The organism is Nonomuraea sp. JJY05 (assembly GCF_043496855.1).
Taxonomy (GTDB): domain Bacteria; phylum Actinomycetota; class Actinomycetes; order Streptosporangiales; family Streptosporangiaceae; genus Nonomuraea.
The window spans coordinates 63,067-118,184 of sequence record NZ_JBIEIS010000012.1; the positions used below are offsets into that span (position 1 = coordinate 63,067).

The following is a 55,118-nucleotide window of genomic DNA, read 5'->3' on the forward strand; positions in this document are numbered from 1 at the left end:
TGAGACTGTTGTTCCCGAACTGCCACTCGCGGACAGCGACTTTTGCGGGACGAAACAGACGCCGATCCGGTGCACAGGTGTGCGGGCGGGGGGACTCGAACCCCCACGGTGTCTCCACCAACAGGACCTAAACCTGCCGCGTATGCCATTTCGCCACGCCCGCGCAGCCCCCGCCAATGCGGGCCTGACACAGTTTAGCGCTCTCAGCGGGGAAGAGGAGCGCATGTGAAGACGGGTACGGGCCCTCCGGGAGGGCCCGCCGGGGTGTTCAGCTCAGGCCGAGCTTCTTCTTGAGCCCGGCCACGTGGCCCGTGGCCTTCACGTTGTAGAGCGCCTGCTCCACCTTTCCGTCCGCGTCGATGACGAAAGTCGAGCGGATGACCCCCACGATCTCCTTGCCGTACAGCTTCTTCGGGCCGTACGCGCCGTACGCCTGGTGCACGGTCAGGTCGGGGTCGGACAACAAGGGGAAGGTCAGGGCGTCACGTTCGGCGAATTTGGCGAGTTTTTCCGGTTTGTCCTTAGACACGCCGAGAACGACGAAACCCTCGGCCGTCAGCTGCCCGAGGTTGTCGCGGAAGTCGCAGGCCTGCTTGGTGCAGCCGGGCGTCATCGCGGCAGGGTAGAAATAGAGGATCACCCGCTTGCCGCGGTAGGCGTCAAGTGAGACGGTCTCGCCGTCGGCGGCGGGTAGCGTGAACTCGGGCGCGGCGTCGCCGGGCGCGAGCTTGGTTTCGGTCAATGGGCCCTCCTGAGTTCCTTCCCGCCAACCTACCGGCCTGGCCGCCGTGCCGTACGGTGCGCCGACCTGACAGACTGATCAGCACCACGAACGACGGAGTTCGCACGGCACGCGGAGCGGGCGCGGCCACGCGTGAGGTCGAGAGGAGAGCCATGGCTGACACCGATCCGGACGAGCTGGAGCGACGGATCGCGCGGACGCGCGCGGAGTTGGCGCAGACGGTCGACGCCATAGCCGACCGGGTGAGCCCCAAGCGGGTCGCCGAGCGCACGGTTTCCGACGTCAAGAGCAGGGCCACGCACTTCGTGGCGTCCGTCGGCGACGCGCTGGGGGTGACGCCGCGGCCGGTCGAAGCCGGCGACCACCCCGACCAGGTGTGGGAGGAGGAGCGGCCCGACCTGGCGCCGGTGCTGATCGGGATCGGCGCGGTGCTGGTCGTGGGGGCGGCCATCGTGCTCTGGCGCCGCCGCAGGCGCCGCTGACCCGGGCCCTCAGAGGAAGGTCCGGCCCTCGCCCCGGTACGTGGGCACCGACTCCACCAGCGTGTCGCCGTCGATGAGGTGGAGCGCGTCGAAGCGCTCGCACATCTCGCCCGCCTTGGCGTGCCTGAACCACACCCGGTCCCCGATCCGCAGGTCCTGGGCGGCCTGGCCGAGCAGCGGGGTCTGCACCTCGCCCGCTCCTTCGTCCCGGGCGTAGTGCAGACCGGCCGGCAGGTACGGCTGGGGCAGGCGGCTCGGGTCCGGCGTGCCCGAGGCCAGATAGCCGCCCCCGAGCACGGTCACGGTGTCCACGCTCGGGCGGCGCACCACCGGCAGGGCGAAGAGCGCGGCCGGGTGCCCGGTGAAGCGGCGGTAGAAGTCGAACAGCCTCGGGTGGAAGAAGCCCGATCCGGCCGCCACCTCCGTGATGGCCTTCTCGAGTACGGTGCGCTCGACGGACCCGGTGCCGCCGCCGTTGACGAACTCCAGGTCGGTGATCTGGCGGACGGCGTTCACGATGCGGCCTCGCCTGAGGATGAGGTCCCTGGCGGAGAGGGCCTGCATGATGCGGACGGCGCGGGTGTAGGCGGCGTTCGCGGGCGGGGCGTCGCCGACCCCGCCGATCTGGGCCTCGTACGCCATCAGCCCGGCTACCCGGAACCCGGGGCGCTTGGCGACGGCGGCGGCCAGGTCGGCGGCCTCTTCCGGCTCGCGGATCGGCGACCGGAGCACCCCAGCCCGAAATTTCCCGCCAAAAGCGATGTATCCGGCATCGATGTCGATGCAGGTCCGGAGCTCGGCCCGGGGGCGCACCCCGGCCACGGCCGCCTCGGTGAAGTCCAGGTGGGCGGTCGAGTCGATGGTCAGAGTGATGTGCCTGGCCGCGTCCTCGTCCCCGGCCAGCTCGGCCAGCGCGTGCCGGTCGGCCGTCGGGTAGGCCACCAGGATGTCCGTGAACCCGTGGGAGGCCAGCCACAGCGCCTCGGGGAGCGTGAAGGCCATGATGCCCCGGAAGCCGTCCATGGCCAGGATGCGTTCGAGCACGGGACGGCTGCGGACCGACTTGCTGGCCACGCGGATCGGCTTGCCCGACGCCCGCCGTACGAGGTCGGCCGCGTTGGCCCGCATGGCCGCCAGATCGAGGATCGCGAACGGCGGCTCGAGGACCGCTGTGGCGCGGTCATAGCGCTGGCGGTCGTCCATATGGGCAGCGTAACGGCATATCAGGCAAATGAATATGAGTGTTGTTCACCTTGTTGGCCGCCCCGTAATGTTCGGGCAAACGGGCGGCGGGGGCGCGGTTCCGGCCACGCGGGACCCGTGTACGTGTGTCGTTGTGATGACCACGCTTCAGCAGACAGTCCCCGGCGCCGCCGTCCCCGCGCGGCACACCGGACTGCGCCGGGCGAGCAGGGCGCTCAGACCGGCGCGAACCCTCCCTGGAGCCCTCGTCGCGCTCACGCTGGCCGCCGGGCTGGGAGCGACGGCGGCCGAGATCGTGTCGGGGCTGCTCGGCCACCGGCTCGGCTGGGTCCCCGTGAACAAACTGGTCGACCTCGCGGGTAAGACCACCTGGCCGGAGCTGTCCACCGCCGCCGTGGGCGCGGCGGTCGCGGGCGTACTGATGCTGCTGCTGGCGATCGTGCCCGGCCAGTCGAGGCTGGTGCCGGTGGAGACGTCCGACCCGCGGATCGTCATCGGCATCACCCGCTCGGGCCTGCGCCGCACGCTCCGCGCGGCCGCCCAGCAGGTGTCCGGGGTGGACCGCGCCCGGGTACGGCTGCGCAGGAGCACCATCGAGGTCACGGTCATGACGGGGACGGAGAGCTCCGGCACGATGCTCAGGCAGGTCGGCATGGCGGTGGGGGACCGGCTGGCGGGCGTGGGCACGCTGGGCACCGGCGAGGTCGTGGTCCGGCTGCGCAGAAAGGGCGCGTGATGCCCGGACGCACCGAGACGGGCCGGCCGCGCGGAGAGGTGGCGTGATGCCCGGACGCACCGAGACGGGCCGGCCGCGCGGAGAGGCGGCGTGATGCCCGAACGTACGGCTGCCCAACGGACACCGTCTCGCGGCAAGGGGGCCGCGATGCGGCAGTACGCGGGCAACCGCGTCGGCCTGGCCATCGTGGGCGGCACGCTGCTGGGCCTGGGCGCGTACGCCTGGCTCCGCGGCCACGGCCACCTCTTCGACCTGCCCGCCACCGCCAAGGTCCTCCCGGCCCAGACCCGCCGGGTGCTCGCCGACGAGCCCTGGCCCCTGTGGGTGCTGGCCCTGAGCTTCCTGCTCCTGTCGCTGGTCTCGCTCCGCTGGCTCCTGCTCAGCCTCGGCTGGGGCCGCCGCGGCGCCCGCAACGGCACGGGCACCGCCATGCTCTTCGTCGGGCTGAAGGGCGTGGAAGGACTCGGCCGGTCGGCGGTGCGGGTCGCCGAGAACGGCCTGCGCGTCACCCTGACGTGCCCGTCCACCGCGGACGTGGGCGCGGTGGTGAGCAAATTGGACCACGACATCGTCGGCAGGATCCGCCGCGAGGTCCGCGACGACGAGGCGAGCGCCGTCGTCCGCCTGCACGTCCGCCGCTGATTCAACGAAAAGAGGAGATTCGCATGAACAGAGTGAGAACTCGCCGCGGCTCTCGCCATTTCGGCCGGCACCGCCGTTGCCGGCGGCATTTCAGCCCCGGCGCTGGCCGACGGCCAGCCGGTCATAGACGTCATCGACAATGTCGTACCGAACCCGAGGGTGCTCTCGGACCTGCTCCCGAACGTGAACGTGGCACCCTCGGTGCTGTGCATTCCCACGGCGCAGAACAACAACAGCGCCCATGGCGACCGCAACCGGTTGGGCAACGAGCAGGCCATCAACTGCACGCAGACCACACAGCAGACGGCGAACGCGCTCAGAAACTATGAGAAAGTCACCGGGCCGGAAGTGACGCTCCCGATGGGCCTGTCGAATGTCATCACCGTCATGTGCCCCGCCGGCAAGGTGGTGCTGGGCGGCGGATATGTCATAAACGGCAACATCCCGCCGAACTCCAACATCGACGAGATCATCGATGCTCCCACCGCGGCGGACGACGGATGGCGACTTCAATTCCTGACCGCCGGCAGCACGCAATTCAGGGTGGCTCCGTACGCGACCTGCGCCAGGCCGTCCTAGCTCCCGAGGGTCAGCACTCGATCACGTTGACGGCCAGCCCGCCGCGCGAGGTCTCCTTGTACTTGTCCAGCATGTCCCGCCCGGTGTCCCGCATCGTCTTGATGGCACGATCCAGCGGTACGAAGTGGCGGCCGTCGCCGCGCAGGGCGATCCGGGCGGCCGTGATGGCCTTGTTGGAGGCCACCGCGTTGCGCTCGATGCACGGGATCTGGACCAGGCCGCCGATCGGGTCGCAGGTCAGGCCCAGGTTGTGCTCGATGCCGATCTCGGCCGCGTTCTCGACCTGCTCGGGCGTGCCCCCGAGGGCCTCCGTGAGGCCGGCCGAGGCCATCGAGCAGGCGGAGCCGACCTCACCCTGGCAGCCGACCTCGGCGCCCGAGATCGAGGCGTTCTCCTTGAACAGCACGCCGATCGCGCCCGCCGTCAGCAGGAAGCGGACCACGCCCTCCTCGTCCGCGTGCGGGACGAAGCGGGTGTAGTACGTCAGGACGGCCGGGATGATGCCGGCGGCGCCGTTGGTGGGGGCGGTGACGATGCGGCCCCCGGCGGCGTTCTCCTCGTTGACCGCCAGCGCGAACAGCGTGACCCAGTCCATGGCCTGCAGCGGGTCCTTCTCCGCCGGCTCCGACTGCAGGCGGCGGTGGAGCTGGTTGGCGCGGCGCTTGACCTTCAGCCCGCCGGGCAGGACGCCCTCCTTGGAGATGCCGCGGCGCACGCACTCCGACATGACCGCCCAGAGCCGCAGCAGGCCCGAGCGGATCTCCTCCTCGGTGCGGCCGAACGCCTTCTCGTTCTCCAGCATCAGCGCGGAGATCGACAGGCCGGTGTTCGAGCAGTGCTTGAGCAGCTCCTCGCCCGTGGTGAAGGGGTAGGGCAGGACGGTGTCGTCCGGCTTGATGCGGTCGGCGCCCGTGGCCTTCTCGTCCACGACGAAACCGCCGCCCACCGAGAAGTAGACCTTCTCCCTCAGCTTCTCGCCGTCGGCGTCGTACGCGGTGAAGCGCATGCCGTTCGGGTGCTCGGGCAGCGAGATCTTGCGTTCGAAGACGAGGTGCTCGCCCACGACGAAGCGGATCTCGTGCGTCCCGTACAGCTTGACCGTGCCCGACTCCCGCATCTCGGCCAGGCGGCCGTCGATGGAGTCGACGTCGACCAGCTCGGGCTTCTCGCCGGACAGGCCGAGCAGGACCGCCTTGTCGCTGCCGTGGCCCTTGCCGGTCAGGCCGAGCGAGCCGTACAGGATGGCCTCGACCCGCGCGACCCGGGAGAGCAGGTCGTCGTCGTGCAGCCCGCGGGCGAACTTGTGCGCGGCCGCCATCGGGCCTCCCGTGTGGGAGCTCGACGGGCCGATGCCGATCTTGAAAAGGTCGAAGACGCTGATCGCCATTGATGGCGCCTTTCATGCTGGGGCCGGGGCCCGCGCAGGGCCCCGGCAAAAAGGTCAGGAATCGCCTGAGGTGAGCGCCGTGTACTCCTCGGCGGTCAGCACATCTTCGGCGTCGCCCTCGACACGCACCCGGAACATCCAGCCGTCGCCATACGGGTCACTGTTGACCAGACTGGGGTCGTCGACCACGGCCTGGTTAACCTCGACGACCTCACCCCCGACGGGGGTGTAGATCTCGTTCACCGACTTGGTCGACTCCACCTCGCCGACGGAGTCGCCCGGCTCCACGGTCGAGCCGACGTCGGGGAGCTGCACGAAGACGACGTCACCAAGAGAGTTGGCGGCGAAGGCCGTGACGCCGATCGTCACGATGAGGCCGTCGTCCAGGCCGGCCACCCACTCGTGCTCCTTGGTGTAGCTCAGCTCGTCAGGGATGTTGCTCACTTGTTCCTCCTGTAGAAGGGCAGCTCTACCAGGTCCATAGGTTCATGGCTGCCCCGGATGTCCACGGCCAGGCCTGACTCGGCGCCGGTGTCCACGTAGGCCATCGCGATGGGCCTGCCCAGGCTCTGGGAGGGCGCACCGCTGGTGACCTCGCCGACGACGGCGCCGTCTTTGGTGACCGGGTAGCCGTGGCGCGGCACCCGGCGTCCCCGCGCGACCAGGCCGACGAGCCGGCGCCGGGGCGGGTCGTCCTTGACCGCCTCGAGCGCCGACCGGCCGACGAAGTCGCCCGGCTTGTCGAATTTCACCACTCTGCCCAGCCCCGCGTCGAACGGGGTCAGCTCGGCGCTCAGTTCGTTGCCGTAGAGCGGCATGCCGGCTTCCAGCCTGAGGGTGTCGCGGCTGGACAGGCCGGCGGGCTTGAGGCCGTACGGCTCGCCCGCCGCCATGAGCGCGTGCCAGAGCGGCACCGCGTCCTGGTTGGCGACGAACAGCTCGAACCCGTCCTCGCCGGTGTAGCCGGTGCGGGCGATCAGCGCCTGCCGCCCGTCGACCAGCTCGGGCAGGCCCGCGTAGTACTTGAGCCCGTCGAGGTCGGCGTCGGTGAGCGTGGCGAGGATCTCCTGCGATCGGGGCCCCTGTACGGCGATCAGCGCGTACTGGTCGGACCGGTCCTCGACCAGCACGTCGAACGCCTTCGACCGCTCAATCAGCTCTTTTGCCACTTTTTCGTAGTTCGAGGCGTTTGCCACGACCATGAACTCGTCATCGTCGAGCCGGTAGACGATGAGGTCGTCGAGCACCCCGCCCCGCTCGTTGACGATCATGGTGTATCTGGCCCGCCCGGTCGCCAGCGCCGACAGGTGGCCGACCAGCGCGTAGTCGAGCGCCTGGCCGGCCTGCGGCCCGGTCAGGAAGATTTCGCCCATGTGGGAGAGGTCGAACAGCCCGGCCGCCTGGCGAACGGCGTTGTGCTCCGCGGACTCGCTCCCGTACCGGAGCGGCATGAGCCACCCGGCGAAGTCGGTGAGCGTGGCGCCGAGGCTCTCGTGAACGTCTCGTAGCGGTGTTGGTCGGGACATTTGTCGCACCTCTGGACAGGATTGGATGCCAGCATCCTCCCCCTCTGTCATCGATGCCTGAGAGCTTCGCCCGAGTTTTGCCGGACTTTCACCTTCGGCGAGGCCCCGCGGGCCTGCTTTCCAGAGGTCACCATAGGCCGCGCGGTCCTTTGCCTTGAGAGGTTTGCGGGGAGGGCTTGCTCCTTCAGGGACCCTGACCGGCTGTCAGGGCGCTCTCCCGCGCGGTTTCGCCAGTGATGTCCGTCAGCCTAGTGCTGCGATGGGGTTGTTGTCGCGTTCTGATCGCTCCTGAACCACTCCGGGGGGTGGTGACGTCGAAAGGATATGAATCGGCGAACGGCGGCTTTCGGCCTGCTGACCACCCTGGCCCTCGCGGGCTGCGGCGCATCGGAGGCCGCGTCCCCGCCCCGTTACGAGGCGAACCTGACGGTGCTCGAAGGCGGCGGGCACGGGCCGCAGCTGTGCATGATGGTCATGGAGTCGTTGCCACCGCAGTGCGGCGGTCCGGACGTGGTCGGCTGGGACTGGAACAAGGTGGATCACGAGTCGCAGGGCGGCGTGAAATGGGGCGAGTATCGCGTCGTGGGCACTTGGGACGGCAGCAGGCTGACGCTCACCGAGCCGCCGGGCGCCCCCAGGAAGGCGGCCCCCACCCAGGAGGAGGACCTCACCAGTCCGTGCCCGGCGCCGGAGGGCGGCTGGCGGCCGGTCGATCCCGCCAAGGCCACGCAGCAGGCACTGGACCGGGCGCTGGCGCGCGCCGGCACGGCCAAGGAGTTCGCGGGCGCCTGGATCGACCGGAGCCAGATGAAGGAGCTCCCCCCGGAGTCGACGGAGGCCGACGACCCGCGGCGGCTGGTGCTCAATCTGAAGTTCACCGGCGACCTGTCGGGCCGCGAGGCGTGGATCCGCGAGGTGTGGGGCGGCGCGCTGTGCGTCAGCGGCGCGGCGCGCAGCCAGAGTGAGCTGGAGGCGATCCAGCGGGAGATCGAGGCCGAGCTGGGCGACGGTCTCGTCTCGGCGTCCCCCAGCGTGCTGCGCAACCAGGTGACCGCCCAGGTCTGGGTGGCCACCGACGAGCAGCGCCGCGACCTCGACGCCAAGCACGGCGCCGGAGCCGTGGCCCTGAACGGCGTGCTCAGACCAGTGGGGTGAGAGCGCTCAGCAGGCCGCCACGAGCGCCTCGAAGAGGGCGCCGTCCTCGGCCGCCTCGGGGTGCCACTGCACGGCCACGGCGAAGGGGGCCGAGTCCAGCTCGACCGCCTCGATCGTGCCGTCGCCGGCGGTGGCGGTGACCGTGAGGCCGGGAGCGAGCCGGTCGATGGCCTGGTGGTGGTAATGGGGGACGGTCACGGGCTCCGTGCCCAGCGCCTTGGCCAGGCGGCTGCCGGGGACGAGGGTGACGGGCAGCGGGCCGAACCGGCCGGGGGCGGGGGAGTGGCCGGTGTGCCCCACGACGTCGGGGAGATGCTGGTGGAGGCTGCCCCCGAGGGCGATGTTGAGCACCTGGAGGCCGCGGCAGATGCCGAGGTACGGCAGGCCCGCGTCGAGGGCCGCCGCGATCAGCCCAAACTCCGCCTCATCACGAAATTTGCGGATATAGCCGGTTTGATTCCCCGGCTCCTGCCCGTACCGGGCCGGATCGACGTCCCCGCCACCGGCCAGGATCAGGCCGTCCAGGCGGCCGACGACCTGCGCCGGCTCGCCGGCCGGCGGCAGCACGATCGGCTGCCCGCCGGCGCGTACGACCTGCTCCACGTACATGTACGGCAGGAGCGCCACGGTCATGTCCCAGACCGTGAACTTCGCCGGCTCCACGTACGACGTGATGCCGATGACGGGACGCTGCACGATGACTCCCGAGAACTCGGACCAGAGCTAGAGCGGCGTGACGTAGGCGCCGGAGATGCCTCCGTCCACCAGGAACTCACTACCCGTGATGAACGACGCGTCGTCGCTGGCCAGGAACGCCACCGCCGCCGCGATCTCCGAGGCCTCGGCGAAGCGCCCGACGGGGATGTGCACCAGCCGTCGCTGCGCCCGCTCGGGGTCCTTGGCGAACAGCTCCTGCAGCAGCGGCGTGTTCACCGGCCCGGGGCACAGCGCGTTCACCCTGATGCCCTCCCGGGCGAACTGCACGCCCAGCTCGCGCGACATCGCCAGCACGCCGCCCTTGGAGGCCGTGTAGGAGATCTGCGAGGTGGCCGACCCCATGACGGCCACGAAAGAGGCGGTGTTGATGATCGAGCCCTTGCCCTGCCGCTGCATGTACGGGATGGCGTGCTTGCAGCACAGGTAGACGCTGGTCAGGTTCACCTCCTGGACCCGGCGCCAGGCGTCGATGCCGGTCTGCAGGATCGAGTCGTCGTCGGGCGGCGAGATGCCCGCGTTGTTGAAGGCGATGTCCACGCTGCCGTAGGTGTCGAAGGCCGTCCGGAACATCCTGGCGACGTCGTCCTCGTCGGTGACGTCGGCCTTGACGAAGAGGCCGCCGACCTCGTTCGCGGCCTTGACGCCCGCCTCCTCGTCGACGTCCACGCAGACGACCTTGGCGCCCTCCTCGGCGAACCTGCGTGCCGTGGCCAGCCCGATGCCGCTGCCCGCGCCGGTGATGACGGCCACCCGATCCTGCAAACGCCGCATGTAAGTCACCCTGTTCACTCCGATGCGATGAAGACGTTCTTGGTCTCGGTGAACGCCGCCAGGGCGTCAGGGCCGAGCTCCCTGCCGAGACCGGACTGCTTGAAGCCCCCGAAGGGGGTCCAGTAGCGGACCGACGAGTGCGAGTTGACCGAGAGCGCGCCCGACTCGACGGCCCTGGCCACGCGGAGCGCCCGCCCGACGTCGCGGGTCCAGATGGAGCCGCTCAGGCCGTACGGGGTGTCGTTGGCGATGCGCACGGCCTCCGCCTCGTCCTCGAAGCGCACCACGGACACGACGGGACCGAAGATCTCCTCGGTGAACGCCGGGTCGGTGAGCTCGGGCGTCAGCACGGTCGGCGGGAACCAGTAGCCCCTGCCCTCGGGGCAGGACCCCTGCAGGTAGGGGGCGCCCTGGACGAAGCCGCGCACCCGGTCGAGGTGCTCTGGGCTGATCAGCGGGCCCATCTCGGTGCCCTCGTCGAGCGGGTCGCCGACCTTGACGCCCCGCACGGCCGCCGACAGGCGCTCCATGAACTCGTCGTACACGTCGGCCTGGACGAGGAGGCGGGAGCGGGCGCAGCAGTCCTGGCCCGAGTTGTCGAAGACCGCGTACGGCGCCGTCCTCGCGGCCTTGTCGAGATCCGCGTCGGCGAAGACGATGTTGGCGGACTTGCCGCCCAGCTCCAGCGTGACCCGCTTGACCTGCCGTGCCGCCTTGGCGGCGATCTCCTTGCCCACCTCGGTCGAGCCGGTGAACACGATCTTCGCCACGCCGGGATGCTCGACGAGCCGGGCCCCCGCGACCTCCCCTGCCCCAGGCAGCACCTGGAGCACCCCCTCGGGGAGGCCCGCGGCGAGGGCCAGCTCCGCCAGCCTCAGCGCGGTCAGCGGGGTCCATTCGGCCGGCTTGACGATCACCGTGTTGCCGGCCGCGAGCGCCGGGGCCACGCCCCAGGTCATGATCACCATGGGGAAGTTCCACGGCACGATGACGCCGACGACGCCCAGCGGCTCCTGGAACGTGATGTCCACGCCGCCCGGCACCGGGATCTGCCTGCCGTGGTTGCGCTCGGGGGCGCCGGCGTAGAAGTGCAGCACGTCGCGTACGTTGCCGGCCTCCCACCGGGCGTTCCCGATCGGGTGCCCGGCGTTGGCCAACTCCAGCCGCGCCAGCTCCCCGCCGTGCTCGTCCACCAGGTCGGCGAACCTGCGCAGCAGCCGTGCCCGGTCCCCGGGCGACACCTCGCGCCAGGTCGCGTACGCGTCCCTGGCACGCTCCACCGCCCGGTCCACCTCGGCGGCGTCGGCCAGTTCGACGTCGGCGAGGACGTCCTCCGTCGCCGGATTAACGATCTTCATGTGCTTCTTTCACATCCGCTCGAAACCACGCAACAGCTCCCAGTCCGTCACCGCCGCGTCGAACGCGGCCAGTTCCACGCGCGCGTTGTTGGCGTAGTGCTCGACCACGTCCTCGCCGAACGTCTCGCGGGCCAGCTTCGACCCCTCGAACAGCGCCAGCGCGTCCCGCAGCGTGTGGGGCACGCTCTCGGCGCCGGAGTCGTAGGCGTTGCCCTCGAACGCGCTCTCCAGCGGCAGCTCGTTGTCGATGCCGTGCAGCCCGGCCGCGATCAGCGCGGACACCGCGAGGTAGGGGTTGACGTCGCCGCCCGGCACCCGGTTCTCCACGCGCAGGGACGGGCCGTGGCCGACGAGCCGGAGCGAGCAGGTGCGGTTGTCCACGCCCCACTTGACGGCCGTGGGCGCGAAGCTGCCGGGGACGTAGCGCTTGTAGGAGTTGATGTTGGGGGCGTACAGGAGGGTGAGCTCGCGCAGGCAGGCGAGCTGCCCGGCGATGAAGTGGGCGCCGAGCGGGGAGAGCCCGTGCGGCCCGTCGCCCGCCATCACCGGATCCCCGTCGCTGCCGCGCAGCGAGATGTGGATGTGGCAGGAGTTGCCCTCGCGCTGGTTGGGCTTGGCCATGAAGGTGATCGACTTGCCCTCCTGGGCGGCGATCTCCTTGGCGCCGTTCTTGTAGATGACGTGGTGGTCGCAGGTCCTGAGCGCCTCGTCGTAGCGGAAGGCGATCTCGTGCTGGCCCAGGTTGCATTCGCCCTTGGCGGACTCGACGTACAGGCCGGCGCCTTCCATGTTCCGGCGGATCCGCCGCAGCAGCGGCTCGATGCGGGCGGTGCCGAGCAGCGAATAGTCCACGTTGTAGAGGTTGGACGGTGACATGTCCCGGTAGCCGCGCTTCCAGGCGTCCTCGTAGCTGTCCTCGTAGACGCAGAACTCCAGCTCGGTGCCCACGTACGCGCCCAGCCCCCGCTCGGCGAGGCGGGCGAGCTGCCTGCGCAGGATCTGCCGGGGGGAGGCGGTCACGTCGCCGCCGCCCTCCCAGGCGAGGTCGGCCATCAGCATGGCGGTCCCCTCGTGCCACGGCACCCTGCGCAGCGTGGCGAGGTCGGGCTTCATCACGAAGTCGCCGTAGCCACGCTCCCAGGAGGACATCGCGTACCCGCCGACGGTGTTCATGTCCACGTCTACGGCGAGCAGGTAGTTGCACCCCTCGGAGCCGTGGTGCAGCACCTCTTCGAGGAAATAGCGGGCGGACAGCCTCTTTCCCTGCAACCTGCCCTGCATGTCGGCGATCGCGAGCAGCACGGTGTCGATGCGCCCGAGCGCCACCTCGTCACGCAGCTCGCTGACGGAAAGGAAGCCGGTGCTCGATCTCTCGCTCACGCTATCCCCGCTCCGATCTGGCCAGAGGCGCTTTCCCGTTGATTGGGCTAGTCTTAGACCATTGATGTGTATGGCGGGATCCGTTGTCAAGACCTGAGGACACGTTGGACGAGTCGGCGCGTTTGATGACGGTGTTGCGCCCGGTGCGGGCCGGCAACGCCTTCGAGGAGACGGTGGAACGGCTGCTCCAGGCCATCAAGCTCGGTGTGGTCCCGCCCGGCGACAAGCTGCCGCCGGAGCGCGAGCTGGCCGTGCGGCTCGGCATCAGCCGGGTCACCCTGCGCGAGGCGATCCGCGCGCTCTCGGACGCGGGCTACCTCGACGTGCGAAGGGGCCGGTACGGGGGTGCCTTCGTCACCTACGTCCCGCCCAAACCGGACGCGGGCGATCTGCGGCAGGTCGTGGCGGAGATGGGCAGCGACGACCTGTCGGACGCGCTCACGTTCCGCCTGGCGGTGGAGTGCGGGGCGGCCCAGGTGCTGGCCACGTCCGGCCTCCCGCAGGACAAGCGGGAGCTGCTCCTGCGCCGGCTGTCGGAGCTGAACGACGCCCCGATCGAGGACTACCGCCGCCTCGACACGGCCTTCCACCTGTCCATCGCCGAGCTGACCGGCTCGTCCCTGCTCGCCACGGCGTGCGCGGACGCCCGCTCGCGGGTGAGCGACCTGCTGAACGCGATCCCCATGCTCCAGGTCAACCTGGATCACGCCGCCGGCCAGCACCAGGCCATCGTGGACGCCATCCTGGCCGGCGACCCTGACGGAGCCCGCCGGGCGGTCACCGAGCACCTGGAAGGCACAGCAGCCCTTTTGCGGGCCTTCCTCGCTTGACGGTCAAGAAGGTGCAGGGGCCCTCGTACCATCTCTTTCTAGAGTCATGGGGAACTGGTTCGAGCACAACATCGTCGCAACAGGACGGCTGCCGCTGTTCTGTTATTTCGTCACGCTCATCGTGGCGTTCATCGCCACGCGCATCAACGTCCGCCTGATCAGGGCGAAGATCGGCTGGTTCCGTAACGTGAACGTGGGCGAGATGCACATCCACCACGCCGTGTTCGGGGTCGTGCTGATGCTGGTCGGCGGGGTCAGCGGGCTCATCGTCTCCTCCGCCTCGCAGGTCGGCTACGTCGCCGCGGCCTGCATCTTCGGCATCGGGTCCGCGCTCGTGCTGGACGAGTTCGCGCTGATCCTGCACCTGCACGACGTGTACTGGGAGGAGGAGGGGCGCACCTCGGTGGACGCGGTCTTCATCGCGATCGCCGTCACGGGCCTGCTCCTCATCGGCCTGCGCCCGCTGACCTGGGACTACGGCACCCCGGTCAACCCGGCCGCGCTCATCGTGGCCAACCTGGCCCTCGCCGTCGTCACCCTGCTCAAGGGCAAGATCTGGACGGGGATGGCCGGCCTGTTCGTGCCGCCGATGCTGGTGGTGGGCGCGCTCCGGCTGGCCCGCCCCGGCTCCCCGTGGGCCCGCTGGTTCTTCGCCCAGCGCTCGCCGCGCAAGATGGCCAGGGCCATCCACCGGGAGGAACGGTGGCGGCGTCCGGCGATCAGGGCCAAGATCGCCTTCCAGGAGTTCCTCTCAGGGCGTCACGATCTCCCTTCCACGCGGCGCAGCCGTCGGCATACTTGATGTACGAGATCCTGATCACCGCCTGATGCGCTTTCCGCCCTTCCAGGAGCGGTTGCTCCAGGCGGTGATGCCTGCCTGCGACCGCTACGGACTGGTGCTCGCGGGCGGACATGCGATCAGGGCGCACGGCTTCACCGACCGGCCCAGCAAGGATCTCGACTTCGCCACGGCGCAGGAGATGCCGCTGCCCGAAGTGGCCGAGGGCGTCGACATCGACTACGACGACCCGGATTTGCCGGATATCGACTGATTTCCAGCGATCACCGGGGTGAGCAGCGGGCGTTTGGCGGCGCGGCCGTCGCCGGAGGATCGGCCGCGCAGACGGCGGGCGATCCACGGGCCGGCGAAGGTGGCCAGCCAGCGCAGCTCCCCCGACGCCGTGCGCCAGGCGCCCAGGGCGGGCAGCGGCGTCAGGGGCGCCATCCAGGCGGCGTCGCTGCCGGGCAGCTCCAGGGCATGGGCCACGGCGGCGGCGAAGCGGGTGTGCCCGGCCGGGCTCGCGTGCAGCCGGTCGGCGCTCCACATCCGGGCGTCCGTGAAGTCGAGCGGGAACGTGTCCAGCAGCGTGACCCCCGGGCGGGCGGCGGCGACGCGGACGCGGGCGTTGAAGTCGATCAGCCTGGGCCGGAGCGGGCGGGCCATCGGCGCGATCCTGGCGATGTCGGGGAAGGTCATGGTGACCACGTGCACGCCCGCGGCCGTCAGCCGGACGATCATGTCTTCCACGATGCCCGCCACCCTGGCGGCGTCGAAGCCGGGGCGGATGATGTCGTTCATGCCCGCCATGACCGTGACCAGGTCGGGCCGCAGCGCCAGGGCGGCGGGCAGTTGCTCGGCCTGGATCTCGGCCGCCTGGCGGCCGCGGACCGCGAGGTTGGCGTAGAGCAGGTCCGGGTTGGCGGCGGCCAGGTGCTCGGCGAGGCGGTCGGCCCAGCCGCGGTGGCCGGTGACGTCGTCGCCGTCCCCGAGCCCTTCGGTCTGGCTGTCGCCGATGGCGACGTAACGCGCGTAGGTCATGAGGCGGTCCTTCCAGCCGGGACGTGGCGCGTGCGGGTCATGATCTCGTCCTCTCCTCGTGGGCCGCGCGTTCTGTCAGGGTCCGGGCGGTCTCCCGGCACCAGTCGCGCATCTCGCGTTCCAGGCGGCAGCCGGCCAGGCAGGACAGGTAGGGGCCGACGTGCTCGCCCTGGCGCAGGAACGTCTCCTCGTCCAGGTCGCCGCGCATGAGCAGGAGAGCCTGCTCGAAGAAGGCGAGCTTGGCCGCGGCCTCCTCGGCGCGTTCGAGGAGCTGCTCGATCACCGGCGCGGGGTCGACCCGATCCACGGCGTGCACCTTGACGGCCAGGTCGTCGCGGATGAGCAGGGGCTTGGACGGGGTCGCCGCGAAGGCCGCCAGCTCGGTGGCCCCGGTGTCGGTGACCGTGAACACCCGCTTGTTGGGGCGGCCCCGCTGGACGACCTCGCGGCCCGCGATCAGCCCGTCGGACTCGAGCTTGGTCAGCTCGGCGTAGAGCTGCTGGGGGGAGGCGTACCAGAAGTTGGAGACGCCGACGTCGAAGATCTTGGTGAGCTGGTAGCCGCTGTACTCGTCGCCGAGCAGCGCCGCCAGCACGGCGTGCTTCAGAGCCACGGATACTCAAGTTTTTGAGTAGTCACGGGTGTGACTATAGGCGCGTGGGCGTACCGGCGCTAGAGGGTGGCCACCGAGCGGAGGGCCAGGCCCGCGCCGAGCAGCACCACCATCGCGGCCGTGCCCACCGGGGCCAGGCCCGAGAGCCTGGCGGCCAGGCGGCGGCCCGCAGAGGCGCGCTGTTCCAGGCGGTCCACCAGCTTGACCAGCAGGAGGCCGGTGACGGTGAGGGTGGCGGCCATGCCGATGCCGTACGCGGTCACCAGCGCCACGCCGAACCAGGTGCGGCCGAGCGCGATGGCGCCGAGGAGGACGACGAGCGCCGAAGGGCTGGGAACGAGCCCGCCCGCGATGCCGAGACCCACCAGCCCTGCCCGTTTTGTCGCCTGCTCGCCGCCGTGCCTGTGCCCGTGCCCATGGCCATGGCCGTGGCCATGGTCGTGCGGGGAGGTGCCGCGGCGGGCGTTCAGGAGGAGGCGGAAGCCGATGACGGCGATCAGCGCTCCGCTGGCCACCCCCAGCCACGCCAGCACGGACTCGCCCGCCAGCGCCGTGAACGCGCTCAGCAGCAGCCCCACCACCAGCACCCCGACCGTGTGCGTGGCCGTCACCGTCGCGCCCACCACGAGCGCGTCGCGCGGGCGGCCACGCCGCCCGGCCAGGTACGCGGCCATGACGGTCTTGCCGTGCCCGGGGATCAGCGCGTGCCCGGCGCCCAGCACCGCGGCCAGCCCGACCGCCAGCAGCCCGAGCGGGAGCGTCAGCGTGTCGGAGCCGATCAGCCCGGCGAACGTCCGGTCCAGGGCGGCCAGGGCGTCCCCGATCGGCCCGCCGATGCCGATCCCGCCGGACACGGTGCCGCCGGGAGCGCCGGAGCCGCCCTGGCCGGGCAGGCCCGCGCCGGGTACGGCGGTCATCGTCGCGGTGCGCTGGTCGAGCGGGTCGGCCAGCAGATCCTCGGGGTAGGCGTGCAGTTCCTTGCTCACGCTCACCGGCGGCACCGACGAGCGGACCAGCCGCACCCCGTCGCCCACCGCCGTGATCTCCCGCCAGCCGATCCTGTCCTGCTCGAACCCGTCGGCGAACTCCACGGCCCCCGAGGCGCGGACTTCGGCCACGAGCCGGCAGGTCAGGCGGCTGGTCTGGAGACCCCCTTGGCCGGGGGCGTAGGCGAAGCCGGAGCCGGCCACCCGCCACGGCACCGTCCTGCCCGCCACCGTCAGCCGCTGGGCGGCGGCCAGCGCGCCGCAGCGGCGAGCCGCGTACGAGGCGTCCACCTGCGGCCTGGCCTGCAGCGTGGGCAGTTCGGCCGCGTCCACGACGGCGAGGTTGCGCACGTCGGAGGGCGAGATCCGCAGCCCGTTGTAGTGGTTGACGGTGAAGTTGCCCAGCGGGTGCATCACCACGGGCGCCGCCTTGGCCACGGCCGCCAGGACGACGCTCAGGCACAGCGACAGCACGAGGCCCGTCGCGACGGACAGCAGACCGAGCCGGATGACTCTCATGAGAACCTCGCCAGTGCGGACAGTGTCGGATCGAAGCCGGCGTCCACCTTGACGGACCGGCCCAGCGCCTGCTCGATCTTGGCGCGGTGGTACTTCAGCAGCGGGTTCTGCCAGCCCGTCGCCGTGGCCTTCTTCGCGTAAGGCAGCGCCTCGGCCGGCTTGCCCGCCTTGAACAGGGCCCAGGCGAGGGCGTCGGCGGCGACGAGGTTCGGGTTGCGCGCGTACTCGGCCCTGGCATGCTCGACCGCCAGCGCCGGGTCCCCGTGGTCGGCCTCGAACTCGGCCCAGGTCAGGTCGTCACGCACACCCGCGGCCTGGAACAGCTTGCGCTGCGCCTTCAGCAGGGTCCAGTCGGCGGGCCGGCCCGCCTTGATCTGGGTCTCGCCCTGCTCGATCAGGTATTGGGGGAGCGGGAGGCGTTCGACGACGCTCTGGTAGAGGCCGAGCGCCTCGGTCAGCCGGCCGCTCAGCGCGGCGGTCCTGGCCTGGCCGGCGAGCGCCGGGGTGTAGCCGGGGTAGGCCTGCAGCGCCTTGGCGTACCAGCCGGCCGCCGTGGCCAGGTCGCCGGAGTGGAGGGCCAGCTCGCCCAGGTAGTAGCGGGCGTAGGCGAGGTCGGCCGGCTGCCACGCGTCGCTCTGCGCCATTTCGAGGTATTCGCGGGCTTTGGCCCGGTCGCCGCGCAGCTCGGCCGCGTACGAGGCGCGGGCGAAGGCCGCCACGCCGGGGCGCAGGCCCAGCATCTCGTCCACGGCTCGCTGCGCTCCGGGCAGGTCCCCGAGCTGCGTCTTCGCGTCGGCCAGCACGCCGTAGGCCGGTGCGCCGTACGGGTTGACGCCGATCGCGCGCTCGGCCAGCCGCACCGCCTCGGCGAACTCGTGGCGGCCGGCGGCCAGCGCCGCCTGGCCGGTGAGCACCGCGTCGTCCTCGGCCCTCAGCTTGGCGGCGGTGGTGATCGCGCCCTCCGCCTTCGTGTAGTACGACGGGTCGCCGGTGATCCTGGCCTGGTCGACGTACTGGGAGGAGAGCTGGGCCCAGCCGCGGTAGTCGCCCGGCAGGCGCTTGAGCCGCTCCTGCAGTGTCTCGGTGGACGGCTTGTCCGCCACCGGCCCCGGCGCGGGCGCCGCCGAGAAGGAGAAGATCGTGAAGGCGGCGGCCCCGAGGAGGGCAAGCCCGGCGAATATCACGAAGGCACGCATGTCCAAGGCTCCAGGGTGCTGGGGAGTCGGCCGGCCGGCCGTGACGGGGAGCACGGCTGGCCGGCCTCAGGTCGGCGGCAGACGGTGGGAGAAGGGTGGCCTGCCGCCGGGGGGACTGACCGGCCCGCTTGGAGAGGGGGCAGGCCGGTCGGGGAGTCAGCGCTGGTTCACCGCGACGTTGCCGGGCAGCGGGATGTACGGGAACGACTGCAGAATCGGCTTGTCGTTCCTGTCCACCTTGTCCGTCAGCCCGGGCACGAGCTTGCCGGTCAGCGCGGCGCCGGCCACGGCCTGCAGCTCGATGTCCACGACGTCGTCGATGAGCCGGCGGCCGTTCGGGAAGCCCTGCAGGTCGCCGGCCAGCACGCCGAGGCGGTTCGGGTCCTTCGCGGGCGGGATCGCCATGTTCAGCCGCAGCATCTCGGAGGGGCGCAGCTTGCCCGCGTCCTTGTTGAGCACCTGCGAGTTCAAATCGGCCTTGATCGGGCCGTTCTGCTTGGCGATGCCGGTCAGGAAGATCTCGACCAGGTCGTTGCGCGGGGTCGCGGGGGCCTTGATGCCGTAGATGGCCTCCAGCAGCCTGGCCACCTCGGGGTCGATGACCCGCTTGACCAGCGGCGCCACGTCGGCGTCCTTCTCCGGGGGCAGGGCGTTGAAGGCGTCCTTGAGCCCGGCGGGCGAGACGACCTCGTTCACCAGCGGGTTGCACAGGCGCGAGACCTGCACGTACCTGCTGCCGTTGAACTTGTCGGTGGTCGAGCAGACGCCGATCACCGGGTTGCGCCTGACGTCGCCCTTGAGCGCCAGCTCGGAGGAGGGCACCTGGAGGGCCACGCTGTTCACGTTGTAACCCCTGGTGGTGTCCTGGCCGACCTCGGACAGGTTGCCGCCGTAGAGCAGGTCGAACACGCGCAGGTCCAGGAAGAACGCCTCGTCCGCCTGGCCGGCGAACGACTTGCCGCCGCCCGGCAGGCTCCTGATGGACTGGGCGCGCAGGGTGCCGTAGTCGGGCATCGAGGCCGGGCCGACGTTGCTCGGCGCGACGATGCCGTCGCCGACCAGCGTCCGGGTGCCGCTGGGAGTGATCTTCCTGAGCGTGTAGCGCTGGCGGAAGAGCAGGTTGGGGTCGTCGAGCGAGGTGACGGGGCCGTTGTTGTACAGGAACGTGGTGTTGCCGCGCCTGTCCTCGTTGCGGAACGTCCACTCGTACGTGATGTCGGGCCTGGCGTCGCCGTCGTTGTCGATCTTTATGTTGTAGCGGGACCTGGTGGCGAACGGGTAGAAGTTCGGGCCGCCGTGAGGCTCCTCGAACGGGATCCAGTTGGCCAGCAGGGTCACCGTGTCGGCCTTGTCAGGGCTCACGAACGCGTACACGTCCGTGTTGTCGTGCTGGGGGTCGCCCGCGATCATGGGAGCCTCGCGGTGCGAGGAAGCGATGCCGGAGTCGGTACGGAGCACGGCCAACGACGACGCGGCGACAGCTGCGGCGAGGCCAAGTCCGACCAGAGCGCGCCGGTTGATCCGGAGCTCCATTTTCGGTCCTTTCGAAGGGCTGATCGGGTACTGCGAGGTTCCGGCCGGGTTCCTCGACGCCCTATTCGTCTGCCGGACGCTTCCGGATGTCGTCTCCTCCTCAAGAATGAGGGTCAACGAAAGTTGACATACTTAGGTCGTCAATTTAGGTTGACCCTGTCGACGTGGTGCGGATCGCGCGGTCCCGTTCGTTGGAGCAAGTCGAGACATGTCGTGGAAGGAGATGTGGTGGTCAAGGAGTTGCTCTCCCACGTCCGCCCGCACCGGAAGATCCTGGTCCTGGGCGGGTTATTGGGCTTGATCGGCTCGGCGGCGGGTCTCGCCATGCCGTTGCTGGCCAAGTACGTCGTGGACGCGTTCGGCAAGGCCGGCTCGATGGCCGGGCCGCTGTTGGGGCTGACCGCGGCGGTGCTGATCGGCGCGGTCGTGTCGGCCGCCGGAAGCTATCTGATGGAGCGCACGGGCGAGGGCATCGTGCTCGGCGCGCGGCGCAAGCTCGTCGACCGGATGCTGCGCCTCAAGGTCGCCGACGTGGACCGGCTCAAACCCGGCGACCTGCTGTCGCGGGTGACGGGTGACACGACCTTGCTGCGGGCCGTGCTGACCAACGGGATCGTCGAGTCCGTCAGCGCCGCGTTCATGCTGGTCGGGGCGATCGTCATGATGGCGACCATGGACGGCGTGCTGCTGCTGGTCACGCTGCTCATAGTCGTGGTGATCGGCGGGCTCGTCGGGCTGATCATGCCGAGGATCCAGCGGGCGCAGACCCACGCGCAGGAGGCCGTGGGCGAGATGGGGGCCGTGCTGGACCGGGCGCTGCAGGCGTACCGGACCGTCAAGGCCAGCGGCGCGGAGGAGCGGGAGATCGCGGTGGTGGGCGACGCGGCGGTGCGCGCCCGCGACCGGGGGCTGCAGGTCGCCGGCTGGACGTCGCTCGCGGGAGTGGCGACGTGGATGGCGGTGCAGATCGCGTTCCTCGCCGTGCTGGCCGTCGGCGGGGCCAGGGTCGCGTCGGGCACGCTGGAGGTGTCGTCGCTGATCGCGTTCCTGCTGTACCTGTTCTACCTGGTGCCGCCGATCGGGCAGCTCGTCCAGGGCGGCGTCCAGCTCCAGCAGGGGCTGGCCGCGATGAAGCGGATCAAGGAGATCGAGGATCTGCCCGCCGAGCCGGTCAGTGCCGCCGTCGCGGGGACCGCCGAGCCGGTCGGGGTGACGTTCCAGGACGTGGTCTTCAAGTACGGCGACGACCGGCCGACCGTGCACGACGGGGTCACCTTCGAGGTCCCGCCTGGCGGGCTGACCGCGCTGGTGGGGCCGTCGGGCGCGGGCAAGTCGACGGTGTTCGCGCTGATCGAGCGCTTCTACGACCACCAGAAGGGGCTCATCGCCGTCGGCGGGCGCGACATCCGCGACTGGCCGCTGGGCGAGCTGCGGGCCGCCCTCGGGTACGTCGAGCAGGACGCCCCCGTGCTGGCCGGCACCCTTCGGGAGAACCTGCTGTTCGCCGCCCAGGACGCCACCGAGGACGAGCTGCGCCGGGCCGTCGCCCGCACCCGGCTCGACGACCTGGTGGACAGGCTGCCCGAAGGGCTGGAGACGCCGGTCGGGCACCGCGGCGTGCTGCTGTCGGGCGGCGAGCGCCAGCGCGTCGCCATCGCCAGGGCGCTGCTGCGCAAGCCCAGGCTGCTGCTGCTCGACGAGGCCACCTCCCAGCTCGACGCGGTCAACGAGCTGCGGCTGCGCGAGGTCATCGCCGAGGTGGCCACCGAGACGACCGTGCTGGTGATCGCCCACCGGCTGTCCACCGTGACGAACGCCGACCGGATCGTGGTCATGGAAGGGGGCGGCGTGCGGGCGGTCGGGACGCACGAGTCGCTGGTCGGGGAGGACGAGCTCTACCGGGAGTTGGCCGCCACCCAGTTCCTCGTCAGTTAATCGTTGTACCCTGCGGGTGACAAATGTGAATGTTTTCATTCAGGAGGGTCACGATGAGCCGCAGCGTGCGCGCGCCGCGAGGCACGACGATCACCGCCAAGGGGTGGCCGCAGGAGGCGGCGCTCCGCATGCTCCAGAACAACCTGGACCCGGAGGTCGCCGAGCACCCCGAGCAGCTGGTCGTCTACGGCGGCTCGGGCAAGGCGGCGCGTGACTGGGCGTCGTTCGACGCGATGGTCAGGACGCTGACGACGCTCGAGGGCGACGAGACCCTCCTGGTCCAGTCGGGGCGCCCGGTGGGCGTGTTCCGCACCCACGAGTGGGCGCCCCGGGTGCTCATCGCCAACTCCAACCTCGTGCCCGACTGGGCCAACTGGGAGGAGTTCCGGCGGCTGGAGGCGGCCGGGCTCACCATGTACGGGCAGATGACCGCCGGGTCGTGGATCTACATCGGCACGCAGGGCATCCTTCAGGGGACGTACGAGACGTTCGCGGCCGTGGCCGCCAAACGCTTCGGCGGGTCGCTGGCCGGGACGATCACGCTGACGGCCGGGCTCGGCGGGATGGGCGGAGCCCAGCCCCTGGCCGTCACCATGAACGGCGGGGTGGCGATCTGCGTCGACTGCGACCCGCGCTCGGTCGCCCGGCGGATCGAGCACCGCTACCTCGACGTGGAGGCGTCGTCGCTGGACGAGGCGCTGCGGCTGGCGTACGCGGCGCGCGACGAGCGCCGTCCCCTGTCCATCGGGGTCGTCGCCAACGCCGCGGAGGCCGTGCCCGACCTGCTCGCCCGCGGGGCCGAGATCGACATCGTCACCGACCAGACCTCGGCGCACGACCCGCTGATGTACCTGCCGCTGGGGGTCGCCTTCGAGGACATGGCCTCGGAGCGGGACAAGGACCCCGCCGGCTTCACCGAGCGGGCCCGGACCTCGATGGCGCGGCACGTGGAGGCGATGGTCGGGTTCAAGGACGCCGGGGCGGAGGTGTTCGACTACGGCAACTCCATCCGGGGCGAAGCGCAGCTGGCCGGCTACGGGCGGGCCTTCGACTTCCCGGGGTTCGTGCCCGCCTACATCAGGCCGCTGTTCTGCGAGGGCAAGGGCCCGTTCCGGTGGGCCGCCCTGAGCGGCGACCCCGCCGACATCGCCGCGACCGACCGGGCCATCCTGGAGCTCTTCCCCGAGAACGAGCCACTCGCTCGCTGGATCAGGAAGGCCGGGGAGAAGGTCCACTTCCAGGGGCTGCCCGCGCGGATCTGCTGGCTCGGCTACGGCGAGCGGAACGTCGCGGGGGAGCGCTTCAACGACATGGTGGCCTCGGGCGAGCTGCGGGCGCCGATCGTGATCGGGCGCGACCACCTCGACAGCGGCTCCGTGGCCTCGCCGTACCGCGAGACGGAGGCCATGGCGGACGGGTCGGACGCGATCGCGGACTGGCCGCTGCTGAACGCCATGCTCAACACGGCCTCCGGGGCCGCCTGGGTGTCCATCCACCACGGGGGCGGGGTCGGGATCGGGCGCTCCATCCACGCCGGCCAGGTGACGGTGGCCGACGGGACGGCGCTGGCGGGGGAGAAGCTGAACCGCGTGCTGACCAACGACCCCGGGACGGGGGTCATGCGGCACGTGGACGCGGGCTACGAGGAGGCCGCCGACGTGGCCGCCGCCCGCGGCGTCCGCATCCCGATGCGCGAGTCCTGACCCTGCGCGCCTCCGCCCCCCACCGGCACCGCCCTCGGTGGGGGCCGTGGGGATGGTGGGATGAGAATGCGGGGTGGGAAGCGTTGGAGGTGGCGTGGCGGACGGATATCACGGTGGACTGGGTGTGCTGCTGGATGGCCGGAGGCTGTCGCCCGTGCAGCGGAGGATCGCGCACTATCTCACCGAGCATCTCGATGAGGCGATCTTCCTGTCCAGCGTGGAGCTGGCCGAGCGGGCCGGGGTGAGCCAGCCGTCCGTGACCCGGTTCGCCATGGTGCTGGGGTTCGCCGGATACCCCGAGCTGCGGCAGGCGCTGCGCCCGCTCGTGCTGGGCGGCGGCGCGGGGGTGGCGCAGCCGCAGGAGAGCCTGCTGCGCGGGGCCATCGACTGCGAGATCCGCAACCTCGCGATCGTCAGGGAGCGGCTGTCGGCCTTCCCCCTCAAGGAGCTCGGCGAGCAGCTGGCCGCCACCGAGCCGCTGCCCGTGGTGGGGCTGCGGGTCTCCTGCGGGCTGGCCACCACCTTCGCCTACTACGCCCGCCGCATCCACCCCGACGTGCGGCTGCTTACGCACGGGGGGTCGGAGCTGGTCGACGGGCTGCACGCGGCGCGCAGGGCGGGCGCGGAGTGGGTGGTGGCCGTGGTCCTGCCGAGATATCCGGCGGAGGCCGTGCAGGCGCTGGAGTACGCGGAGAAGATGGGGCTGCGGGTGGCGGCCATAACGGATAAGTCGGATTTCCCGGCGGAGGTCGTGCTGGACGCCCCCGTCGGCGACCGGCTCGTGTTCGACTCGCACGCGGCGCCGCTCGCCCTGGCCATGGCCCTGGTCGAGGCCATGGCGGATGCGGCGCCGCTGCGTACCCAGGCCAGGCTCGAGGAGTACGAGCGGATGACCGACGAGACCGGTACGTTCCTACCCGGCGATCCTGCGTAGCGAGCGCATCGACCAGATCGTGGTGAGCACCGCCAGCACGATGAACACCGCGAACGCGATCGGGATCGACGAGTCCGACAGCCGGCCGGCGAACAGCGCCCGGCCCGCCTCGACCGCGTGGTAGAGCGGGTTGACCGGGGCGAGCGTCCGCATCCAGCCGGGCGCGAACGAGATCGGGATGAACAGCCCGGCCAGCAGCATGATCGGCAGCATGAACAGGTTGAGCGTCTGCGACATGCCGTTCTCGTCGCGCACGGTCAGCGCCAGCCCCTGGGACAGCCCCGAGGCGAACAGCCCGGTGGCGGCCATGAGCAGCAGCACCAGCAGCAGCTCGACGGCCCCGATGCGCACGCCCATCGCGATGGCCACGACGAGCACGAGGATCGCCTGGCACACCAGCACGACCATGTCCTTGGCCACCCGCCCGAGCACGATGGCCGGCCGCCAGGCGGGGCTGACGGCGTACCGTTCGAGCGAGCCGTTGCGCAGGTCGGCGATCAGCCCGAACCCCGAGAACAGCGACCCGAAGACCGCGATCATCATCATCGACGCCGGCGTGAACATCCGCAGCGCGTCCACCGTCGAGCCGCCCGGCGTCAGCGACTTCAGCAGCGGGGCGAACATGAGCAGGTACAGCACCGGCTGCATGATGCCGAACAGCGGCCAGATCGGGTTGGTGAACGACTTCTTCAGCTCGTAGCCGGTGAACAGGGCGATGTGGCGGATCATGAGGCGGCTCCGGTGTCGCGGAGGGAACGGCCGGTCTTGGCCAGGAAGACGTCGTCGAGCGTGGAGCGGTCGAGCGCGATCGAGCTCAGCCCCAGCCCCTGCTCCTCAAGGGCCCGCAGCAGCGCGGGCAGCGTGTGCTCGCCGTCGTCGACGTAGACGCGCAGCAGGTCCTCGTCGACGCGGGTCTCGCGGGCGTACGGCTTGAGCGTGTCCGCGGCCCGCTCCAGGTCGTCCACCCTGAGCGTGATCACGTCGCCGGAGACCTGCCGCTTGAGCTCCCCGGGCGTGCCCTCGGCCACGACCTGGCCGTGGTCGACGATCATGAGGCGGTCGCACAGCGCGTCGGCCTCGTCGAGGTAGTGGGTGCTGAGCAGCACGCTGGTGCCGGCCTCGCGCAGCTGCCTGATTCGGTCCCAGAGGTTGGCGCGGTTCTGCGGGTCGAGGCCGGTGGTGGGCTCGTCGAGGAAGAGCAGCGGCGGGTTGTGCACCAGCCCGATCGCGATGGCCACGCGCCGCTTCTGCCCGCCCGAGAGGGTACGGCCGGGGCGGTCGGCCATCTCGGTCAGGTCGAAGCGCTCCAGCACCTCGGAGGTGGCCTGCTTCGGGTCGGCCATGGCGTGGATCTTGGCGGCCATCATGATCTGGGCCCTGGCGCTCGTGGTGTCCTCCACGCCGCCGGCCTGGCTCACGTACCCGAGCTTGCGCCGGACGGCGGCGGGCTCCTTGAGCAGGTCGTGGCCCGCGACGGTGGCCCTGCCCGCGTCGGGGGCGATCAGCGTGGAGAGCATCCTGATCGTGGTGGTCTTGCCTGCCCCGTTGGGGCCGAGCACGCCGAAGATCTCGCCTTGCGCGACTTCGAGGTCCACCCCGCGGACGGCCTCGACGGTCTGCGTGCCCTTCCTGCTCCTGGTGGTGAACGTCTTTCGCAGGCCCTGCGCCTGAATGATCATTGGGGGGTTCAGCTCCTTAGGGCAATTCGTCGGCCTCAACCCGTTCGATGGCTTTCTCGACCCAGTCGAGCTGGGCCTGGACCATGGCTCTGTTGAGACGGAGGTTCTCGTCCACGTGCTGGGGAGCGCCGAAGCGCTGCTTGGCGCCGAGGGCATGTCCAAGGATCTCGACGCTCATTCTGAGCTGCTGCATCCTGCCATACAGCGCCTGAAGAATCTCCTGCTTTTCCAGCCGATCCATGAACGTCAGCGCCACCTGGAACGGGTCGACGATGGGCTTGACCTCGTGCCAGGCGGTCAACAACATCCGGTGGAACTCTTCGCGGCCCTGCTCGGTCAGCTCGTAGACGACCTTGCCGCCCCTGCCCGCCTCGACGACGGCCAGGAGCCCTTCGTCGGCCATCTTGCTCAGCCCGTGGTAGATCGACCCGAAGGCGACGTTCGCCCATTGGTCGGTGCCCATCACCTCCAGTCGGCGGCGGACCCCGTAGCCGTTCATGGGGCCGTCGAGCAGGGCGCCGAGGATGAGGATGCGCGTCGAAGCAGACATGGGTACAAGTTTGTATTCAAATTTGAGTAATCGTCAACCCCAATAAGCTGATCTTCATGAACGAACGACCGACTGCGCTGGTCACAGGCGCTTCGCGCGGGATCGGCGCGGCCGTGGCCGAGGCTCTGGGCCCCACGCATCACGTGATACTCAACGGCCGCGACGAGGAGTCGCTGGCCGCCGTGGCGGCCGGGCTGCCCGACGCGCGGGTCTGGCCGGCGGAGCTGACGGGGGTCGCGGAGGCGGACGTCGCCGGGATCGAGCGGCTCGACGTCCTCGTGCACTCCGCCGGGATCAACCGGATGGGCCGGATCGCCGACCTGACCGCCGCCGCGTGGCGCGAGACGCTGGAGGTGAACGTCGTCGCGGTCGCCGAGCTGACCCGGCTGCTGCTGCCCGCCCTGCGCAGCGCCGGGGGGCACGTGATCTGCGTCAACTCGGGTTCGGGGCAGCGGGCCAACCCCGAGTGGGGCGCCTACGCGGCCAGCAAGTTCGCGCTGAGGGCGTTCGCCGACGCGCTGCGGCTGGAGGAGCCGCGGCTGCGGGTGACGACCGTCTACCCGGGCCGGACGGCCACCGACATGCAGCGCGAGCTGCGCCGCTACGAGGGCGGTGAGTTCGAGCCCGAGAAGTACCTCACGCCGCAGGGCGTGGCGCGGGCCGTGGTGGCCGCCGTCACGGCCGGTCCCGACGCCCACCTCACCGAGCTGACCCTGCGGCCCAGGGGTGGGCCTGTCAACTGAATGGATCCATTCACTACAGTGGGGCCATGCTTGAACCACTCGCGCACATAGGACGGGATCCGGCGACCGGGGGCTACGTCAGGGACGCCTGGTCGCCTGCTGACATGGAGCTACGCGAGTGGTTCGCGGGCGAGGCCCGGCGGCGGGGGCTCGACCTGCGCGAAGACCGCAACGGCAACCTCTGGGCGTGGTGGGGCGACCCCTCGGCCGGCCCCGGCGTGGTGACCGGGAGCCACCTCGACTCCGTACGGCAGGGCGGCGCGTACGACGGGCCGCTCGGGGTCGTGTCCGCCTTCGCAGCCCTGGACCTGCTGAAGGAGCGCGGGGTCACCCCGGCCCGGCCGGTCGGCGTGGTCTGCTTCACCGACGAGGAGGGCGCCAGGTTCGGGGTGCCGTGCATGGGGTCGAGGCTGCTCACGGGCGTGCTGGAGCCCGCGCGGGCCCTCGCGCTCACGGACGACTCCGGCGACACGCTGGCCGACGTCATGACGAAGGCCGGGCGGGCGCCGTACGAGGTGGGGCGGGACGACGAGACGCTCGCCATGGTCGGCACGTTCGTGGAGCTCCACGTCGAGCAGGGCCAGGCGCTCGTCCACGAGGGGCGGCCGGTGGGCGTGGCCGCGGCGATCTGGCCGCACGGACGCTGGCGCTTCGACTTCCACGGCCGGGCCGACCACGCGGGCACCACCCGGCTGGCCGACCGGGACGACCCCATGCTGCCGTTCGCCCGCATGGTGCTGGCCGCCCGCGCGGCCGCGGCGCGCCGCGACGTGGTGGCCACGGTCGGCAAGGTGCGCGTCTCGCCGGGCAACGCCAACGCGATCCCCGGCCTGGTCTCGGCCTGGCTGGACGCCCGCGGGGCGGACGAGGACGCCGTACGCGCCCTCGTCGCCGAGCTGACCGAGGAGGCGCCGGCCACGGTGCGGGAGGAGTCGTGGACCCCGGTCGTCGACTTCGACCTGCCGCTCAGGGAACGCCTGGCCAGGGTCGCGGGAGGCGACACGCCCGCGCCCGTCCTGCCCACGGGGGCGGGCCACGACGCGGGGATCCTGGCCTCGGCGGGCGTCCCGAGCGCGATGTTGTTCGTCAGGAATCCCACCGGCGTGTCCCATTCCCCCGACGAGCACGCCGAGCGGGCAGACTGCGAGGCGGGAGTCGTCGCCCTCGCGGACGTGCTGGAGGACCTGTGTCGCTGACCTACTGGTGCGAACAGGCGTGGCTGCCCGGCGGAGTCGCGGAGGGAGTGCTCGTCGAGGTCGACGGCGCCAGGATCGCCAGTGTCGGCCAGGGCCCGCCGGGCACGGCCGAGCGCCTGCCGGGGATCACCGTTCCCGGCCTGGCCAACGCCCACTCCCACGCCTTCCACCGCGCGCTGCGCGGCAGCGTCCAGGAGGGCAAGGGCGACTTCTGGACCTGGCGGGAGTTGATGTACGAGGTGGCGGGGGCGCTGGACCCCGACTCCTACCTCCAGCTGGCCAGGGCCGTCTACGCCGAGATGGCGCTGGCCGGGGTGACCTGCGTGGGCGAGTTCCACTACCTGCACCACGGGCCGGGCGGCCGGCCGTACGACGACGCCAATGAGATGGGCCACGCCCTGGTCCGCGCGGCCCGCGAGGCGGGCCTGCGCATCGCGCTGCTCGACACCTGCTACCTGTCCGGAGGCATCGGCGCCCCGCTCGCCGGCGCGCAGCTGCGCTTCACCGACGGCGACGCCGAGCGGTGGGCGGTCAGGGCCGACGACCTGGCGGCGGCCTACGAGGGGCAGCACGACGTGGAGATCGGCGCGGCCATCCACTCCGTGCGCGCGGTGCCGCCGGAGCAGATGCCGGTCGTGGCCGAGTTCTCCCACCGGCACGCGGGTCCCCTCCACATGCACGTGTCCGAGCAGCCGGCCGAGAACGCCGCCTGCGTGGAGAGGTACGCGGCCACGCCGGTCCAGGTGCTGCACGAGCGGGGCGCCCTGGGCCCGCGCTCGACCGCCGTGCACGCCACCCACCTGACCGACGTGGACATCGAGCTGATCGCCCAGTCCGGCACGCACATCTGCATGTGCCCCACGACCGAACGCGACCTGGCCGACGGCACCGGCCCCGCGAGGGCGGCCGCCGACCGGGGCGCGCAGATCACGCTCGGCTCCGACAGCCACGCCGTGATCGACCTGTTCGAGGAGGCGCGCGGGGTCGAGCTGGACGAACGGCTGAACAGCGGCAAGCGCGGCAACTGGAGCGCCGCCGACCTGCTCGCCGCCGCGACCGTCACCGGCCACGCCTCCCTCGGCTTCCCCGACGCCGGGCTGCTGGTGCCCGGCGCGTGGGCCGACCTGGTGTCGGTACGGCTCGACTCCGTGCGTACGGCGGGCGCGAACGGACCGGAGGCCGTGGTGTTCGCGGCCACGGCGGCGGACGTGCACTCGGTGGTCTCCGGCGGCCGCCGCGTCGTCACCGACGGGCGGCACCGGCTCGGCGACGTCGGATCCATGCTGGCCGAGGCGATACGGAGGGTGAGATGAGCACGACGCTGATCGACGGGATCGGATCGCTGTACACCGGTGACCCCGAGCGCGAGGAGATCCCGGGCGCGGCGCTGGTCGTGGCGGACGGTCTGGTCGCCTGGGCCGGTCCCGCCGCCCAGGCCCCCGACGCCGACGAGCGGGTGGACGTCGGCGGCCGCGCCGTCATCCCCGGCTTCGTGGACAGCCACGCCCACCTGATCTTCGCCGGCGACCGGACGGCCGAGTTCCAGGCCCGCATGTCCGGCGAGCCGTACACCGGGGGCGGCATCCGCACCACGGTCGCCGCCACCCGCCAGGCCGGCGACGCGGAGCTGGCCGCCCACGCGCGTGCCCTGGTCAACGAGATGCTCGCCCAGGGCACCACGACCGTCGAGATCAAGAGCGGTTACGGCCTGACCGTCGAGGACGAGCGGCGCTCGCTGGAGATCGCCGCCGGGCTGACCGGCGAGACCACCTTCCTGGGGGCGCATGTCGTGCCCGCCGGCATGGACGCCGACTCCTACGTGCGGCTGGTCGCCGGGGAGATGCTCGACGCGTGCGCCCCGTACGCCAAGTGGGTCGACGTGTTCTGCGAGCGCGGGGCCTTCGACGGCGACCAGACGCGCGAGATCCTGGGCGCCGGGCTCAAGGCGGGGCTGGGGGCGCGGGTGCACGCCAACCAGCTCGGGGAGGGCCCGGGCGTGCGCATCGCCTGCGAGGTGGGCGCGGCCTCGGCCGACCACTGCACCCATCTGACGCCGGCCGACGTGGACGCGCTGGCGTCGTCGGACACGGTGGCGACGCTGCTGCCGGGCGCGGAGTTCTCGACGCGGTCGCCCTACCCGGACGCCCGGCGGCTGATCGACGCGGGGGCGACCGTGGCGCTGGCGACCGACTGCAACCCGGGGTCGTCGTTCACGTCGTCGATGGCGTTCTGCGTGGCGCTGGCCGTACGCGAGATGCGGATGACGCCGCTGGAGGCGATCAGGGCGGCGACGTACGGCGGGGCACGCGCGCTGCGCCGTACGGACGTAGGGTGGCTGCGGCCCGGGACCCGTGCGGACCTCGTCGTGCTCGATGCCCCCTCGTATGTACACCTTGCCTACCGGCCCGGCGTCCCCCTCGTTCACCAGGTGTTTCGTGGCGGCCTCCTCCTTTAGGAGGACATCCAGAACCATCCCAGCGACGTACTGCTTTTGGGAATCTTTGCATTTGGCCGGACGTTGGCCGGGTATAGAACGCAGCTGCGGAACGAGGTGCGGGGATGGCAAGGCCTACGGGGAGTCGCACGCAGGAGCAGCACATCGCCGAGCGCGATCTGCTGGGGACCTACCTGGCTGAGATCGGCCGGGTCCCGCTGCTCACGGCGGAGGAAGAGGTGGAGCTCGCCAAGCGGATCGAGGCGGGCCTCTTCGCCGAGCAGCTGCTCGACAGCGGGGGCTCGGAGCCGCGGATCGGGGACGCGGCCGACGAGGAGCTGGAGCGCCTGGCCATCTCCGGCCAGCGGGCGAAGGACGAGTTCATCCAGGCCAACCTGCGCCTGGTGGTGGCGGTGGCCCGGAAATACTCGGGGCGGGGGATGCCGCTGATCGATCTGGTGCAGGAGGGCAACCTGGGGCTGGTCAGGGCGGTGGAGAAGTTCGACTACCGGCGGGGGTACAAGTTCTCCACGTACGCGACGTGGTGGATCCGGCAGTCGGTGGGGCGGGCCATCCACGAGCAGGCCCGTCCGGTGCGGCTGCCCACGCACGCCGGGGAGCAGATGACGCGGCTCATGCGGGTGCGCCGCGACATGCTGGCGGAGTTCGACGCCGAGCCCACGGACGACGATCTCGCCGAGATCCTCGACCTGCCGATCGAGCGCGTACGCGAGCTGCGGCGCTGGGCCTCCGACCCGGTCTCGCTCCAGCTCGGGGTGGGCGACGAGGACGAGACGGAGCTCGGCGACATGATCGCCGACGAGACGTGGGCCGATCCCGAGCAGCAGGCCATCGACATCCTGGAGCGCGAGCGGCTGGACCAGTGGCTGACGGGGCTCGAGGGCGACACCAGCGAGATGCTGCGGTGGCGGTACGGGCTGGTGGACGGGCGCGAGCACACGCTCACGGAGGTCGGCGAACGCTACGGCATCGGCCGCGACCGCGCCCGCCGCATCGAACGCGACGCCCTGGCCCGCCTCCGCAAAATGGCCACCGCCGCCGCCTGACCCGGGGGGTGCCCGGCCGCACGCACACTGCCCTGGCTGGGCACCGCGATCGGCGCCGAGCTCCGCCGTTCCGCGTCCCGCCGACGCGGCGCTTCGGGGTGGCGGGCGCGGGTGGCGTGGTGCGGTCGCGGTTTGTCGTGCCGCGTCGGTGGGGCGGTGTGCGGTGGAGTGCGGCGCCTTTGACGGCGGGCGGCCCGAGCCGGGCGCCGGCTGCGGTGCGGTGTCGTGGGGCCGTGCCGGGATTCAGTGCTGGAGGAGGCGGCGGAGGAATTCTTCGACGGCGGCCACCGCGGTGGTGTGGTCGCCGCCGCGGGCCACCATCAGGGCGCTCTCGTTGACGGCCGCCAGCAGCATGTGCGCGTGCAGGTCCAGGAACTCGGCCGGCACCGCCCCCGTGGCCCCGAGCGCCGCCTTCAGCATCCCGAACGAGTAGCGCTCCTCCATGGCCCGCCACCGTTCCCAGCCCATCACCGCGGGCGCGTCGATGAGGACGATGCGTTTGATGACCGGGTCCCCCGCGAGCGAGATCCAGGCCAGTACGCCGGCCCGGAGGGCCGCAGCCGGGTCGGTGATGCCGCGGACGGCTTGCCGGATCTTGGCGCCGATGGCCGACTCCGTGGCCTCCAGCACCGCCTCGAAGAGGGCGTCCTTGCCGGCGTAGTGGTGGTACAGCGCCCCCCGGCTCAGCCCCGACTCCTGCAGCACCACCTCGATGGAGGTGTCGTCGTAGCCCCGGTCGGCGAACAGCCGCGTGGCGATCGCCAGGACCCTGTCGCGGGTGGCCGCGCCGCGTTCCGCCTTGAGGTTCATGGACCCACCATAGACAAACCGACCATCAGTCGGTAATTTCGTAGACCGACAGTCGGTTTGTAATCGGCCCGAGGAGGGTCCCATGGAGGGCATCAGTTACGTCGACGTGGGGGAAGGGCCCGTCAGCCTGTTCGTGCACGGTGTCGGCACCAGCTCCTACCTGTGGCGCAACGTCATCGCCGCGTTCCGCGACGAGCGCCGCTGCGTGGCCATCGACCTGCCGCTGCACGGCGGCAGCGCCCCGCGCGAGGATCTGTCGATCCCCGCGCTCGCCGAGGCCGTCGAGGAGCTGTGCGAGGGGCTCGGGCTCACCGAGGTGGACCTCGTCGCCAACGACACGGGCGGCGCCGTGGCCCAGGTCTTCGCCGTACGCCACCGCGAGCGCCTGCGTACGCTCACCCTCACCAACTGCGACGTCCACACCAACACCCCGCCCGAGGCGTTCAAGCCCACGGTCGACCTGGCCGCCAGGGGCGAGCTGGCCGCGCTCACCGCGCTCGTCCTGGACCGGCCGGAGCTCCTGGCCCAGACCGCGTATGGCGAGGGCTACGGGCGGATCGACGACCCGGCGGCGCTGGTGGAGGCGTACCTGCGGCCGATCTTCGCCAAGCCCGGCGGCGGCCGGGCCTTCGAGCGCCTGCTGACCTCGATCGACGCCAAGGACATGATCGCCATCGAGCCGCAGCTCACCGTGCTGACCGTGCCGACGCTCCTGGTCTGGGGCACGGGGGACGTGTTCTTCGACGTGAGCTGGGCCCGGTGGCTGCGGGACACGATCCCCGGCGTCAAGGAGATCGTCGAGATCGAGGGCGGGCGGTTGTTCTTCCCCGATGATCGGGCGGACGAGCTGGTGCCGCATCTGAGGCGGTTCTGGGCCCGACCCTAGGCTCGGGCCGCAGCCTAAGATCGCCCCATGTATCTGGAGGCGGTGCGGCGCTATCCCGTCAAGTCGATGCTCGGGGAGGAGCTGGCCGAGAGCGAGGTGACCGAGCGCGGGCTGGCCGGGGACCGGGCGCGGGCGGTGCTCGACGTCGCGACCGGGAAGATCGCCAGCGCCAAGAACCCCCGCCTCTGGCGCGGCCTGCTCGCGATCGAGGGCTCCGGAGTCCCCGGCGACGAGGAGCTGTCGAGGCTGCTCGGGCGCGAGGTACGGCTGATCGACGTGCCTCCGGAGGGCGCCGAGTTCGAGCGCTCGGTGCCGGAACGGGTGCTGGCCGAGGGCATCGAGGCGGAGGTCCCCCACACCGTCGGCACGCTCGGCGCCGCCTCGCCCGCCGGGACGTTCTTCGACTTCGCCCCGATCCACCTCATCACGACCTCGGCGATCGCGCGGATCGGCGCGCTCGGCCCGCGCGGCACCGTCGAAGCCCTCCGCTACCGGCCCAACCTGGTGATCGGGACGGACACGGAGGGCTTCGTGGAGAACGACTGGGTGGGACGCGAGCTGCACATCGGTGACGAGGTGGCGCTGGCGGTGATCGTGGCCAGCCCGCGCTGCGCGGTGCCGACGCTCGGACACGGGAACCTCGGGCGCGATGCCGACGCGCTGCGCACGGTGGCCAGGCACAACCGGGTGCCCGTGTTCGACATGGGGCCGCAGCCCTGCGCGGGGGTGTACGCGCGAGTGGTGCGGCCCGGGAGGGTCAGGAAAGGCGACCGGGTACGCCTGGCGCGGCTTACGACGCCAGCGGCGTGAGGTACTTGTCCAGGTCGTCCAGGATCTTGCCGGCCGCCGTGACGCCGATGCCCGTCATCCAGATCTCGTCGTCCACGTTGTGCGCGTTGTTCGACTTGACCGCGCCGAGGTTCTTCCACAGCGGTCCGCCGGTCACCGTGGCCTGTGACTTGACGGCCGCCTCCCCGTACGCGGTGTAGAAGATCGCGTCGCCGTCCGCCTGGGCGATGTTCTCCTGGCTCAGCTTGCCGAAGCGCTTGTCGGCCTGGCCGGCCAGCTGCTGCACCTCGGGCCGCTGGATGCCCGCGTCACCCACGACGATGCCGCTGAAGGACTCGGGCCCGTACATGCGGATCTCGGTGGGCATGAACCGCACGATGCTCACCTTCAGCTTCGAGAACTTCGCGCCCACCTCCTTGGCCCGCGCCTCATAGGTGGACAGCAGCTGCTGGGCCTGGTCCTTCTTGCCCAGCGCCTCGGCGTCGAGCAGGAAGTTCTCCTTCCAGGTGATGCCCACCTTCTCGGTGAACACGGTCGGCGCGATCTTGCTGAGCTTGTCGTAGAACGCCGCCTGCCGGAACTTGCTGCCCAGGATGAGGTCCGGCTGGAGCGCCATGATGGCCTCGATGTTGGGGGCCTGGGTGGTGCCGACCGCCTTGGTGGCCGACAGGGCCGAGCCGAGGTAGGCGGGCCACTTCTGGTTCTGGGACGCCTGCGCCGCGCCGACGGGCGCCAGTCCGAGCGAGACCATCGAGTCGAGCTTGTCCGTGTCGAGCACCACCACCCGCTTGGGGGTCATCGGCACTTTCGTCTCTCCCATGGCGTGCTTGACGGTCCGGGTCGGGCCCGCCTCCTGCGAGGACGTCGAAGTGCCGCAGGCGGCGAGGGCGAGGACGGGGAGCATGGCGGCGACGGCCAGGCGAAGACGCATCGGCATTCCTTGATCGAAGGTTAGGCAAACCTAAGTATCTCATGGCTGATATTGCTGAGCCGAAATGGGACGTGTGAGAACACCGAAACGCGTCCGAAACACCAGTGTGGCGAGATTCACGAATGTGAAACACGCCTGGTCGAGTCATGAAACGCCGGACGAACACGCTGTGGCCACACGTCACATGTAAGGAGGGTCGCGTCGTGAAGATCGATAGCGGCACCACAGCCTGGATGCTCGCGGCCACCGCGCTGGTGTTGCTGATGACTCCGGGTCTCGCTTTCTTCTACGGGGGCATGACCAGGGCCAAGAGTGTCCTGAACATGATGATGATGTCGTTCGGCGCCATCATCACGGTGACCATCGCCTGGGTGCTGTTCGGGCACTCGCTGGCGTTCACCGACAACCCCAGCTCGGCGATCAACAACGTGGTCGGCGGCTTCGACGCACTCGGCCTGCAGAGTCTGGTGGACACGGCCACCAAGGACGACGGCACCGGCATGCCGAGCCTGGTCTTCTCCGCCTTCCAGCTGACCTTCGCCATCATCACCGTCGCGCTGATCAGCGGCGCGATCGCGGACCGGGCGAAGTTCGGGGCGTGGATCCTCTTCTCCATCCTCTGGGCGACGATCGTCTACTTCCCGGTCGCCCACTGGGTGTGGGGCACCGGCTGGCTCAACACGATGGGCATCGAGGACTTCGCGGGCGGCACGGTCGTCCACATCAACGCCGGAGCCGCGGGCCTGGCACTGTGTCTCGTGCTCGGCAAGCGCGCCGGCTGGCGCAAGGAGCCGATGCGGCCGCACAACCTCCCGTTCGTCCTGCTCGGCGCGGGCCTGCTGTGGTTCGGCTGGTTCGGCTTCAACGCCGGCTCCGAGCTGGCCGTCGACGGCACCGCCGGCCTGGCGTTCATGAACACCCAGATCGCCACCGCGGTCGCCGCGGGCGCCTGGCTCGTCGTGGAGAAGATGCGCGACGGGCACGCCACCAGCCTCGGCGTCGCCTCCGGCGCGGTCGCCGGCCTGGTCGCCATCACCCCCGCCTGTGGTTTCGTGGACCCGTGGGCCGCGATGCTCATCGGCCTGCTCGCCGGTGTCCTCTGCGCCTACGCCGTCGGCCTGAAGTACAAGTTCGGCTTCGACGACTCGCTCGACGTGGTCGGCGTGCACCTGGTGGGTGGCGTCATCGGCGCCGTCTCGCTCGGCTTCCTGGCCGCGTACCCCTTCCTCGACCAGCAGAGCAAGGGCCTGTTCTACGGCGGCGGCTTCGGCCAGCTGGGCCTGCAGGTGCTCGGCCCGGTCGCGGTCGGCGGCTACTCCTTCGTCATCACCTGGGTGCTCGGGAAGATCATCGACAAGACGATGGGCTTCCGGATCACCACCGAGGACGAGCGCACCGGTATCGACGTCACCGCGCACGCCGAGACGGGGTACGACCTCGGCACGGTCTACGCCTCCGGCGTGACCTCCCCCAACGGGCCCACCGCCCCGGCAGCCAAGAAGGTGGACGCATGAGGCTCATCACCGCGATCATCAAGCCTTTCAAGCTGGATGACGTGAAGGCCGCACTGGAACAGTTCGGCATCAAGGGAATGACGGTCAGCGAGGCGAGCGGCTACGGTCGCCAGCGCGGCCACACCGAGGTCTACCGCGGCGCCGAGTACCAGGTCGACCTGGTGCCGAAGGTCCGCCTGGAGGTCCTCGCCGAGGAGGATGACGCCGAGGACGTGATCGACGTCATCGTCAAGGCGGCGCACACCGGAAAGATCGGCGACGGCAAGGTCTGGTCCGTCCCGGTGGACACCGTCGTCCGTGTCCGCACGGGAGAGCGGGGTCCTGAAGCCCTGTGACCCGGCGGGGCTCGGCCGAAACGATGGATCCACGGCGACGCCCGGACGACGGTGTCCGGGCGGAGCTCGGCAAGGGGGCACAGCATTGAGGGGAGAGGCCCGTTCGTACGCCGCGGCCCGCAAGGAGCGGACCGCGGACACCGACCGCTGGCTCAAGGATCTCTTCCGCACGGCGAGCGACGGCGACCACGTCTCACTGGTCGCCGTCGGGAGCCTCGGGAGGGGCGAACTGGCACCAGGCAGCGATCTCGACCTGGTCCTGCTGCACAACGGCCGGGCCGACGTGGCCAGGATCGCGGACCGGATCTGGTATCCGGTCTGGGACTCCGCGGTCAACCTCGACCACTCCGTGCGGACGGTCGAAGAAGCGGTGAGCGTCGCCAGGCAGGACCTGAAGGCCGTGCTCGGCCTCATCCAGGCCCGGCACGTGGCCGGCGACCCCGAGCTGACCAGGAAGGCCAGGGAGGCGGTGCTGGCCGAGTGGCGGGCCGACTCCCGGCGCCGGCTCGGCGAGCTGCGTGACGCGGCCGACCAGCGGGCGCAGGCGAGCGGCGAGCTGGCCTTCCTGCTCGAACCCGATCTCAAGGACGGGCGCGGCGGGCTGCGCGACGTCCAGGCCATGCAGGCGGTGGCGGCCGCCTGGGTCGCCTCGGCGCCGGGCCCCAGGGCGCGCGAGGCGTACGAGTTCATCCTCGACGTGCGGCACGCGCTGCACGTCGTCACCGCCCGCGGCACCGACCGGCTGGTGCTGCAGGAGCAGGACGCCGTGGCGGGAGTGCTCGGCCTGCTCGACGCCGAGGCGCTCATGCGCAGGCTCGCCGAGGCGGGCCGGACCATCTCCCACGCCTTCGACGGCACCTGGCGCACTGTTGACAGGCTCCTGTCAGGCCCCGCTCCCCGAGGCCGCCGCCCGCTGGCGGACGGCGTGGTCGAGCACGGCGGAGAAGTGGTGCTCGCCAGGGGGATCGACCCCCGCAAGGACCCCGTGCTGGTGCTGCGCGCCGCCGCCGCGGCGGCCGACTCCGGGCTGCCGCTCGCCCCCGCGACGGTGTCCGTGCTCGCAGCTCAGTCGCCCCCCATGCCGGTGCCGTGGCCGGAGGAGGCCCGTGACTCGCTGGTGTCGATCCTCGGCGCGGGCCGCGCCGCCGTGCCCGTGTGGGAGGAGCTCGACCAGGCGGGCATCCTTGTCAAGTTGCTTCCTGACTGGGAACGCGTACGCCACCGACCCCAGCGCAACCCGATCCACCGCTTCACGGTCGACCGGCACCTGATCGAGGCCGCCGCGAACGCCGCCAGCCACACGCGCGAGGTCTCCCGTCCCGACCTCCTGCTGATCGGCGCGCTCCTGCACGACATCGGCAAGGGCTGGCCGGGGGACCACTCGGCCACGGGCGAGGTCGTGGTCCGCGACATCGCCACCCGCATCGGGCTGCCCGCGCAGGACGTCGAGACGCTGGCCACCGTCGTACGCCACCACCTGCTGCTGCCCGAGACCGCCACCCGCAGGGACCTCGACGATCCCGTCACGATCGAGAAGGTCGCCGGCACCGTCGGCTCCCGGGAGGTCCTCGACCTGCTGGCCGCGCTCGCGGTCGCCGACGGCAACGCCACCGGACCGGCCGCCTGGAACAGCTGGAAGGCCGGGCTCGTCGCCGACCTCGTGCGCCGCGTCAGATCCGTGCTGGCCGGCTCGCCGCCGCCCAAGCCGCCGACCCTGTCGGCCGATCAGACCGCGCTCGCCCGGCACGGCGGCGGGGCCGTCCGCGTCAACGGGGGAGCCGTCACGGTCGTCGCCCCCGACCGGGTGGGGCTGCTCTGGAGCGCCGCCGGCGTGCTGTCCGCGCACCGGCTCATTGTGCGCTCCGCCTCGTCCGCCTCCGCGGGCTCCACCGCGGTCATCGAGTTCTCCGTCATCCCCGAGTACGGCTCCCCGCCCGACCCCGCGACACTGGAGTCCGATCTCCGTCTCGTCCTTGCTGGCCGTCTTGACATCGAGCAGCGGCTGGCCCGCCGGGCCCGGGCCATGCGGCCGCCCCGCGTACCTGTGGCCCCACCTCGGGTGACACTGGTCGACGACGCCTCAGCGACCGCCACTGTGGTGGAAGTCAGGGCCCATGACAGGCCGGGACTTCTGTGGCGCATCGGACGGGCGTTCGGCGAGTGCGGTCTTGACGTGCGGGCCGCTCGCGTGGAGACTCTCGGCGCGGAGGCGGTGGACGTCTTCTATGTCGTGGATCGCGCCGGTCGCCCCCTCAGCGACGCCGGGCAAAGGGCACAAGTCCGCGATCAAGTCCTGGCCGCACTGCGATAACCAACAGCACACGACTGCCGGTCACATGTGTAACGATTGTGTCCGAAATGCCCGGTAAGTCAGAAGCTGCGGATACCTTGTGGACGGCTTGAAGGCCCGTCGGTGGGACGGGACGATTGAGGGGTAGCGGAAGCAGTGACGGGGAACTCCGACAGCGGCCCAGCCGTGAAGCGGGACCGCGCAAAGCGGCCACTGCCACGCCTGGGCCTGAGGAACTGGCGTGTGCGGTGGCGGCTGACCGCCCTGATCCTGGTGCCCACCATCGCCGGCGTCGTGCTCGGGGGAGCGCGAGTCGTCGGATCGGTGCAGAGCATCGGCGACTACGACCGCACGGCGACCGGTGCGGAGCAGGCGGCCCATATCCGCGACCTCCTGCAGGCGATCGGGCTGGAGCGTGACACGGGCGGCTGGATCGGCGCCAACCGCGCCATGCGCAAGAAGCTCGCCCAGCCGCTCGCGCAGCGCAAGGCCGCGGTGGACACGCTGGTCAAGACCGTGAACGCCGATCTCGAAACGATCGACGACTCCTACGGCCCCCGCATCGTGAAGGCCGCCCAGCAGGTGAGGTACGACCTGGGCCGGCTGCCGAGGATCCGCGCCGAGGGCCAGACCGAGACCATCCGGTACGACTTCCTCACCGACACCCTGCTCAAGCTGCACGACGAGCTGAGCCTGCTGTCCGACGACCCGCAGATCATCGGCCAGTTCCGCGCACTGAGCGCGCTCGCCGCGGCCAAGGAGGAGATCTCCCGCCAGCGCGTCCAGCTGCTCCAGGCCTCCTACGACACCCAGCGCGTGGACGCCAAGGAGGTCGAGCAGTTCATCGCCTCCAACGCGCGCGAGCAGAGCGACATCTCGCAGGTCGGCGCGGAGGCCGGCGCCGAGGTCGGGCTCAAGCTGTCCAAGGCGCTGACCTCCCAGCCCGAGTACGTCAACGTCCAGCTCACCAAGTCGCGCGCGGTCACGCTGGCCAGCGGCCGGGCGCCGGGCGCGCGGATCAGCGACAACCTGATCTCCGCCAACGGCAGCCGCGAGCAGTGGTTCAACGAGAACTCCGTGGCCATCGACGTGCTGCACGGCATCGAGCAGGAGCTGGCCGGCGAGGTGAGCCTGCGCAGCAAGGAGCTGCGCGAGTCCGAGATCCGCAACGCGATCGTCGCGGGAATCCTGATCCTGGCGCTGCTGCTGCTGGTCCTGCTGCTCACCGTGGCCATCGCCCGCTCGATGGTCACCCCGCTGCGCCGGCTGCGGACCGAGGCGCTGGAGGTGGCCGGCTTCCGGCTCCCCGACGTGGTGCACCGGCTGCGGGCCAGCGGCGACGCGTCCGTCGGCGAGGTCCGGCCGATCGAGGTCGACGGAAACGACGAGATCGGCGAGGTCGCCAGGGCCTTCGACCAGGTGCACCAGCAGGCGGTGCGGCTGGCGGGCGAGGAAGCCGATCTGCGCAGCAACATCAGCTCGATGTTCGTCAACCTCTCGCGCCGCACCCAGACGCTGGTCGAGCGGCAGATCTCGCTGATCGACGGCCTGGAGAAGGGCGAGCAGGACGGCGCCCGCCTGGCCGACCTGTTCAAGCTCGACCACCTGGCCACCCGCATGCGCCGCAACTCCGAGAACCTCCTGGTCCTGGCCGGCCACGAGGCCACCCGCCGGCGCAGCCAGCCGGCCAAGCTGGTCGACGTCGTACGCGCCGCGCTGTCGGAGGTCGAGGGCTACGAGCGCGTCCAGGTCAAGGTGCACCGGGCCACCTCGGTGCTCGGCAGCGCCGCGAACGACCTGGTCCACCTGGTCGCCGAGCTGGTCGAGAACGCCATCCAGTTCTCCCCGAGCAACTCCCAGGTCATCGTCACCAGCAGCCTCATCGAGGGCGGCGGCGCGCTGCTGTCGGTGAGCGACACCGGCATCAGCATGACCGAGGACGAGCTGGCCGAGGCCAACCGCCGCCTGGCCGAGCCGCCCGTCGTGGACGTGTCGGTCTCCCGGCGCATGGGCCTGTTCGTGGTCGGCCGCCTGGCGCTGCGCCACGGCATCCGGGTCCAGCTCAGGAAGGGCGAGGGCGCCGGCCTGATCGCGATGGTGCTGCTCCCGCCCACGCTGATCGTCGACGGCACGCAGCAGCAGCCGCTGCCGCAGCGGCCCGCGTTCGGCGGCGGGACCGTGCCCACCCCGGCGAACCCGCCCGCGCAGAACGGGACGTTCAGGTCGTTCGGCAGCTTCGACTCCTTCGACGGCGGCAGGCGTCCCAACGCACCGGCCCCCAGGCACGGTGTCCCGACTCCCGAGAGCACGCCGGGAGCGCGCTCGTTCGACAGCGGGCCGTACCAGTCGGACCCCGGCAGGGCGGGCGTGAACGGGTTCACGGCCGACACCGACGGCGGCTCCTACCGCAGGCAGACGCCCTCGTTCGACTCCGGCGTCTATCCGTCGCTGCCGAACACGGGCTCCTACCCATCCGGCAATGGCGCGTTCCAGACGCCTGCGCCGCCCCCGTCGTATCCCACGAACGACGTGCGCCGGCCCGACCCGACGCCCTCGGTCGAGGTGTCGCCGATGGAGCCGGAGCGGGAGGAGTTCCTGCCGATCTTCGCGGCGGTGGAGTCCGCCTGGTTCCGCAGGCCGCCGGAGGAGGCGGCGCCGCAGGTGCCCGGAGATGGTGAGGACAAGCCCTCGCAAGCCGTACCCTCTGGGGAGGAAGCGTGGCGAACGGCGGCCGACGCCGGTTGGCGCGCGGCGGCCGCCGCCGTCGAGCCCAGCCTCGGCGGCATCACCGCCGCCGGGCTCCCGAAGCGCACCCCCAAGGCCAACCTGGTTCCCGGTACGGCGAGCCAGCAGGCGCAGCCGCAGCAGTCGCAGCGGCCGGCTCCGATGCCGCCGGTTTCGGCGGATCGGATGCGCAGCCGGATGGCCAGTTACCAGCAGGGTGTGCGACGGGGCCGCCAGGAAGTACGTGGACAGGAGGAACAGAGTGAGTGAGCGTCCCGCCGGGGAGGATGCGTGACAACCCTTAGCCACGAGGCGAACAGGTTCGACTGGCTGATCACCGACTTCGTGCGTAACACGCCCGGAGTCGCGCATGCCGTCGTCGTGTCGGCCGACGGCCTGTGCCTGGCCGCCTCCGAAGGCTTTCCGCCGGACCGGGCCGACCAGCTCGCCGCGGTCTCCGCGGGCCTGCTGAGCCTGACCGTGGGGGCCTCCAGGGTGTTCGAGGGCGGCTCTGTGACGCAGACCGTCGTCGAGATGCAGCGCGGCCTGCTCATCGTCATGGCGATCAGCGACGGCTCCGTCCTGACGGTGCTGGCGGGCCCCGACTGCGACATGGGCCTGGTGGCGTACCAGATGACGTTGCTGGTGGACAGGGCCGGACAGGCGCTCACGCCGGCCCTGCGGGCTGAACTCCAGGCCGCCAGGACCCGGTGATGTGATGGAACTGATGGGAGAGGGCCGTGTACGGCGTTGACGGAGCCGGGGACGAAGAGCCCCTGTTCCGTCCTTACGCGGTGACGGGCGGCCGTTCCGAGCCGCGCTATCACCTCGCGATGGAGACGTTGATCTCGTCGATGTCGATCCCGGACGACGAGATGGCCATGCTCACCCCCGAGCAGGAGGCCATCATGCAGCTGTGCAGGTCGTTCCGGTCGGTCGCCGAGATCTCGGCCCTGCTCCGCGTCCCGCTGGGCGTGGCCAGGGTGCTCGTGGCGGACATGTCCGACGAAGGACTCGTCCGCCTGCACCAGCCACGCCTCAGCCAGGGACAGCCTGACCTCAACATGCTCGAAAGGGTGCTCAGTGGACTACGCAGGCTCTAGCCCCGGGCTGACGTCGACGAAGATCGTCGTCGCCGGTGGGTTCGGCGTCGGTAAGACGACGTTCGTGGGGGCGGTGTCCGAGATCCTTCCGCTCACCACAGAAGCGGTGATGACGGACGCGTCCGCGGGCATCGACGACCTCGGTCTCACCCCCAACAAGCAGACCACGACGGTGGCCATGGACTTCGGCCGCCTCTCGCTCGACCGCGACCTGATCCTCTACCTGTTCGGCACGCCCGGGCAGCACCGGTTCTGGTTCATGTGGGACGACCTCGTCCGCGGCGCCATCGGCGCGGTCGTGCTGCTCGACACCCGCAGGATCGCCGACAGCTTCCCCGCGATCGACTACTTCGAAGAGGCGAAGCTGCCGTTCGTGATCGGCATCAACGGCTGGGACGGGCAGTTCCCGCACACCGACGACGAGGTCAGGGAGGCGCTCGCGCTGTCGCCGTACGTGCCGATCGTGCGTACCGACGCCCGCAACCGCGAGTCGGTCAAGGCGACGCTGATCTCGCTGGTGGAGCACGTCGTGCGGCTGCGTGCCGCGCCCGTGCGCTAGCTCCAGGGAGCGCTCTCCAGCGAGTTGAGCACCGGCACCAGCTGCTCCTCCTCGTAGGCGAAGTGGGCCTCCATCTGGCCGGCGATACGCTCCAGCGTCGCCGGCCCGGGAGCCTTCCGTAGCTCGGCGACCAGCGCGGCGATCACTGTGTGCTCGGCGCGCAGCCGGTCGAGGGGCTCCTTCAGCTCGGGGAAGAGCTTCTCCAGGTGCGGGAAGGCCACCCGGTCCTCGCCGTTGTGGTGGAAGGCCATCGCGTCGCAGAAGGCCAGGCAGTGAGCCCGCAGGTCGTCGGCGGGCGCCCCTTGGCGGACCTTGGCCAGCTCGCCCCTGAGATAGTCGTGGATCCTGGCCAGCTCGTCCCCGAACGCCTCCAGCCGCTCGCGCTCGGGGTAGAGCGCGATGACCGGGATGACGCGCTCGGTTTTGTCCTGGTAGGCGGCGAAGGCCGGGTTGATCGCCGCCTGGCGGGCGTACAGGCGGTCGCGTTCCTCGCCTACGAGCGACACCGCCCGCGCCGCGAACCTCTCCGCTCCCAGCTCGACGACGACCCTCGGGTTGGCGAGCACGTTGTGGTACCAGGCCGGGTTGGCGTCGCCGCCCGCGTTGGAGGCGAACACCAGGACCCGCTCGCCGTCGCGCAGGTAGACGGCCGGGTTGGTGCGCCGCCGGCCCGTCCTGGCGCCCGTGGTGGTGAGCAGCACGAGAGGCGTGCCCTCGAACATGCCGCCCACCTCGCCGCCGTTCGCCCGGAACTCCTCGATCACCTGCTGATTGAAATCGGTCACGTCATATCCTTGGACGAGGCTTCGTATTTGCTTTGCAAGCAAAGCTAATTTAGACATCAAGGTGTTGGACATGTCAACAGACGGCTTGAGCGTGGACGACGGGATCAGGACGCTGCTGCTGCTGATGCCGCGGATGGTCGGGCGGGCCAAGCGGCTGGGGGTCCCCCCTGAGCTGCAGTCGCTGTCCCTGGCGCCCCGGCACCTGTCGCTGCTGGCCTACCTGCTGTTCGACGGGCCGATGACGGTGAACGAGCTGGCGGCCCGGCTGGAGGTCGCGCCCGCGACGGTCAGCCTGATGGTGGGGGACCTGAGCAGGAAGGGCGTCCTGGACCGGCGCGAGGACGACGCGGACCGGCGCCGTACGATCGTGAGCATCGCGGACCCGCACCAGGAGTCGATCAACGAGTGGCTCGGCTACGGCGCCAAGGCCTGGCGCGAGGCCCTGGGACCGCTCACGCCCGAGCAGCGGCGGATGTTCGTGGACACCCTCATGGCCTACGAGAAGGCCCTTTCGGGCTGAGCCGTCAGGCTGAGCGGCGGCTGATCAGGGCCTCGACGCCGTCGAGGACGCGCTGCAGGCCGAACTCGAAGGCGTGCTCCGGGCTGTAGGCGGCGTTGAGGGCCTCGCCCGCCGTCTGGCCGACGCGCGCGGCCGTGGGGTAGCGGTCGGCGTCGGCGATCCGGCTGAGGAAGGGCGCGTGCGCGGCCCACCACTGCTCGTCGGTCATGCCCGTCAGGCTCTCGGCCTGCGCCGCCTCGACCGCGCCGCGCGCCGCCCCGTGCACGAATCCGGCGACCAGCGTGATCACCGAGTCCATCTCCAGGTCCGTCAGCCCGATGCCGTCCACGGCGCGCAGCTCGTAGTCGTACTTGGCCGTGACGTTCGGCCCGAGCACCGGGCGGCTCACCGCCACCTGCAGCAGCCACGGGTGGCGCAGGTACAGGGCCCAGTTCTCCCTGGCGATCTGCTCCAGCCGGCCCCGCCAGCCGCCGGGCACGTCCTCCGGCCTGGCCGTCTCGCCGTAGACGGTGTCGAGCATGACGTCGAACAGCTCGGGCTTGCCCGGCACGTACGTGTAGAGCGACATCGTCCCGACGCCCAGCCGCTCGGCCACGCGGCGCATGGACAGCGCCTGCAGGCCCTCGGTGTCGGCCACCTCGATGGCCGCGCGCACGATGCGGTCGACGCTCAGCTCGGGCTTGCCCTTGCGGCTGGCGCGCTCGCTGGTGCGCCAGAGCAGCGCCAGGCTGCGCGCGGGGTCGCCCTTTCCCGAGTACTCAACGGTCACATGCGTACGGTACACCGTACGGTTGCCGCTGTGAACCGTATGCTGTACGGTACGCCGTACGGAAAACAGGGAAGGGACACGCATGCCAGCGGTGCTCGCGCAGAACCTGCGCAAGAAGTACGGCGAGAAGGCGGCACTCGACGGGATCGACCTCGACGTCGGCCGGGGCACGGTCTGCGGCCTGCTCGGCCCCAACGGCGCGGGCAAGACCACGACCGTCCGCATCCTCACCACCCTCCTGCGCGCCTCGGGCGGCCGCGCGGAGGTGGCCGGGTTCGACGTGGCGACCCAGCCCCGGCAGGTACGCCGCAGCATCGGCCTCGTCGGCCAGCACGCCGCCGTGGACGAGATCCTGACCGGCCGGCAGAACCTGGAGCTGTTCGGCCGCCTCTACCACCTCGGCCCGTCGCAGGCCCGGGCCCGGGCGGACGAGCTGCTGGAGCGGTTCGGGCTGGACCACAAAGGGCCGGCCAAGGAGTATTCGGGCGGCATGCGGCGCAGGCTCGACCTCGCGGCCAGCCTGATCCTGACGCCGCCCGTGCTGTTCCTCGACGAGCCGACGACGGGGCTGGACCCGCGCAGCCGCACGGAGATCTGGCGCACGGTGCGCGACCTCGTCGCGGACGGCACCACCGTGCTGCTGACCACGCAGTACCTGGAGGAGGCCGACCAGCTCGCGGACCGGATCGCGGTGATCGACGCCGGGCGGGTGGTGGCCGAAGGCACGCCCGACGAGCTCAAGTCCAAGCTCGGCGGCGACCGGCTCGACGTGGTGATCCACGACCCGGCGCGGCTCGACGAGGCCGCCGGGATCGTCGGCGGGGCGGCGTCGGGGCCGGCCGAGGTCGACCGGGACACCAGGCACGTGAGCGCGCCGGTGAGCGACCGGGTGCGGGCGCTCACCGAGGCGCTGGCGGCCCTGGCGTCCGCCGGGATCGAGGCCGAGGACGTCGCGGTGCGCCGTCCCACGCTCGACGAAGTCTTCCTGAACCTCACCGACCGCCGAGGGGGCGCCGTATGAGATGGGCTCTGGCAGACGGCTGGACCGTCGCCCGCCGCGACCTGATCCACTGGGCGAACCAGCCGATGACGGTGGTGTTCGGGGTCCTCTTCCCTGTGGTGATCACGCTGGCCTTCGGGTACCTGTTCGGCGGCGCGGTCAAGGTGCCCTCGGGGGCCGACTACTTCGCCTTCCTCATGCCCGGCATGTACGGCATGACGATGCTCTTCGGCCTCAGCGCCACCATGATCGCCGTCGCCACCGACGTCTCCAAGGGTGTCACCGACCGCTTCCGCTCGATGCCCATGGCGCCTTCCGCCGTGCTGATCGGCCGGGCCGTCGCGGACCTGCTCAACTCGGTCCTGATCCTGGCGGGGCTGCTGGTCTGCGGCCTGGCGGTGGGCTGGCGGCCGTCCTCCTTCCCGGGCGCGCTGGGCGCCGTGGGCCTGCTGCTCCTGCTGCGCTTCTCGCTGCTCTGGGCCGGCATGTACCTGGGGCTGCTGATGAGGGATCCGGGCGGCGTGGTGGCGATCCAGGTGCTGGAGTTCCCGGTGGGCTTCCTCTCGAACGCCTTCGTGGCGCCTGACACGATGCCGGGCTGGCTGGGGGCGATCTCGGAGTGGAACCCGCTGTCGTCCACGGTGGCGGCGGCCAGGGAGCTCTTCGGGAACCCCGGCTGGGGCGGCGATTCGTGGGTGGCCCAGCACGCCGTCCTGATGGCGGTGATCTGGCCGGTGGTGATCACCGTCGTCTTCTTTGTCCTGTCGGTACGCCTCTACCAGCGGCTCGACCGGTAGGCGCGGGATCCAGTCCTTCCAGACGATCTTGTTGTCCCGCACCCACCGCTCGGCGGCCTGCTCGGCGGTCATCTTCTCGTTGATCATGTCGCTGGCCACGGAGTTCTGGTCGTCGTTGGTCCAGGAGAAGTTGCGGACCAGCTCGTACGCCTTGCCGCCGGTCTGCGCGAACTTCTTGCTGACGATCTTGTCGAGCAGGTACGGCGGATAGTCGCACGCGACCCTCTTCGCATCGTCGTCACAGCCGAGGGCGTAGGGCGGCAGCGCCACCTTGACGAGTTTGACCTTGGTGAACAGCCATTGCGGCTCGTAGAAATACAGCAGCAGTGGCGTCCGATTCTTGGTGGCGAACTCGGCCGCCTTGATCAGTGCCGCCTCGCTGCCCGAGTAGACGACCTTGTAATTGAGCCCGAGGTTCTTGATGAGAGCCTCGTCATTCGTCACGAACGTCGGATCTCCGTCCAGAACCTGTCCGGCATTTCCGGTTTTGTCGGTCCGGAAAAGGTGTGCGTACTTATTGAGGTTTCGGTAGTCCGTAATATCGGGGTATTTCTTGACCATCCACTCGGGGACGTACCACCCGATGATGCCCTGGTTGCCGGTGAGCCCGGCCGACAGGGCCACCTTCTTCTGCTCGATGAACTTCTTTTTCAGGTCGTTGTGGCCCCAGTTCTCGACGATCACATCGACCTTGCCGTCCTCGAAATCCTCCCAGGAATCGCCCTCCTTCATGGTCCGCTTGCGCACCGAGTAACCCAGCTCGTGCTCGAGCAGGTACGCCAGCACGGCGGCCTGGGCCTCGTACCCGACCCAGCCGTGGATGTCGATGTTGACGGTCCCCTTCGACCCCGTGGCGGAGCCGGGCTCCTCGCCGGAGCAGGCGGTCGTCAGCAGCAGGGCCGCGACCAGCAGCCCGACGAGCTTGTTCGTTCGCAACATGAGGTCTCCGGTGACCGCGGCCCCGCGCGGGGCCGCGGTCAAGTGGGCGTCACTTGGGGATCCAGGCCTGCCACTTGGCGGTGTTGGCCTCGATCCACTTCTTGGCGGCCTGCTCGCCGGTCATGCCGTTGTTGGTCATGTCGTTGGCGACGGCGTTCTGGTCCTCGTTGGTCCAGCTGAAGTTCTTGACCAGCTCGTACGCCTTGCCGCCGGTGTCCGCGAACTTCTTGCTGACGATCTTGTCGAGGTCCATCTCCGGGTAGTCGCAGGCGACCTTCTTGGGGTCGGCGTCGCAGCCGTCGGTCCAGGCCGGCAGGTTGACGCGGACCAGGTCCACCTTGTCGAAGAGCCAGTGCGGCGTCCAGAAGTAGAACAGCAGCGCCTTCTGCTGCTCCTGCGCCTGCGTGGCGGACTTGAGCAGGGCCGCCTCGCTGCCGCCGGTGACGACCTTGTAGTTCAGCTTCAGGTTCTTGACCAGGGCCTCGTCGTTGGTGACGTAGCTGGGGTCACCGTCGAGGAGCTGGCCCTTGCCGCCGGACTCCGAGGTCTTGAACAGGGAGGCGTACTTATTGAGGTTCTTGTAGTCGGTGATGTCCGGGTACTTGTCGGCCATCCACTTCGGCACGTACCAGCCGATGATGCCCTTGTTACCGGTGGAGCCGGCCTCGACCGCGACCTTCTTCTCCTCGATGAACTTCTTCTTCAGGTCCGGGTGGCCCCAGTTCTCGATGATGACGTCGACGTCGCCGGTCTCGAAGCCCTCCCACGCGAGCTGCTCCTTGATCTCGGGCAGCTCGACGTTGTAGCGGAGCTCGTTCTTCAGCAGGTACGCGACGACGTTGGCGCTGGCCTCGTAGCCCACCCACGGGTTGATCGCGATCTTCACGGTCCCGGTGGCGGCGCTCGATCCGGAGGCCGCCGGGGCGGCGGAGGAGCTGGGAGAGGTCTCGACCTTGGCTCCGCCGCAACCGACAGCGGCGAGCCCGAGGGCGAGGAGGCCTGCGAGCAGGCGAATCTTCATGTGGATTTCCTTTTTCGGGGGGACGGGCGCCTGTCGGCGCCCTGCGTGATGCGGTCGAGCATGACTCCGAGCAGCACGGTCGCGATGCCGGCCACGAAGCCCATGCCGAAGTCGGGTCGCTGGGAAAATCCGACGACCACGTCGTAGCCGAGGGCCCCCGCCCCGACCAGACCGCCGACGACCACCATGGCCAGCGTCATCACGATGCCCTGGTTGGCCGCGAGCAGGATCGCCTGCCTGGCCATGGGCAGCTGCACCTTCCACAGGAGCTGGCCCGAGGTCGAGCCCGCCGAGGTGGCCGCCTCGACGACCGTGGCGGGCACGCCCTTGATGCCGTCCTCGACCAGCCGCACCACCGGCGGCACCGCGTAGATGACGGAGGCGAAGATCGCCGTGAACCGGGTGGTCTCGAACAGCGCCAGCGCCGGCAGCAGGTAGACGAACGCCGGCATGGTCTGCGCGGCGTCGAGGATGGGCCGCTGCACGGCCGAATATCGCGGCGAGCGGGCCGCGGCCACACCGAGCAGCAGGCCGGCGACCAGCGTGACGAACACCGCGACGACGACCGTGGTCAGCGTCTGCATGGTGTGCTCCCAGACGCCGAGCAGCGCGATGGCCAGCAGGCAGCCCAGGGCCGTCAGCGCCGGGCGTACCCCGCTCACCCGCCAGGCCACGGCCAGCACCGCCAGGGCGACCAGCCACCACGGGGCCGAGGTGAGCAGCGCCTCCAGCGGGTTGAGCAGGGCGCTGGTCGTGAGGTCCTTGATGGACGTGGTCACCCCGTACCAGCTGGTCTCGGCCCAGCGGACGGCGTCGTTCACCTCGGCCACGAAGTTGACCGTGAGGCTGTCCGGCCACGTCGTGGGCAGCACGGGGATGAGCGCGACCCCGGCCACCGCCAGCACCGCGGCGGCGACGAGATCGACGCGGCTCGGTCCCGTGTGCGGCTCGCGGTGGGCGATCGCCATCATGGTGCGGTCGAGCAGCACCGCCATGATGACGATGGCCACGCCCGCCGGGAGCATGATGCCGACCTGCGCCCGCGACAGGCCGCGGATGATGTCGCCGCCCAGGCCGGGGGCGGAGATCAGGTTCGCGATGACGACCATGGACAACGCCATCATGATCGTCTGGTTGACCGCCAGCGCCATCGTCGACCTGGCCAGCGGCAGGTAGACCTTGAACAGCGTCTGCCGGCGCGTCGCGCCCAGCGAGCTGGACGCCTCGACGGCCGTGGGCGAGACCTCGGAGATCGCCAGCGCGGTGATGCGGATGGCCGGCGGGATCGAGTAGATCATCGTCGCGATGGCCCCGGCCGGGGCGCCGATGTGGAAGAACAGCGCGAGCGGCGCCAGGTAGGCGAACGTCGGCATGATCTGCATGACGTCCAGCACCGGCGTGATCACCCGCCGGACGCGGCCCGAGAGCCCGGCCCAGACGCCCAGCGGGATCCCGATCGCCAGCGACAGCAGCACCGAGACCGCGACCAGGGCCAGCGTGTCGACGCTCGACTGCCACAACCCCAGGAAGCCGAACGCGCTCACGCCCGCCACCGCGGCCAGCCCGATCCGCCAGCCGCCCGCCAGCCAGGCCAGCGCGCCCATGACGCCGGTGATGCCGGGCCAGCCGAGCGCGTACAGGACGGACTGGAAGAGGTCGTACAGCCAGCCCACGAAGAGCCGGATGTAGTTGAGGAAGTACAGGAAGAGCGGGTTGTCGTTGCGGTGGTCGTCGATCCACTCGCGCAGGTCGGTGACCGCCAGGAACTGCGGCGCCTCCTTGTCGTGCGGCAGCGTCGCCGTGCCGCGGAAGACCAGGTACGCCACCGCGAAGAGGACCGCCACCCCGGCGGGGGCCGCCCACTTCGGCAACCTCAGCCGGGAAGGCGTGCTGACGGCGGTACTGCTCATGCCTTCACCGTGACGTCCGCGCCGGAGAGGAAGGTCAGCAGGTCCACGCGGTCCACGACCCCCATGAGGTCGTCGCCGTCCACGACCCTGATGGGGCGGGAGGAGGCGGACGAGGCGCCGACGGCGTCCATGATGAGCGTGGTGGCCGGTAACACGGGCCCGTCCAGGGGCTCGCCGGGCTCGGGCGGGCGGCAGATCCAGCGCAGCGTCAGCACGTGGCTCCTGGGCACGTCGCGCACGAAGTCGGCCACGTAGTCGTCGGCGGGCGCGCCCACCAGCTCCTCCGCGGTGCCGAGCTGCACGATCGAGCCCGCCCGCATGATCGCGATCCGCTCGCCCAGCTTCAGCGCCTCGGACAGGTCGTGCGTGATGAACACCATCGTCTTGCCGACTTCCCGGTGCAGGCGGATCACCTCGGCCTGCATGTCGCGCCTGATCAGCGGGTCGAGCGCGCTGAACGGCTCGTCGAACAGCATCACCTGCGGGTCCACGGCCAGCGCGCGGGCCAGGCCGACGCGCTGCTGCATGCCGCCGGAGAGCTGGTCGGGGTAGGCGTCGGCGTGCCCGTCGAGACCGACGAGGGAGAGGATCTCCGCGGCCCGCGCGTGCCTGGCCGCCTTGGCGGTGCCCTGGATCTCCAGCCCGTACGCCACGTTGTCGATCACCTTGCGGTGCGGCAGCAGGCCGAAATGCTGGAAGACCATGCTGACCTGGTGGCGGCGGATCTCGCGGAGCCGGGCGGGGGAGGCGCGGCCGATGTCCTCGCCGCCGATCCTGATCTCGCCCGCGCTGGGCTCGATCAGCCGGGTGAGGCAGCGTACGAGCGTGGACTTGCCGCTGCCGGACAGGCCCATGACCACGAAGACCTCGCCCGGTCGCACCTCGAAGCTCACGTCCCTGACGGCGGCGGTGCAGCCGGTCTTCTCTCTCAGTGCGGCCTGGTCGAGAAGCCTGTCCTCGCTGTCCAGGACTTTCTGCGCCCTGGAGCCGAAGATCTTCCAAAGGCCCTCAACAGTGATGGCCGCGCTGTCGGGAGAAACCCCCACCATCGCCTCCTTCTTTGACCGCCACAACATATGGCGCGAATAACTGAAATCTCAACGCCGTGACACTCCAGAGACCTTCGTGCTCCTGGCGTGTTATGAGGTTGGAACGTACTAAAGCCCCAAAGCATGACATCCAACTGCTTAAAGGCTTATTTCCCGCTTTCCGATCATGAATCATGGAGCTCCAGGTTTTGGCACTTGAGTCACACGAGTCGCTTTTTGTAGCGTTATGTTCGGGTGGGCCACACTGCTGTGGGATGTGTTCTAATTGGCCGGCACTTGCTGATTTCCCCACGGGACACAGCCCCCTCAAATACGCCGATTCGGGCGAGGTGCGTTCGGTGACTACAGCGTTGGGTGAGAGGCAGGCCAGTAAAGGCAACTGGCGGCTGAGCAATTGGCGCGTCCGCGCGCGCCTTGTTGCCCTCATCCTGATCCCGACGGCCGCCGCCGTCCTCCTCGGGGGCATCCAGGTGCTCGCCAGGACGTCCGCCGCCGGCGACTACGCGCGTACCAACCAGTTCGCCCAGCTCTCCGCGGAGCTGGGCGCGCTCACCCACCAGGTTGCGGCCGAACGCGCCACGACCGCCTGGTACATCGCGCGCAACCGGCCGGCGGGGATGCTCTCCACGGTGCAGGCCCAGATGGACCAGGCCGACCTGGCCGTCAGGCAGGTACGCGGCACCGCCGGGCAACTGCTGACCGAGGTCAGCGGCCGTAGCGCCGACCAGCTCGAGAACCTCCTCAGCCGCCTGGACGACCTGACCGCCCTGCGCAAGCAGGCGCTGGAGGCCAACCTGCTGCCGGGCCCCGCCGTCGAGCTCTACACGACCGTGATCGGCGACCTGCTCTCCGTCCACAACGAGCTGATCAAGGACAGCGTGGACGACGAGCTGTTCCGCCAGACCCGCATGCTGAACGCCCTGGCCAGGGCGAAGGAGAGCGTCTCCTACCAGCAGGCCCTGGTCACCGCCGTGCTCGTCGAGGGCGCGTTCGACCAGGACCAGCTCAAGCGCTTCCTCGGCGAGCAGTCCAAGGAGCTGAACGAGCGCAAGGCGTACTCCACCGAGGCCACCGCCGAAGAGCGCCGCTTCTTCGACGAGACCGTCAACGGCAGGTCCGCCGACCGCATGCTGTTCCTGCGCGAGCTGGTGCTGATCAGGAGCACGAAGGGACTGCCGCTGCGCGGCCTCGACCTGAGCAAGCGAGACGACGCCAAGGAGTGGTTCGACGCGGCCAACGTGGTCGTCGACTCCATGCGCGAGGTCGAGGAGCGCCAGGCCCAGGGCATCGTGGCACGCAGCGAGGCGCTCAGCGCGGACGAGCGGCAGCAGGCGTTCTTGACCGCGGGCGCGGTGCTCGCCCTGCTCGTGGCGGTCCTGCTGATCACCACCGGGGTGGCCAGGTCACTCGTGCGGCCGCTGCGCCGCCTGCGCGGCGAGGCACTGGAGATCGCGGGCAGGAGGCTGCCGGACTTCGTCCAGCACCTGCGCGAGTCCCGCGACGGCGCCGTGCAGGCAGAGGTCCCGCCCATCGGGATCTTCTCCAGGGACGAGGTCGGCGAGGTCGCCCGCGCGTTCGACGAGGTGCACCGGGAGGCCGTACGGCTGGCGGGCGACGAGGCCAAGCTGCGGGCGAACGTCAACGCCATGTTCGTCAACCTGTCCAGGCGCAGCCAGACGCTGGTCGAGCGGCAGCTCACGCTGATCGAGCGGCTGGAGCGCGGCGAGCGCGACGACACCCGGCTCGGCGACCTGTTCAAGCTGGACCACCTGGCCACCCGCATGCGCCGCAACAGCGAGAACCTCCTGGTCCTGGCCGGGCAGGAGGCGGCGCGCAAGTGGAGCGAGCCGGTCGAGCTGATGGACATCGTGCGGGCCGCGCTCGGCGAGGTCGAGAGCTATGACCGGGTCAGCATCCAGGTGCAGTCGGACGTCGCCATCGCCGGCCAGGCCGTCACCGACGTGGTGCACCT

General features: G+C 70.6%; 53 protein-coding genes, 1 tRNA gene, 2 pseudogenes and 1 riboswitch (2 of these 57 only partly in view). Of the genes and pseudogenes, 30 read left to right on the forward strand and 26 right to left on the reverse strand.

Annotation, left to right across the window (positions count from 1 at the left end; translation table 11 throughout):
- Positions 1–8, forward strand: a pseudogene (locus tag ACFKCF_RS20395) (HNH endonuclease); its annotated part reaches 94 nt to the left of the window's first position; the annotation flags it as partial.
- Between the two features lie 72 nt (positions 9–80).
- Here the strand turns inward: ACFKCF_RS20395 and ACFKCF_RS20400 are convergent.
- Positions 81–163, reverse strand: a tRNA-Leu gene (locus ACFKCF_RS20400).
- 105 nt (positions 164–268) lie between these two features.
- Positions 269–742: a thioredoxin-dependent thiol peroxidase gene (gene bcp, locus ACFKCF_RS20405; protein ID WP_394495692.1), complete on the reverse strand. Its 474-nt coding sequence runs from the start codon at positions 740–742 to the stop codon at positions 269–271.
- 152 nt (positions 743–894) lie between these two features.
- On the opposite strand from bcp, the gene ACFKCF_RS20410 reads away from it, so the two are divergent.
- A complete protein-coding gene (locus ACFKCF_RS20410; protein WP_394495694.1) occupies positions 895–1,224 on the forward strand; it encodes a DUF3618 domain-containing protein in 330 nt (109 codons plus the stop codon).
- A gap of 9 nt (positions 1,225–1,233) precedes the next feature.
- Here the strand turns inward: ACFKCF_RS20410 and ACFKCF_RS20415 are convergent, their stop codons facing one another.
- A complete protein-coding gene (locus ACFKCF_RS20415) occupies positions 1,234–2,427 on the reverse strand; it encodes an amino acid deaminase/aldolase (RefSeq protein ID WP_394495695.1) in 1,194 nt (397 codons plus the stop codon).
- 136 nt (positions 2,428–2,563) lie between these two features.
- Between ACFKCF_RS20415 and ACFKCF_RS20420 the strand changes: the two genes are divergently transcribed.
- The 3 genes from ACFKCF_RS20420 (at position 2,564) to ACFKCF_RS20430 (ending at position 4,384) form a co-directional block, all read left to right on the forward strand.
- The gene (locus ACFKCF_RS20420; protein ID WP_394495696.1) at positions 2,564–3,163 is read left to right on the forward strand and encodes a DUF6286 domain-containing protein; all 600 of its coding nucleotides are present in this window, start codon (positions 2,564–2,566) and stop codon (positions 3,161–3,163) included.
- A 147-nt stretch (positions 3,164–3,310) separates the two neighbouring features.
- Entirely contained in the window at positions 3,311–3,805 is a 495-nt protein-coding gene (locus ACFKCF_RS20425) for a hypothetical protein (RefSeq protein ID WP_394495698.1), read from the forward strand.
- Between the two features lie 183 nt (positions 3,806–3,988).
- The gene (locus tag ACFKCF_RS20430; RefSeq protein WP_394495700.1) at positions 3,989–4,384 is read left to right on the forward strand and encodes a hypothetical protein; all 396 of its coding nucleotides are present in this window, start codon (positions 3,989–3,991) and stop codon (positions 4,382–4,384) included.
- 10 nt (positions 4,385–4,394) lie between these two features.
- Here ACFKCF_RS20430 and ACFKCF_RS20435 read toward each other — a convergent pair whose 3' ends face one another.
- From ACFKCF_RS20435 to gcvT, 3 genes are read right to left on the reverse strand one after another with little or no spacing between them, the layout of a single operon-like run.
- Complete coding sequence (locus tag ACFKCF_RS20435) at positions 4,395–5,771, reverse strand: L-serine ammonia-lyase (protein WP_394495701.1); 1,377 nt, start codon at positions 5,769–5,771, stop codon at positions 4,395–4,397.
- Positions 5,772–5,825: 54 nt separating this feature from the next.
- Positions 5,826–6,215: a glycine cleavage system protein GcvH gene (gcvH, locus tag ACFKCF_RS20440; protein ID WP_394495703.1), complete on the reverse strand. Its 390-nt coding sequence runs from the start codon at positions 6,213–6,215 to the stop codon at positions 5,826–5,828.
- Positions 6,212–7,297: a glycine cleavage system aminomethyltransferase GcvT gene (gene gcvT / locus ACFKCF_RS20445; RefSeq protein WP_394495705.1), complete on the reverse strand. Its 1,086-nt coding sequence runs from the start codon at positions 7,295–7,297 to the stop codon at positions 6,212–6,214. Before gcvT ends, gcvH begins: the two co-directional genes overlap by 4 nt.
- A gap of 132 nt (positions 7,298–7,429) precedes the next feature.
- Positions 7,430–7,527, reverse strand: a riboswitch (glycine riboswitch).
- Between the two features lie 94 nt (positions 7,528–7,621).
- On the opposite strand from gcvT, the gene ACFKCF_RS20450 reads away from it, so the two are divergent.
- Positions 7,622–8,452 (forward strand): hypothetical protein, encoded by an 831-nt coding sequence (locus ACFKCF_RS20450; RefSeq protein WP_394495707.1) that lies wholly within the window; start codon positions 7,622–7,624, stop codon positions 8,450–8,452.
- A gap of 6 nt (positions 8,453–8,458) precedes the next feature.
- Here the strand turns inward: ACFKCF_RS20450 and ACFKCF_RS20455 are convergent, their stop codons facing one another.
- From ACFKCF_RS20455 to ACFKCF_RS20470, 4 genes are read right to left on the reverse strand one after another with little or no spacing between them, the layout of a single operon-like run.
- Positions 8,459–9,148, reverse strand: coding sequence for a gamma-glutamyl-gamma-aminobutyrate hydrolase family protein (locus tag ACFKCF_RS20455; RefSeq protein WP_394495709.1), 690 nt, complete (start codon positions 9,146–9,148; stop codon positions 8,459–8,461).
- Between the two features lie 27 nt (positions 9,149–9,175).
- The gene (locus ACFKCF_RS20460) at positions 9,176–9,940 is read right to left on the reverse strand and encodes a 3-oxoacyl-ACP reductase (protein WP_394495711.1); all 765 of its coding nucleotides are present in this window, start codon (positions 9,938–9,940) and stop codon (positions 9,176–9,178) included.
- Positions 9,941–9,954: 14 nt separating this feature from the next.
- Entirely contained in the window at positions 9,955–11,298 is a 1,344-nt protein-coding gene (locus ACFKCF_RS20465; protein WP_394495712.1) for an aldehyde dehydrogenase family protein, read from the reverse strand.
- Positions 11,299–11,307: 9 nt separating this feature from the next.
- A complete protein-coding gene (locus tag ACFKCF_RS20470) occupies positions 11,308–12,678 on the reverse strand; it encodes a glutamine synthetase family protein (RefSeq protein WP_394495713.1) in 1,371 nt (456 codons plus the stop codon).
- 125 nt (positions 12,679–12,803) lie between these two features.
- Here ACFKCF_RS20470 and ACFKCF_RS20475 point away from each other — a divergent pair, with 125 nt between their 5' ends.
- Genes ACFKCF_RS20475 through ACFKCF_RS20485 form a run of 3 tightly spaced genes read left to right on the forward strand, consistent with a single transcriptional unit; the run spans position 12,804 to position 14,560 of the window.
- Positions 12,804–13,508 (forward strand): FadR/GntR family transcriptional regulator, encoded by a 705-nt coding sequence (locus ACFKCF_RS20475; protein ID WP_394495715.1) that lies wholly within the window; start codon positions 12,804–12,806, stop codon positions 13,506–13,508.
- A 46-nt stretch (positions 13,509–13,554) separates the two neighbouring features.
- Positions 13,555–14,310, forward strand: coding sequence for a hypothetical protein (locus ACFKCF_RS20480; protein ID WP_394495717.1), 756 nt, complete (start codon positions 13,555–13,557; stop codon positions 14,308–14,310).
- 25 nt (positions 14,311–14,335) lie between these two features.
- Positions 14,336–14,560: a nucleotidyl transferase AbiEii/AbiGii toxin family protein gene (locus ACFKCF_RS20485; RefSeq protein WP_394495718.1), complete on the forward strand. Its 225-nt coding sequence runs from the start codon at positions 14,336–14,338 to the stop codon at positions 14,558–14,560.
- On the opposite strand, the gene ACFKCF_RS20490 is transcribed toward ACFKCF_RS20485, so the two are convergent.
- The 5 genes from ACFKCF_RS20490 to ACFKCF_RS20510 form a co-directional block, all read right to left on the reverse strand.
- Positions 14,527–15,327, reverse strand: coding sequence for an SGNH/GDSL hydrolase family protein (locus ACFKCF_RS20490; protein ID WP_394495720.1), 801 nt, complete (start codon positions 15,325–15,327; stop codon positions 14,527–14,529). The two genes, ACFKCF_RS20485 and ACFKCF_RS20490, sit on opposite strands and share 34 nt — an antisense overlap.
- Positions 15,328–15,364: 37 nt before the next feature.
- On the reverse strand, positions 15,365–15,940 hold the full coding sequence (locus ACFKCF_RS20495; protein WP_394495721.1) for a PadR family transcriptional regulator: 576 nt from the start codon (positions 15,938–15,940) through the stop codon (positions 15,365–15,367).
- Between the two features lie 59 nt (positions 15,941–15,999).
- On the reverse strand, positions 16,000–17,445 hold the full coding sequence (locus ACFKCF_RS20500; protein WP_394495722.1) for a nickel/cobalt transporter: 1,446 nt from the start codon (positions 17,443–17,445) through the stop codon (positions 16,000–16,002).
- Entirely contained in the window at positions 17,442–18,641 is a 1,200-nt protein-coding gene (locus tag ACFKCF_RS20505; RefSeq protein ID WP_394495723.1) for a tetratricopeptide repeat protein, read from the reverse strand. The genes ACFKCF_RS20500 and ACFKCF_RS20505 overlap by 4 nt, the downstream gene beginning before the upstream one ends.
- A gap of 156 nt (positions 18,642–18,797) precedes the next feature.
- Positions 18,798–20,174: a DUF4331 domain-containing protein gene (locus ACFKCF_RS20510; protein ID WP_394495724.1), complete on the reverse strand. Its 1,377-nt coding sequence runs from the start codon at positions 20,172–20,174 to the stop codon at positions 18,798–18,800.
- Positions 20,175–20,402: 228 nt separating this feature from the next.
- Between ACFKCF_RS20510 and ACFKCF_RS20515 the strand changes: the two genes are divergently transcribed.
- The 3 genes from ACFKCF_RS20515 to ACFKCF_RS20525 all read left to right on the forward strand — a co-directional run bounded on the left by ACFKCF_RS20515 (position 20,403) and on the right by ACFKCF_RS20525 (position 24,746).
- Complete coding sequence (locus ACFKCF_RS20515) at positions 20,403–22,109, forward strand: ABC transporter ATP-binding protein (RefSeq protein WP_394495725.1); 1,707 nt, start codon at positions 20,403–20,405, stop codon at positions 22,107–22,109.
- Between the two features lie 53 nt (positions 22,110–22,162).
- The gene (hutU, locus tag ACFKCF_RS20520; protein WP_394495727.1) at positions 22,163–23,812 is read left to right on the forward strand and encodes a urocanate hydratase; all 1,650 of its coding nucleotides are present in this window, start codon (positions 22,163–22,165) and stop codon (positions 23,810–23,812) included.
- 154 nt (positions 23,813–23,966) lie between these two features.
- Entirely contained in the window at positions 23,967–24,746 is a 780-nt protein-coding gene (locus ACFKCF_RS20525) for a MurR/RpiR family transcriptional regulator (RefSeq protein WP_394495728.1), read from the forward strand.
- On the opposite strand, the gene ACFKCF_RS20530 is transcribed toward ACFKCF_RS20525, so the two are convergent.
- The 3 genes from ACFKCF_RS20530 to ACFKCF_RS20540 are packed head-to-tail and all read right to left on the reverse strand — an operon-like array spanning position 24,726 to position 26,975.
- Positions 24,726–25,475 (reverse strand): ABC transporter permease, encoded by a 750-nt coding sequence (locus ACFKCF_RS20530; protein WP_394495729.1) that lies wholly within the window; start codon positions 25,473–25,475, stop codon positions 24,726–24,728. The two genes, ACFKCF_RS20525 and ACFKCF_RS20530, sit on opposite strands and share 21 nt — an antisense overlap.
- A complete protein-coding gene (locus ACFKCF_RS20535) occupies positions 25,472–26,425 on the reverse strand; it encodes an ATP-binding cassette domain-containing protein (protein ID WP_394495731.1) in 954 nt (317 codons plus the stop codon). The genes ACFKCF_RS20530 and ACFKCF_RS20535 overlap by 4 nt, the downstream gene beginning before the upstream one ends.
- 16 nt (positions 26,426–26,441) lie before the next feature.
- Positions 26,442–26,975, reverse strand: coding sequence for a PadR family transcriptional regulator (locus ACFKCF_RS20540; protein ID WP_394495733.1), 534 nt, complete (start codon positions 26,973–26,975; stop codon positions 26,442–26,444).
- Positions 26,976–27,031: 56 nt separating this feature from the next.
- Between ACFKCF_RS20540 and ACFKCF_RS20545 the strand changes: the two genes are divergently transcribed.
- From ACFKCF_RS20545 to ACFKCF_RS20565, 5 genes are all read left to right on the forward strand, one after another.
- The gene (locus tag ACFKCF_RS20545; protein WP_394495734.1) at positions 27,032–27,718 is read left to right on the forward strand and encodes an SDR family oxidoreductase; all 687 of its coding nucleotides are present in this window, start codon (positions 27,032–27,034) and stop codon (positions 27,716–27,718) included.
- 26 nt (positions 27,719–27,744) lie between these two features.
- The gene (locus ACFKCF_RS20550; RefSeq protein ID WP_394495736.1) at positions 27,745–28,914 is read left to right on the forward strand and encodes an allantoate amidohydrolase; all 1,170 of its coding nucleotides are present in this window, start codon (positions 27,745–27,747) and stop codon (positions 28,912–28,914) included.
- Positions 28,905–30,227, forward strand: coding sequence for a formimidoylglutamate deiminase (locus ACFKCF_RS20555; RefSeq protein WP_394495737.1), 1,323 nt, complete (start codon positions 28,905–28,907; stop codon positions 30,225–30,227). Before ACFKCF_RS20550 ends, ACFKCF_RS20555 begins: the two co-directional genes overlap by 10 nt.
- The gene (gene hutI, locus ACFKCF_RS20560) at positions 30,224–31,369 is read left to right on the forward strand and encodes an imidazolonepropionase (protein ID WP_394495739.1); all 1,146 of its coding nucleotides are present in this window, start codon (positions 30,224–30,226) and stop codon (positions 31,367–31,369) included. The genes ACFKCF_RS20555 and hutI overlap by 4 nt, the downstream gene beginning before the upstream one ends.
- 104 nt (positions 31,370–31,473) lie before the next feature.
- Positions 31,474–32,415 (forward strand): RNA polymerase sigma factor RpoD/SigA, encoded by a 942-nt coding sequence (locus ACFKCF_RS20565; RefSeq protein WP_192790669.1) that lies wholly within the window; start codon positions 31,474–31,476, stop codon positions 32,413–32,415.
- Between the two features lie 243 nt (positions 32,416–32,658).
- On the opposite strand, the gene ACFKCF_RS20570 is transcribed toward ACFKCF_RS20565, so the two are convergent.
- Positions 32,659–33,225 carry a TetR/AcrR family transcriptional regulator gene (locus ACFKCF_RS20570; protein WP_394495741.1) on the reverse strand — a complete coding sequence of 189 codons (567 nt, stop codon included), beginning with the start codon at positions 33,223–33,225 and terminating at the stop codon, positions 32,659–32,661.
- Positions 33,226–33,307: 82 nt separating this feature from the next.
- Here ACFKCF_RS20570 and ACFKCF_RS20575 point away from each other — a divergent pair, with 82 nt between their 5' ends.
- Positions 33,308–34,111, forward strand: a complete 804-nt coding sequence (locus tag ACFKCF_RS20575) for an alpha/beta fold hydrolase (protein ID WP_394495742.1) — start codon at positions 33,308–33,310, stop codon at positions 34,109–34,111.
- Between the two features lie 27 nt (positions 34,112–34,138).
- A complete protein-coding gene (locus ACFKCF_RS20580) occupies positions 34,139–34,921 on the forward strand; it encodes an MOSC domain-containing protein (RefSeq protein ID WP_394495744.1) in 783 nt (260 codons plus the stop codon).
- Here ACFKCF_RS20580 and ACFKCF_RS20585 read toward each other — a convergent pair.
- The gene (locus ACFKCF_RS20585; protein WP_394495746.1) at positions 34,902–35,831 is read right to left on the reverse strand and encodes an ABC transporter substrate-binding protein; all 930 of its coding nucleotides are present in this window, start codon (positions 35,829–35,831) and stop codon (positions 34,902–34,904) included. The genes ACFKCF_RS20580 and ACFKCF_RS20585 overlap by 20 nt on opposite strands.
- 203 nt (positions 35,832–36,034) lie before the next feature.
- On the opposite strand from ACFKCF_RS20585, the gene ACFKCF_RS20590 reads away from it, so the two are divergent.
- From ACFKCF_RS20590 to ACFKCF_RS20620, 7 genes are all read left to right on the forward strand, one after another.
- Complete coding sequence (locus tag ACFKCF_RS20590; protein ID WP_394495748.1) at positions 36,035–37,345, forward strand: ammonium transporter; 1,311 nt, start codon at positions 36,035–36,037, stop codon at positions 37,343–37,345.
- Positions 37,342–37,680, forward strand: a complete 339-nt coding sequence (locus ACFKCF_RS20595; RefSeq protein ID WP_192790675.1) for a P-II family nitrogen regulator — start codon at positions 37,342–37,344, stop codon at positions 37,678–37,680. Before ACFKCF_RS20590 ends, ACFKCF_RS20595 begins: the two co-directional genes overlap by 4 nt.
- A gap of 85 nt (positions 37,681–37,765) precedes the next feature.
- A complete protein-coding gene (locus ACFKCF_RS20600) occupies positions 37,766–39,991 on the forward strand; it encodes a [protein-PII] uridylyltransferase (RefSeq protein WP_394495750.1) in 2,226 nt (741 codons plus the stop codon).
- Between the two features lie 222 nt (positions 39,992–40,213).
- Positions 40,214–42,964, forward strand: a complete 2,751-nt coding sequence (locus tag ACFKCF_RS20605) for a nitrate- and nitrite sensing domain-containing protein (protein WP_394495752.1) — start codon at positions 40,214–40,216, stop codon at positions 42,962–42,964.
- Between the two features lie 21 nt (positions 42,965–42,985).
- Positions 42,986–43,408 carry a roadblock/LC7 domain-containing protein gene (locus tag ACFKCF_RS20610; RefSeq protein WP_185071483.1) on the forward strand — a complete coding sequence of 141 codons (423 nt, stop codon included), beginning with the start codon at positions 42,986–42,988 and terminating at the stop codon, positions 43,406–43,408.
- Positions 43,409–43,434: 26 nt separating this feature from the next.
- Entirely contained in the window at positions 43,435–43,797 is a 363-nt protein-coding gene (locus ACFKCF_RS20615) for a DUF742 domain-containing protein (RefSeq protein WP_185071484.1), read from the forward strand.
- 7 nt (positions 43,798–43,804) lie between these two features.
- Complete coding sequence (locus ACFKCF_RS20620; protein WP_394496055.1) at positions 43,805–44,356, forward strand: ATP/GTP-binding protein; 552 nt, start codon at positions 43,805–43,807, stop codon at positions 44,354–44,356.
- Here ACFKCF_RS20620 and ACFKCF_RS20625 read toward each other — a convergent pair.
- A complete protein-coding gene (locus tag ACFKCF_RS20625; protein WP_394495753.1) occupies positions 44,353–45,141 on the reverse strand; it encodes a nitroreductase/quinone reductase family protein in 789 nt (262 codons plus the stop codon). The genes ACFKCF_RS20620 and ACFKCF_RS20625 overlap by 4 nt on opposite strands.
- A gap of 70 nt (positions 45,142–45,211) precedes the next feature.
- On the opposite strand from ACFKCF_RS20625, the gene ACFKCF_RS20630 reads away from it, so the two are divergent.
- Positions 45,212–45,661, forward strand: coding sequence for a MarR family transcriptional regulator (locus tag ACFKCF_RS20630; RefSeq protein ID WP_394495754.1), 450 nt, complete (start codon positions 45,212–45,214; stop codon positions 45,659–45,661).
- 4 nt (positions 45,662–45,665) lie between these two features.
- Here ACFKCF_RS20630 and ACFKCF_RS20635 read toward each other — a convergent pair whose 3' ends face one another.
- Positions 45,666–46,430: a TetR/AcrR family transcriptional regulator gene (locus ACFKCF_RS20635; RefSeq protein ID WP_394495756.1), complete on the reverse strand. Its 765-nt coding sequence runs from the start codon at positions 46,428–46,430 to the stop codon at positions 45,666–45,668.
- Between the two features lie 82 nt (positions 46,431–46,512).
- Here ACFKCF_RS20635 and ACFKCF_RS20640 point away from each other — a divergent pair, with 82 nt between their 5' ends.
- Positions 46,513–47,451, forward strand: coding sequence for an ATP-binding cassette domain-containing protein (locus tag ACFKCF_RS20640; protein ID WP_394495758.1), 939 nt, complete (start codon positions 46,513–46,515; stop codon positions 47,449–47,451).
- A complete protein-coding gene (locus tag ACFKCF_RS20645; RefSeq protein ID WP_394495759.1) occupies positions 47,448–48,227 on the forward strand; it encodes an ABC transporter permease in 780 nt (259 codons plus the stop codon). Before ACFKCF_RS20640 ends, ACFKCF_RS20645 begins: the two co-directional genes overlap by 4 nt.
- A 96-nt stretch (positions 48,228–48,323) precedes the next feature.
- Here ACFKCF_RS20645 and ACFKCF_RS20650 read toward each other — a convergent pair.
- The 4 genes and pseudogenes from ACFKCF_RS20650 to ACFKCF_RS20665 form a co-directional block, all read right to left on the reverse strand.
- Positions 48,324–49,166, reverse strand: a pseudogene (locus ACFKCF_RS20650) (ABC transporter substrate-binding protein); the annotation flags it as partial.
- Positions 49,167–49,215: 49 nt separating this feature from the next.
- A complete protein-coding gene (locus ACFKCF_RS20655; RefSeq protein ID WP_394495761.1) occupies positions 49,216–50,187 on the reverse strand; it encodes an ABC transporter substrate-binding protein in 972 nt (323 codons plus the stop codon).
- On the reverse strand, positions 50,184–52,097 hold the full coding sequence (locus tag ACFKCF_RS20660; protein WP_394495763.1) for an ABC transporter permease: 1,914 nt from the start codon (positions 52,095–52,097) through the stop codon (positions 50,184–50,186). The genes ACFKCF_RS20655 and ACFKCF_RS20660 overlap by 4 nt, the downstream gene beginning before the upstream one ends.
- On the reverse strand, positions 52,094–53,146 hold the full coding sequence (locus ACFKCF_RS20665) for a glycine betaine/L-proline ABC transporter ATP-binding protein (protein ID WP_394495765.1): 1,053 nt from the start codon (positions 53,144–53,146) through the stop codon (positions 52,094–52,096). Before ACFKCF_RS20665 ends, ACFKCF_RS20660 begins: the two co-directional genes overlap by 4 nt.
- Positions 53,147–53,484: 338 nt before the next feature.
- Between ACFKCF_RS20665 and ACFKCF_RS20670 the strand changes: the two genes are divergently transcribed.
- Positions 53,485–55,118, forward strand: the 5' portion of a protein-coding gene (locus ACFKCF_RS20670; RefSeq protein WP_394495767.1) for a nitrate- and nitrite sensing domain-containing protein. Its footprint extends 946 nt past the window's final position; the window shows 1,634 of its 2,580 coding nt (coding positions 1–1,634); its start codon is at positions 53,485–53,487; its stop codon lies off the right edge, out of view.

Excerpts from the sequence above, each read along its gene's own strand:
- ACFKCF_RS20425 (WP_394495698.1), top strand. The coding sequence starts at position 3,311 with ATGCGGCAGTACGCGGGCAACCGCGTCGGCCTGGCCATCGTGGGCGGC.
- hutU (WP_394495727.1), top strand. The coding sequence starts at position 22,163 with ATGAGCCGCAGCGTGCGCGCGCCGCGAGGCACGACGATCACCGCCAAG.
- ACFKCF_RS20585 (WP_394495746.1), bottom strand. The coding sequence starts at position 35,831 with ATGCGTCTTCGCCTGGCCGTCGCCGCCATGCTCCCCGTCCTCGCCCTC.
- hutI (WP_394495739.1), top strand. The coding sequence starts at position 30,224 with ATGAGCACGACGCTGATCGACGGGATCGGATCGCTGTACACCGGTGAC.
- ACFKCF_RS20465 (WP_394495712.1), bottom strand. The coding sequence starts at position 11,298 with ATGAAGATCGTTAATCCGGCGACGGAGGACGTCCTCGCCGACGTCGAA.
- ACFKCF_RS20665 (WP_394495765.1), bottom strand. The coding sequence starts at position 53,146 with ATGGTGGGGGTTTCTCCCGACAGCGCGGCCATCACTGTTGAGGGCCTT.
- ACFKCF_RS20475 (WP_394495715.1), top strand. The coding sequence starts at position 12,804 with ATGACGGTGTTGCGCCCGGTGCGGGCCGGCAACGCCTTCGAGGAGACG.
- ACFKCF_RS20540 (WP_394495733.1), bottom strand. The coding sequence starts at position 26,975 with ATGTCTGCTTCGACGCGCATCCTCATCCTCGGCGCCCTGCTCGACGGC.
- ACFKCF_RS20435 (WP_394495701.1), bottom strand. The coding sequence starts at position 5,771 with ATGGCGATCAGCGTCTTCGACCTTTTCAAGATCGGCATCGGCCCGTCG.
- ACFKCF_RS20480 (WP_394495717.1), top strand. The coding sequence starts at position 13,555 with ATGGGGAACTGGTTCGAGCACAACATCGTCGCAACAGGACGGCTGCCG.
- ACFKCF_RS20410 (WP_394495694.1), top strand. The coding sequence starts at position 895 with ATGGCTGACACCGATCCGGACGAGCTGGAGCGACGGATCGCGCGGACG.
- ACFKCF_RS20485 (WP_394495718.1), top strand. The coding sequence starts at position 14,336 with ATGCGCTTTCCGCCCTTCCAGGAGCGGTTGCTCCAGGCGGTGATGCCT.
- ACFKCF_RS20490 (WP_394495720.1), bottom strand. The coding sequence starts at position 15,327 with ATGACCTACGCGCGTTACGTCGCCATCGGCGACAGCCAGACCGAAGGG.
- ACFKCF_RS20420 (WP_394495696.1), top strand. The coding sequence starts at position 2,564 with ATGACCACGCTTCAGCAGACAGTCCCCGGCGCCGCCGTCCCCGCGCGG.
- gcvT (WP_394495705.1), bottom strand. The coding sequence starts at position 7,297 with ATGTCCCGACCAACACCGCTACGAGACGTTCACGAGAGCCTCGGCGCC.
- ACFKCF_RS20660 (WP_394495763.1), bottom strand. The coding sequence starts at position 52,097 with ATGAGCAGTACCGCCGTCAGCACGCCTTCCCGGCTGAGGTTGCCGAAG.
- ACFKCF_RS20510 (WP_394495724.1), bottom strand. The coding sequence starts at position 20,174 with ATGGAGCTCCGGATCAACCGGCGCGCTCTGGTCGGACTTGGCCTCGCC.
- ACFKCF_RS20535 (WP_394495731.1), bottom strand. The coding sequence starts at position 26,425 with ATGATCATTCAGGCGCAGGGCCTGCGAAAGACGTTCACCACCAGGAGC.
- ACFKCF_RS20595 (WP_192790675.1), top strand. The coding sequence starts at position 37,342 with ATGAGGCTCATCACCGCGATCATCAAGCCTTTCAAGCTGGATGACGTG.
- ACFKCF_RS20415 (WP_394495695.1), bottom strand. The coding sequence starts at position 2,427 with ATGGACGACCGCCAGCGCTATGACCGCGCCACAGCGGTCCTCGAGCCG.
- ACFKCF_RS20450 (WP_394495707.1), top strand. The coding sequence starts at position 7,622 with ATGAATCGGCGAACGGCGGCTTTCGGCCTGCTGACCACCCTGGCCCTC.
- ACFKCF_RS20570 (WP_394495741.1), bottom strand. The coding sequence starts at position 33,225 with ATGAACCTCAAGGCGGAACGCGGCGCGGCCACCCGCGACAGGGTCCTG.
- ACFKCF_RS20575 (WP_394495742.1), top strand. The coding sequence starts at position 33,308 with ATGGAGGGCATCAGTTACGTCGACGTGGGGGAAGGGCCCGTCAGCCTG.
- ACFKCF_RS20630 (WP_394495754.1), top strand. The coding sequence starts at position 45,212 with ATGTCAACAGACGGCTTGAGCGTGGACGACGGGATCAGGACGCTGCTG.
- ACFKCF_RS20640 (WP_394495758.1), top strand. The coding sequence starts at position 46,513 with ATGCCAGCGGTGCTCGCGCAGAACCTGCGCAAGAAGTACGGCGAGAAG.
- ACFKCF_RS20505 (WP_394495723.1), bottom strand. The coding sequence starts at position 18,641 with ATGCGTGCCTTCGTGATATTCGCCGGGCTTGCCCTCCTCGGGGCCGCC.
- ACFKCF_RS20500 (WP_394495722.1), bottom strand. The coding sequence starts at position 17,445 with ATGAGAGTCATCCGGCTCGGTCTGCTGTCCGTCGCGACGGGCCTCGTG.
- ACFKCF_RS20550 (WP_394495736.1), top strand. The coding sequence starts at position 27,745 with ATGCTTGAACCACTCGCGCACATAGGACGGGATCCGGCGACCGGGGGC.
- ACFKCF_RS20645 (WP_394495759.1), top strand. The coding sequence starts at position 47,448 with ATGAGATGGGCTCTGGCAGACGGCTGGACCGTCGCCCGCCGCGACCTG.
- ACFKCF_RS20655 (WP_394495761.1), bottom strand. The coding sequence starts at position 50,187 with ATGAAGATTCGCCTGCTCGCAGGCCTCCTCGCCCTCGGGCTCGCCGCT.
- ACFKCF_RS20565 (WP_192790669.1), top strand. The coding sequence starts at position 31,474 with ATGGCAAGGCCTACGGGGAGTCGCACGCAGGAGCAGCACATCGCCGAG.
- ACFKCF_RS20530 (WP_394495729.1), bottom strand. The coding sequence starts at position 25,475 with ATGATCCGCCACATCGCCCTGTTCACCGGCTACGAGCTGAAGAAGTCG.
- ACFKCF_RS20545 (WP_394495734.1), top strand. The coding sequence starts at position 27,032 with ATGAACGAACGACCGACTGCGCTGGTCACAGGCGCTTCGCGCGGGATC.
- ACFKCF_RS20460 (WP_394495711.1), bottom strand. The coding sequence starts at position 9,940 with ATGCGGCGTTTGCAGGATCGGGTGGCCGTCATCACCGGCGCGGGCAGC.
- ACFKCF_RS20580 (WP_394495744.1), top strand. The coding sequence starts at position 34,139 with ATGTATCTGGAGGCGGTGCGGCGCTATCCCGTCAAGTCGATGCTCGGG.